The sequence below is a fragment of the Bacillus sp. 491mf genome, from assembly GCF_900112415.1.
In the GTDB taxonomy this organism is placed as follows: Bacteria; Bacillota; Bacilli; order Bacillales; family Bacillaceae_G; genus Bacillus_A.
The window spans coordinates 1-51,574 of record NZ_FOLV01000026.1 but is presented as its reverse complement, the minus strand read 5'-3'; the positions used below and the strand labels follow the sequence as shown (position 1 = coordinate 51,574).

At 37.5% G+C, this 51,574-nt stretch carries 54 protein-coding genes, 2 pseudogenes, 1 riboswitch and 2 other annotated features; of the genes and pseudogenes, 42 read left to right on the top strand and 14 right to left on the bottom strand.

Annotated elements, in window-relative coordinates; genetic code table 11:
- The 4 genes and pseudogenes from BM211_RS18805 to BM211_RS18790 form a co-directional block, all read left to right on the top strand.
- Positions 1–104: pseudogene (locus BM211_RS18805) on the top strand (transcriptional regulator); the annotation flags it as partial.
- A 606-nt stretch (positions 105–710) separates the two neighbouring features.
- Positions 711–1,121, top strand: a pseudogene (locus BM211_RS18800) (alanine:cation symporter family protein); the annotation flags it as partial.
- A gap of 157 nt (positions 1,122–1,278) precedes the next feature.
- Positions 1,279–2,703, top strand: coding sequence for an alanine/glycine:cation symporter family protein (locus tag BM211_RS18795; RefSeq protein ID WP_090998972.1), 1,425 nt, complete (start codon positions 1,279–1,281; stop codon positions 2,701–2,703).
- Between the two features lie 305 nt (positions 2,704–3,008).
- A complete protein-coding gene (locus tag BM211_RS18790; RefSeq protein WP_035433190.1) occupies positions 3,009–4,190 on the top strand; it encodes a NupC/NupG family nucleoside CNT transporter in 1,182 nt (393 codons plus the stop codon).
- 537 nt (positions 4,191–4,727) lie between these two features.
- On the opposite strand, the gene BM211_RS18785 is transcribed toward BM211_RS18790, so the two are convergent.
- The 4 genes from BM211_RS18785 to BM211_RS18770 form a co-directional block, all read right to left on the bottom strand.
- Positions 4,728–5,906, bottom strand: coding sequence for an NAD(P)/FAD-dependent oxidoreductase (locus BM211_RS18785; protein ID WP_090998970.1), 1,179 nt, complete (start codon positions 5,904–5,906; stop codon positions 4,728–4,730).
- 44 nt (positions 5,907–5,950) lie between these two features.
- Positions 5,951–6,391 (bottom strand): DUF1641 domain-containing protein, encoded by a 441-nt coding sequence (locus BM211_RS18780; RefSeq protein WP_035433187.1) that lies wholly within the window; start codon positions 6,389–6,391, stop codon positions 5,951–5,953.
- 602 nt (positions 6,392–6,993) lie between these two features.
- Positions 6,994–7,500, bottom strand: a complete 507-nt coding sequence (locus BM211_RS18775; RefSeq protein ID WP_020062878.1) for a ferritin — start codon at positions 7,498–7,500, stop codon at positions 6,994–6,996.
- A gap of 63 nt (positions 7,501–7,563) precedes the next feature.
- Positions 7,564–7,878: a MazG nucleotide pyrophosphohydrolase domain-containing protein gene (locus BM211_RS18770; RefSeq protein ID WP_035433185.1), complete on the bottom strand. Its 315-nt coding sequence runs from the start codon at positions 7,876–7,878 to the stop codon at positions 7,564–7,566.
- A 72-nt stretch (positions 7,879–7,950) separates the two neighbouring features.
- Here BM211_RS18770 and BM211_RS18765 point away from each other — a divergent pair, with 72 nt between their 5' ends.
- Positions 7,951–8,529 carry an LOG family protein gene (locus BM211_RS18765; RefSeq protein WP_035433183.1) on the top strand — a complete coding sequence of 193 codons (579 nt, stop codon included), beginning with the start codon at positions 7,951–7,953 and terminating at the stop codon, positions 8,527–8,529.
- 118 nt (positions 8,530–8,647) lie between these two features.
- Here the strand turns inward: BM211_RS18765 and BM211_RS26800 are convergent, their stop codons facing one another.
- Together BM211_RS26800 and BM211_RS18755 are read right to left on the bottom strand one after the other, a co-directional pair.
- Positions 8,648–8,800 carry a hypothetical protein gene (locus BM211_RS26800; protein WP_035433182.1) on the bottom strand — a complete coding sequence of 51 codons (153 nt, stop codon included), beginning with the start codon at positions 8,798–8,800 and terminating at the stop codon, positions 8,648–8,650.
- The gene (locus BM211_RS18755; protein ID WP_035433180.1) at positions 8,770–9,210 is read right to left on the bottom strand and encodes a Dps family protein; all 441 of its coding nucleotides are present in this window, start codon (positions 9,208–9,210) and stop codon (positions 8,770–8,772) included. The genes BM211_RS26800 and BM211_RS18755 overlap by 31 nt, the downstream gene beginning before the upstream one ends.
- Positions 9,211–9,401: 191 nt before the next feature.
- Here BM211_RS18755 and BM211_RS18750 point away from each other — a divergent pair, with 191 nt between their 5' ends.
- The 3 genes from BM211_RS18750 (at position 9,402) to BM211_RS18740 (ending at position 12,520) form a co-directional block, all read left to right on the top strand.
- Entirely contained in the window at positions 9,402–9,836 is a 435-nt protein-coding gene (locus BM211_RS18750; protein ID WP_035433178.1) for a DUF3920 family protein, read from the top strand.
- Positions 9,837–10,021: 185 nt separating this feature from the next.
- Positions 10,022–10,720 carry a pirin family protein gene (locus tag BM211_RS18745; RefSeq protein ID WP_090998966.1) on the top strand — a complete coding sequence of 233 codons (699 nt, stop codon included), beginning with the start codon at positions 10,022–10,024 and terminating at the stop codon, positions 10,718–10,720.
- Between the two features lie 150 nt (positions 10,721–10,870).
- On the top strand, positions 10,871–12,520 hold the full coding sequence (locus BM211_RS18740) for a M4 family metallopeptidase (protein WP_090998964.1): 1,650 nt from the start codon (positions 10,871–10,873) through the stop codon (positions 12,518–12,520).
- A 45-nt stretch (positions 12,521–12,565) separates the two neighbouring features.
- On the opposite strand, the gene BM211_RS18735 is transcribed toward BM211_RS18740, so the two are convergent.
- Positions 12,566–12,880: a metal-sulfur cluster assembly factor gene (locus tag BM211_RS18735; RefSeq protein WP_035433172.1), complete on the bottom strand. Its 315-nt coding sequence runs from the start codon at positions 12,878–12,880 to the stop codon at positions 12,566–12,568.
- A gap of 152 nt (positions 12,881–13,032) precedes the next feature.
- Positions 13,033–13,833 (bottom strand): class I SAM-dependent methyltransferase, encoded by an 801-nt coding sequence (locus BM211_RS18730; RefSeq protein ID WP_035433170.1) that lies wholly within the window; start codon positions 13,831–13,833, stop codon positions 13,033–13,035.
- 118 nt (positions 13,834–13,951) lie between these two features.
- Positions 13,952–14,224 (top strand) — a binding site (T-box leader).
- Positions 14,225–14,275: 51 nt separating this feature from the next.
- Between BM211_RS18730 and metG the strand changes: the two genes are divergently transcribed.
- Both metG and BM211_RS18720 read left to right on the top strand, forming a co-directional pair.
- The gene (gene metG, locus BM211_RS18725; RefSeq protein ID WP_090998962.1) at positions 14,276–15,916 is read left to right on the top strand and encodes a methionine--tRNA ligase; all 1,641 of its coding nucleotides are present in this window, start codon (positions 14,276–14,278) and stop codon (positions 15,914–15,916) included.
- 149 nt (positions 15,917–16,065) lie between these two features.
- Positions 16,066–16,680 (top strand): DedA family protein, encoded by a 615-nt coding sequence (locus tag BM211_RS18720; RefSeq protein ID WP_035433166.1) that lies wholly within the window; start codon positions 16,066–16,068, stop codon positions 16,678–16,680.
- Positions 16,681–16,736: 56 nt separating this feature from the next.
- Here BM211_RS18720 and BM211_RS18715 read toward each other — a convergent pair whose 3' ends face one another.
- Together BM211_RS18715 and BM211_RS18710 are read right to left on the bottom strand one after the other, a co-directional pair.
- Positions 16,737–17,114: a DUF3938 domain-containing protein gene (locus BM211_RS18715; RefSeq protein WP_035433249.1), complete on the bottom strand. Its 378-nt coding sequence runs from the start codon at positions 17,112–17,114 to the stop codon at positions 16,737–16,739.
- A gap of 334 nt (positions 17,115–17,448) precedes the next feature.
- The gene (locus BM211_RS18710) at positions 17,449–18,342 is read right to left on the bottom strand and encodes a YitT family protein (RefSeq protein WP_090998960.1); all 894 of its coding nucleotides are present in this window, start codon (positions 18,340–18,342) and stop codon (positions 17,449–17,451) included.
- A gap of 204 nt (positions 18,343–18,546) precedes the next feature.
- Here BM211_RS18710 and BM211_RS18705 point away from each other — a divergent pair, with 204 nt between their 5' ends.
- From BM211_RS18705 to BM211_RS26555, 4 genes are all read left to right on the top strand, one after another.
- Positions 18,547–18,831, top strand: a complete 285-nt coding sequence (locus tag BM211_RS18705; RefSeq protein WP_035433163.1) for a hypothetical protein — start codon at positions 18,547–18,549, stop codon at positions 18,829–18,831.
- A 28-nt stretch (positions 18,832–18,859) separates the two neighbouring features.
- Positions 18,860–19,657, top strand: coding sequence for a membrane protein insertase YidC (gene yidC / locus BM211_RS18700; protein ID WP_035433161.1), 798 nt, complete (start codon positions 18,860–18,862; stop codon positions 19,655–19,657).
- Between the two features lie 280 nt (positions 19,658–19,937).
- Positions 19,938–20,175 (top strand) — a binding site (T-box leader).
- 58 nt (positions 20,176–20,233) lie between these two features.
- Complete coding sequence (locus BM211_RS18695) at positions 20,234–21,544, top strand: APC family permease (RefSeq protein ID WP_090998958.1); 1,311 nt, start codon at positions 20,234–20,236, stop codon at positions 21,542–21,544.
- A 275-nt stretch (positions 21,545–21,819) separates the two neighbouring features.
- Positions 21,820–21,993: a hypothetical protein gene (locus BM211_RS26555; RefSeq protein WP_090998956.1), complete on the top strand. Its 174-nt coding sequence runs from the start codon at positions 21,820–21,822 to the stop codon at positions 21,991–21,993.
- 21 nt (positions 21,994–22,014) lie between these two features.
- Here the strand turns inward: BM211_RS26555 and BM211_RS18685 are convergent, their stop codons facing one another.
- Positions 22,015–22,773: a TrmB family transcriptional regulator gene (locus BM211_RS18685; RefSeq protein ID WP_035433157.1), complete on the bottom strand. Its 759-nt coding sequence runs from the start codon at positions 22,771–22,773 to the stop codon at positions 22,015–22,017.
- Positions 22,774–23,001: 228 nt separating this feature from the next.
- Between BM211_RS18685 and BM211_RS18680 the strand changes: the two genes are divergently transcribed.
- The 3 genes from BM211_RS18680 to BM211_RS18670 all read left to right on the top strand — a co-directional run bounded on the left by BM211_RS18680 (position 23,002) and on the right by BM211_RS18670 (position 25,252).
- Positions 23,002–23,304 carry an MTH1187 family thiamine-binding protein gene (locus BM211_RS18680; RefSeq protein ID WP_090998954.1) on the top strand — a complete coding sequence of 101 codons (303 nt, stop codon included), beginning with the start codon at positions 23,002–23,004 and terminating at the stop codon, positions 23,302–23,304.
- A 225-nt stretch (positions 23,305–23,529) separates the two neighbouring features.
- The gene (locus BM211_RS18675) at positions 23,530–23,775 is read left to right on the top strand and encodes a YusU family protein (protein ID WP_035433153.1); all 246 of its coding nucleotides are present in this window, start codon (positions 23,530–23,532) and stop codon (positions 23,773–23,775) included.
- 559 nt (positions 23,776–24,334) lie between these two features.
- Entirely contained in the window at positions 24,335–25,252 is a 918-nt protein-coding gene (locus BM211_RS18670) for a proline dehydrogenase family protein (protein ID WP_035433151.1), read from the top strand.
- A gap of 24 nt (positions 25,253–25,276) precedes the next feature.
- Here BM211_RS18670 and BM211_RS18665 read toward each other — a convergent pair whose 3' ends face one another.
- On the bottom strand, positions 25,277–26,113 hold the full coding sequence (locus BM211_RS18665) for a D-alanyl-D-alanine carboxypeptidase family protein (RefSeq protein ID WP_035433149.1): 837 nt from the start codon (positions 26,111–26,113) through the stop codon (positions 25,277–25,279).
- A gap of 83 nt (positions 26,114–26,196) precedes the next feature.
- The gene (locus tag BM211_RS18660) at positions 26,197–26,343 is read right to left on the bottom strand and encodes a YuzL family protein (RefSeq protein WP_020062328.1); all 147 of its coding nucleotides are present in this window, start codon (positions 26,341–26,343) and stop codon (positions 26,197–26,199) included.
- Between the two features lie 220 nt (positions 26,344–26,563).
- Here BM211_RS18660 and BM211_RS18655 point away from each other — a divergent pair, with 220 nt between their 5' ends.
- From BM211_RS18655 to BM211_RS18605, 11 genes are all read left to right on the top strand, one after another.
- Complete coding sequence (locus BM211_RS18655; RefSeq protein WP_035433147.1) at positions 26,564–28,945, top strand: 3-hydroxyacyl-CoA dehydrogenase/enoyl-CoA hydratase family protein; 2,382 nt, start codon at positions 26,564–26,566, stop codon at positions 28,943–28,945.
- Positions 28,946–28,960: 15 nt separating this feature from the next.
- A complete protein-coding gene (locus tag BM211_RS18650) occupies positions 28,961–30,136 on the top strand; it encodes an acetyl-CoA C-acetyltransferase (RefSeq protein WP_035433144.1) in 1,176 nt (391 codons plus the stop codon).
- Positions 30,137–30,376: 240 nt separating this feature from the next.
- Complete coding sequence (locus BM211_RS18645) at positions 30,377–32,161, top strand: acyl-CoA dehydrogenase family protein (protein ID WP_035433141.1); 1,785 nt, start codon at positions 30,377–30,379, stop codon at positions 32,159–32,161.
- A gap of 289 nt (positions 32,162–32,450) precedes the next feature.
- Positions 32,451–33,671, top strand: coding sequence for an MFS transporter (locus tag BM211_RS18640; RefSeq protein WP_177206963.1), 1,221 nt, complete (start codon positions 32,451–32,453; stop codon positions 33,669–33,671).
- Positions 33,672–33,675: 4 nt separating this feature from the next.
- Positions 33,676–34,086, top strand: coding sequence for a cytidine deaminase (locus BM211_RS18635; protein ID WP_090998950.1), 411 nt, complete (start codon positions 33,676–33,678; stop codon positions 34,084–34,086).
- Between the two features lie 142 nt (positions 34,087–34,228).
- Entirely contained in the window at positions 34,229–34,951 is a 723-nt protein-coding gene (locus tag BM211_RS18630; protein ID WP_090998948.1) for an MBL fold metallo-hydrolase, read from the top strand.
- Between the two features lie 3 nt (positions 34,952–34,954).
- Positions 34,955–35,512, top strand: a complete 558-nt coding sequence (locus tag BM211_RS18625; protein ID WP_090998946.1) for a TetR/AcrR family transcriptional regulator — start codon at positions 34,955–34,957, stop codon at positions 35,510–35,512.
- Between the two features lie 96 nt (positions 35,513–35,608).
- The gene (locus BM211_RS18620; protein WP_035433134.1) at positions 35,609–35,794 is read left to right on the top strand and encodes a hypothetical protein; all 186 of its coding nucleotides are present in this window, start codon (positions 35,609–35,611) and stop codon (positions 35,792–35,794) included.
- Between the two features lie 13 nt (positions 35,795–35,807).
- Entirely contained in the window at positions 35,808–36,056 is a 249-nt protein-coding gene (locus BM211_RS18615) for a spore coat protein (RefSeq protein ID WP_035433132.1), read from the top strand.
- Positions 36,057–36,376: 320 nt separating this feature from the next.
- Positions 36,377–37,327: an L-lactate dehydrogenase gene (locus tag BM211_RS18610; RefSeq protein ID WP_035433130.1), complete on the top strand. Its 951-nt coding sequence runs from the start codon at positions 36,377–36,379 to the stop codon at positions 37,325–37,327.
- 20 nt (positions 37,328–37,347) lie between these two features.
- Positions 37,348–38,361 (top strand): PTS sugar transporter subunit IIC, encoded by a 1,014-nt coding sequence (locus BM211_RS18605; protein ID WP_035433128.1) that lies wholly within the window; start codon positions 37,348–37,350, stop codon positions 38,359–38,361.
- A 98-nt stretch (positions 38,362–38,459) separates the two neighbouring features.
- Here the strand turns inward: BM211_RS18605 and BM211_RS18600 are convergent, their stop codons facing one another.
- Positions 38,460–39,101, bottom strand: a complete 642-nt coding sequence (locus tag BM211_RS18600) for a phosphatase PAP2 family protein (RefSeq protein WP_035433126.1) — start codon at positions 39,099–39,101, stop codon at positions 38,460–38,462.
- Between the two features lie 657 nt (positions 39,102–39,758).
- Between BM211_RS18600 and BM211_RS18595 the strand changes: the two genes are divergently transcribed.
- From BM211_RS18595 to BM211_RS18525, 14 genes are all read left to right on the top strand, one after another.
- Positions 39,759–40,124, top strand: a complete 366-nt coding sequence (locus tag BM211_RS18595; RefSeq protein ID WP_035433125.1) for an arsenate reductase family protein — start codon at positions 39,759–39,761, stop codon at positions 40,122–40,124.
- Positions 40,125–40,165: 41 nt separating this feature from the next.
- Entirely contained in the window at positions 40,166–40,549 is a 384-nt protein-coding gene (gene gcvH, locus BM211_RS18590; protein ID WP_035433123.1) for a glycine cleavage system protein GcvH, read from the top strand.
- Between the two features lie 442 nt (positions 40,550–40,991).
- Complete coding sequence (locus BM211_RS18580) at positions 40,992–41,336, top strand: toprim domain-containing protein (RefSeq protein WP_035433119.1); 345 nt, start codon at positions 40,992–40,994, stop codon at positions 41,334–41,336.
- Between the two features lie 11 nt (positions 41,337–41,347).
- Positions 41,348–41,647 (top strand): thioredoxin family protein, encoded by a 300-nt coding sequence (locus BM211_RS18575; RefSeq protein WP_035433117.1) that lies wholly within the window; start codon positions 41,348–41,350, stop codon positions 41,645–41,647.
- 154 nt (positions 41,648–41,801) lie between these two features.
- Positions 41,802–42,146 (top strand): hypothetical protein, encoded by a 345-nt coding sequence (locus BM211_RS18570; RefSeq protein ID WP_035433115.1) that lies wholly within the window; start codon positions 41,802–41,804, stop codon positions 42,144–42,146.
- A gap of 126 nt (positions 42,147–42,272) precedes the next feature.
- Positions 42,273–42,380, top strand: a riboswitch (SAM riboswitch).
- Between the two features lie 287 nt (positions 42,381–42,667).
- A complete protein-coding gene (locus tag BM211_RS18565; RefSeq protein WP_090998942.1) occupies positions 42,668–43,693 on the top strand; it encodes a methionine ABC transporter ATP-binding protein in 1,026 nt (341 codons plus the stop codon).
- Positions 43,686–44,351 (top strand): methionine ABC transporter permease, encoded by a 666-nt coding sequence (locus BM211_RS18560; protein WP_035433110.1) that lies wholly within the window; start codon positions 43,686–43,688, stop codon positions 44,349–44,351. Before BM211_RS18565 ends, BM211_RS18560 begins: the two co-directional genes overlap by 8 nt.
- Before the next feature lie 78 nt (positions 44,352–44,429).
- Positions 44,430–45,242 (top strand): methionine ABC transporter substrate-binding lipoprotein MetQ, encoded by an 813-nt coding sequence (metQ, locus tag BM211_RS18555; RefSeq protein WP_035433108.1) that lies wholly within the window; start codon positions 44,430–44,432, stop codon positions 45,240–45,242.
- Between the two features lie 236 nt (positions 45,243–45,478).
- Positions 45,479–46,264 carry a Fe-S cluster assembly ATPase SufC gene (gene sufC / locus BM211_RS18550; protein WP_035433106.1) on the top strand — a complete coding sequence of 262 codons (786 nt, stop codon included), beginning with the start codon at positions 45,479–45,481 and terminating at the stop codon, positions 46,262–46,264.
- A gap of 15 nt (positions 46,265–46,279) precedes the next feature.
- Positions 46,280–47,572: a Fe-S cluster assembly protein SufD gene (sufD, locus tag BM211_RS18545; protein ID WP_035433104.1), complete on the top strand. Its 1,293-nt coding sequence runs from the start codon at positions 46,280–46,282 to the stop codon at positions 47,570–47,572.
- Complete coding sequence (sufS, locus tag BM211_RS18540) at positions 47,572–48,792, top strand: cysteine desulfurase SufS (RefSeq protein WP_035433102.1); 1,221 nt, start codon at positions 47,572–47,574, stop codon at positions 48,790–48,792. The genes sufD and sufS overlap by 1 nt, the downstream gene beginning before the upstream one ends.
- Positions 48,782–49,213 carry a Fe-S cluster assembly sulfur transfer protein SufU gene (sufU, locus tag BM211_RS18535; RefSeq protein ID WP_035433100.1) on the top strand — a complete coding sequence of 144 codons (432 nt, stop codon included), beginning with the start codon at positions 48,782–48,784 and terminating at the stop codon, positions 49,211–49,213. The genes sufS and sufU overlap by 11 nt, the downstream gene beginning before the upstream one ends.
- A gap of 49 nt (positions 49,214–49,262) precedes the next feature.
- Complete coding sequence (gene sufB, locus BM211_RS18530; RefSeq protein WP_020063240.1) at positions 49,263–50,660, top strand: Fe-S cluster assembly protein SufB; 1,398 nt, start codon at positions 49,263–49,265, stop codon at positions 50,658–50,660.
- Between the two features lie 300 nt (positions 50,661–50,960).
- Positions 50,961–51,574, top strand: a 614-nt coding sequence (locus tag BM211_RS18525; RefSeq protein ID WP_177206964.1) for a thiol-activated cytolysin family protein, incomplete at its 3' end; no start/stop codon positions are given.

Genomic DNA, 51,574 nt, shown 5'->3' with positions numbered 1-51,574 from the left:
AGTTGAAAGCTGCTAAGATCGTCGCAGGTACTCGAAAAGGGCTAGAAATTTATTATGAAGTAGTAGATAGTCGTACGAAGATGATTGTAGCTAATATCATTTAAATGGAAATGATGGAGTTCTTATATTTTTTAACAGTCTAATATTGTATTGTAGGCTCTAAAATACAATATTAGACTGTTAACCGATTTATCCCGCATTAACGGGCAGTAAGACCCCCACCTCAAGATTCAGAAAGAAGCAAAGAAGATAGGTGGGGGATAACTGCCCGTAAAAGCCCGATTGGTTCAACTAACCGTCAGTGGGGGATGAAGAAAACCCCCACTGACGGAAGTTTCACTTTATCGAGAGAAGAAATTTGATAACTACTTAGTCACTTTATGAAAAAAGGGCAGAAAAGCATTTTACTGGCTATGTATAGGAGCGGTCAGAGTCTTTTCCTACCGCGCAGCGACTTATATAAAATCATATCAAAAAGCACAATTCGGATAGAGAGAATTGTGCTTTTTTAATGGATTATATTTCCGTGTTAGAAAATGTGACATAACGTTTTTTCTTGTAAGCGTTTGCAATTTAGAGTATTTTGAAGGAAAACGGAGAATTCGAGAGGTAATGTCATGTGAAATTGTTGTTTTGTCGAAAATTGTTGATTTTTGAAGGGATTTAAATTACAATTGAATTTGTGTAAGGAAAAAGGGGGGGACAACATGATTAGCATTTTAGAAAAATTTGTTGGGGCAACGAATAATATTTTATGGACTTATGTAATTATTGCGATGTTAATTGGCTTAGGCCTTTATTTTTCTTTTAAACTTAAGTTTGTTCCAATTCGTCATCTAGGGGAAATGGCGGATAAAAAAGGCAGCGTTTCTTTTTTTCAATCTTTTTGTATAAGTTCTGCAGCCCGCATCGGGATTGGTAACTTAGTAGGGGAGCGCTAGCGATTTCGTTAGGTGGCCCAGCTTACTATATGGAAAAAGGTTTAAATAAGCGCTGGATGGGAATTTTATTCTCTATCTTAATTACAATTAGTTATGAACTAATTTTTAACTCTGTACAAGCAAATACAGTTACACTTGCTTGTAAGAATTAAGAATGCATTTGGTCTTGAACGTTATATATAAGTCCAATTTAAAAATCTGGCATACGGAACAAGCATGATGGTGCAGCTGTTAGCTGTACGGTTACATGTGTATATGAGACGAGTTTATTTATGTCGGAAAAATAAGATTATTTTATATGAATTAGGGCTACTAAATTTTGATATGAGGTGATGATATGGGACAATTTTTGTCGGATCTATTGGGATTAACAAATGATTTTCTGTGGTCTAAATTGTTAATTATTATGCTTGTTACTTTCGGAATTTATTTTACGTTTAAATCGAAATTTGTACAGTTTCGAATGTTAAAGGAAATGGTCCGTGTGTTAATGGAAGGAAAAGCTGGTTCTAAAGATGAAGTTTCCCCATTTCAAGCGTTCTGTATTGGTATGGCCGCTCGCGTTGGAACGGGAAATATCACAGGAATTGCGATTGCGATTGCATTAGGCGGTCCTGGAGCGGTATTTTGGATGTGGATTATTTCTATTATTAGCTCAGCATCCAGCTTTGTTGAAAGTACGTTAGCGCAAATATATAAAGTAAAAGATAAAAGTGGTTTCCGTGGTGGTCCGTCCTATTATATGGAAAAAGGATTAAACAAACGTTGGATGGGAGTATTATTCTCCATTTTAATTACGATCACTTTCGGTCTTGTATTCAATTCTGTCCAATCAAATACTGTTACAATTGCTTTTGAGAACGCATTTGGTACAGATCGTTTAACTTTAGGAATTATTATGGCTGTTGCTTTCGCTGGGATTATCTTTGGCGGTGTGCAGCGTATTGCAAAAATAGCTGAATACAAGGTGATGTTTCTAGCTGTTTTATACATTGGTATTGCATTATTTGTTATAGTTACAAACATAACAAAAATGCCGGAAGTTCTTTCTCTTATTGTTCAAAATGCATTTGGCTTTAAACAAATAGCAGGCGGTTCAATCGGCGCAGCGCTCATGCATGGGGTTAAACGTGGTTTATTCTCAAATGAAGCTGGTATGGGAAGTGCGCCAAACGTTGCCGCAACGGCAACAACAAGCCATCCGGTGAAACAAGGACTTATTCAAGCATTTGGTGTATTAACGGATACACTGATTGTCTGTACAAGCACAGCATTTATTATTTTACTTTCTGATGCATACAAACAACCAGAGCTAAATGGTATTGCACTTACACAAGCAGCATTAAGTGAACATGTCGGCTCTTGGGCATCAGGGTGTCTTGCTATCTTTATTTTCCTATTTGGATTCGGTGCGTTAATTGGTAACTATTATTACGGAGAAACAAATATTCGATTCTTAAACAATAGTAAAGTATGGTTGATGGTATACCGAATAAGTGTGTTATCCATGATTGTATTCGGTTCGGTTGCAAAGATCCAATTTGTATGGGATTTAGCGGATTTATTTATGGGCTTTATGGTTATCATAAATTTAATTGCGATTGCGTTTCTTGGTAAATTTGCATTTGCTGCACTTACAGACTATATGAAGCAGAAGAAAGAAGGAAAAGATCCTGTATTCCATGCAAGTTCTATTCCGGGATTGAAAAATGCAGAATGTTGGGAAGATCCAGTGATTGAAAAAGAAAAGCAAGTAGGATAGTAACGAGAAGGGACATAGAGGTGGGAGTCTATGTTCCTTTTTTCTGTATATTTTTCCCTTTAAAAAATATATTGCTTTTTAGAAAGATAACGCTTACAATTAATTTATGGATGAAACCAATTGATATCATTCTCATATTTCGCAATAATTATTCAGTATAGAATTCCGCTTAATGCAAACGCTTACTAATGTAGGTGGTAATTTAATTTTGAGGGAATTATTTTTTTAATCTAAATTGTCAGACGTCTATCGTTAGACGACTGGTACATCATGGTAGACTAGACTACAAAATGGAGGATTCAAGTATGAAATTTGTCATGTTTCTTGTCGGATTAATTGCTGTATTTATAATGGCATTTCTTGTAAGTAGTGATCGGAAAAAGATTAAATATAAGCCAATTGTTATTCTACTAGTTATTCAATTAGGATTATCATATTTCTTACTAAATACACAGATTGGGTACTATTTAATTAAAGGAATTTCTGACGGATTTACTGCAATTTTAAAATTTGCGGACGCTGGAATTAGCTTTGTATTTGGTGGGATGGTAAATAAAGGAGAATTCACATTTTTCCTTTCTGTATTACTTCCAATTATTTTCTTAGCGGTGTTAATTGGAATTCTGCAACATCTTAGAATTTTACCGATTATTATTAAAGCAATTGGATTTTTATTAAGTAAAGTAAATGGTTTAGGAAGATTAGAATCTTATAATGCAGTAGCAGCGGCAATTGTTGGCCAAGGTGAAGTTTTTATTACAGTAAAAGATCAACTAAGTAAGCTACCAAAAAATCGTTTATATACACTCTGTGCATCTTCTATGTCAACGGTTTCCATGTCAATCGTTGGTTCTTACATGAAAATGCTTGACCCTAAATATGTTGTAACAGCACTTGTTTTAAACTTATTTAGTGGATTTGTTATTATTCACATTTTAAATCCTTACGATGTAAGTGAAGAGGATGATATTTTAGAGTTACAAGAGGACAAGCATCAAACGTTCTTCGAAATGCTAGGCGAGTACATTATGTTAGGATTTTCAATTGCAGTTACAGTAGCAGCAATGTTAATCGGATTCATTGCATTGATGGCAGCAATTAACGGTCTATTTGATTCTGTGTTCGGTATTACATTCCAAACAATCTTAGGATATGTATTCTCACCATTAGCGTTCATCATGGGTATTCCAGCATCTGAGATGGTAACAGCTGGACAAATTATGGCAACAAAATTAGTAACAAACGAATTCGTTGCGATGCTTGATTTAGGAAAAGCAGCGAGTGGCTTATCAGCTCGTACAGTTGGTATCTTATCTGTATTCCTTGTATCATTTGCGAACTTCTCATCTATCGGAATTATCGCAGGTGCAACGAAGAGTATCGATGGAAAACAAGCAAATGTTGTATCTTCTTTCGGATTAAAACTTGTATACGGTGCAACATTAGTAAGTATTCTATCAGCGATTATCGTTGGGGTTATGCTATAAAAATAAGAAAAGCAATGAGCAGCGGGCTCATTGCTTTTTTTGTTGTGTACTCAGCTTAGCTGGGCACTGCTCATAAGAACCAAGTCGCCTGGTAGCTGACAGGCACTTGGGGGAGAAATTCTAAGATTGAAGCCCTGTGACAAAGTAACTTCTTACTAGAAGTGCGAGTGGATTTGCAGAGCGTAACATAAAGTGAAACTTGCCGCCTCGTCAAGAGCACTCTAGCTCGAGCCTGGAGTTAACAGGTGAAGAACACAGAAGATGTGAAGAACTCGGAAATGAAAGATTGAAGAATCCCTCGAGGTAAGGAGGGAGATGCCTCACATACAGTTTTCTACTGTCCGCCTAGGCACAGCGAACTGTTTTTTACCGTTTAAAAAGAAAGGATTACACTACACAAAATTGTAACAAAATAGACAGTATATTTAGAAATTTTAAAAGGTGCATGTTACTTTCTTGTCGAATAAGTTATGTAGAGAATTTTGATTAAATAAAAACCCGAATCATAGGTAAACATGATTCGGGTTATCATTCAGATTAATAAGCTAAGCTGAATAGACCTTTAATGTGTGATAAGTAACGAACGTTACTTGCTTCTTTCATTAGAGATGCTGGTAAGCCTTTAAGTGGAGTTGAGCTTGCTCCGATGATAGCAACTGCATCTTTACGGCCTAAACTTGCAAGTGTTCCAGAGTTTACTGGTGCAAACTCTTCGAATGCTTTTTCTTCTAGATGTGCATATAGATTGTAGCCAATTAGTTCGCCCATTTGCCAAGCGATTTGTGCTGTTGGCGGATATGGACGGCCTTCTGAACCGAAGACAACTGCGCTGTCACCTGCAACGAATACGTCTTTATGAGAAGTAGATTGAAGGTATTCGTTAACCGTTGCACGGCCGCGGTTTACTTCAAGACCTGATTCACCTACTAGAGGGTTACCTTGAACGCCACCTGTCCAAACGAACGTATTTGCAACGATTTTTTGACCATCTTTTAAATCAATTGTATTGCCTTCAACGTTTGTTACAGGAAGGCCTGTTAAGAATTGAACGCCGCGTGCTTCTAAGCTAGTAGTTGCACGTTCAATTAAATCATCCGGTAATACTGGAAGGATTTTTGGACCTGCTTCAACAAGCAATAGTTTAACTTCTTTCGGATTTACGCCGTGGCTTTTTGCAAACTTTGGCATAATATCAGCAAGTTCACCAACTAGCTCAACGCCAGTTAATCCGCCACCGCCGATTACGATTGTTGCGTCAGCTTCATTTTTTGTTTTTGCGTATTCTTGAATGCGTTCTTCAACATGTTTGAAGATTTTGTTTGCATCGTTTGCAGATTTTAATACCATGCTGTTTTCTTCTAATCCTGGGATGCCAAAGTAAGCTGTTTTACTTCCTAAAGCAACTACAAGAGCATCGTAAGATAAAGTATTGCCGTCAGCTAATTTTACTTCTTTTTTGTCTACTGAGAATGACTCAACTGTTGCGATTTTAAGATCGATATCTTTGCCTTTGAAAAGTTTTTCTAATGGCATAGCAATTGCCTGTTCAGAAACATTTCCTGCTGCAAGGCGGTGTAGTTCTGTAATAATTTGATGTGTTGGATATTGGTTGATAACGGTAACTTGTGCTTCTGATTTGCTGTAATGTTTACGTACATTTAAAGCTGCAAGAAGTCCGCCATAACCAGCACCTAAGATGACAATTTGTTTTGACATAGTATGATATCCCCCGTCTTTACTAATTGTTGTATAAGAAAGAATTATTTATGATTGCGTTCTGCAGTAATTTGAAGATAAGCGTTTACAAAGCGAAACATTTTTTGTGCTTGCGGATCTTTTAGCATTTTTAAAAGGCCGAAAAGACCGATAACTTCGTTGCTTTCTTCAGCGCGATCTTTCGCTTCAATAGCAGTTGCAGCAATGCTTTTCACTGTATCTTTTACAGGTTCTGCAAGTTCTTGGATCGCTCCAACAGTATCATTTTTTAATACTTCATCAGTAGCGACTGCTTGAGCGAAATCATATGATTTTGTTAAAATGTTAACTAGCTCAGTTAATTTTGGAAGTTGTTCTACTAATGTAGTTAAAGACTCTTGAACTTCAGGCTTTAATAGCTGATCAAGTACGTCAAGCTGTCCTTTGTTAGCAGAAATTTGTAATGATTCTTGTTCAGGCTTTGTTTGAGTGATTGTTTCTGGCATCTCCAATTCTCCTTTACGATAGCAATACTTCTTAAATTTTTGGGAATGAAAGAAGATTCCCCATTACAGGCAAGGTTCCTTCGTCCGTACAACTCGAGGAAATTTATAAAACTTTATACAAAGATTTAGGGCAAGATGCTCTTAAAGTTACTATTACCGGTGAATATGTCTTTTCAACCCGTTGCAACATTCGAATAAACTATAAGTAATCGCCGAATCTGAAATAGTAAATTTTAAAAGGCTAATTGCGTCCTCTAGCTTATGGACTTGTCCAGTAGAAAACTTTGTTTACCAACTGAATATATTATATACTACAATACCCCTATGTTAACATAAAAATGATTATTAAGCATTCGATTTTAATGACTATAATCTACGAACTTACTGGGGGTTATACATGTTGTTTTATTCCAACTTTACAATGTAAGAAGCATAAATTGACGAAAGCTGTCGATTTATGTTTTTTTGTTTTATTAATTGTAGTTATAGTAAGTCTAAAAGAAGCCAATTCGAACAGAGTTAATGAAAACAAAAGAGGGTAAAATCATTGAGGTTATGTTAAAAAAGAAAAGCAATGAGCAGCGGGCTCATTGCTTTTTTATTTACTCTGCAGGCGGAGTAAATGTACGTTTTTCTAATTCGGCATCTAACATAAATAATGCGTTTGAATCACTTGTAATACGTTTTAATTTTTGAATGATGCTATCGAAAGATGCTTCTTCTTCTACTTGCTCATCAACGAACCATTTTAAGAAAGTGATAGTAGCATGTTCGCGCTCATCCCATGCAATATCAGATAAGTTATAAATACGTTTTGTAACTTCGCGTTCATGCTCAAGAGCGATTTCAAAAGCAGATAAAATCGATTCGTATTCGTTATTTGGATGATCAAATCCAGTGATGATTGCACGCTCACCGCGATCGTTAATGTAATTGTACAGCTTCATAGCGTGGAAACGCTCTTCCTCTGCTTGGACAAGAAAGAAGTTCGCAAAACCATCATAGCTCTCTGATGTACAGTATGCTGCCATTGCCATATACACATGGGCTGAGTAAAATTCAAAATTCATTTGATCATTTAGTGCTTCACGTAATTTTGGAGATAACATAAAAAGACCCCTTTCATATGATTACAATATAATCATATCATAGTTGAAAATAATTCTCATTTATTATTCGAATCGTTTAGAAAGTTTTTTCACATGTGTTTCCATAATATCTTGCAAATCTAGGTCATATTTTTGCGCTAAAATAATGAGGTTTCCTAATACATCTCCAAGTTCTTCTTTTAATTCTATTGTTAGTTCCTCTGCGCTCTTCGTCGTTTCATCTGGACGATCGCGTCCGATTTCGATCGCGCGTACAACGCGAGAAACTTCGCCAACTTCTTCTGCTAAAAAATTAACGCGAATAAAAGAATTATATTGGGCCCAGCCGCGTTCACGATAAAATTGTTCCACCCAACTTTGAAATTCATTCGTGTTCATCCTTCCCTCTCCCTTTCAATATGTAGTATGATTACATTGTAGCATAACAATATATAGTTTTGGGGTGGCGGAATGAAACGAATTTGTGTGTTTGCAGGATCAAATATTGGGGAACGTCCAGAGTTTCAAAATGAGGCTCGTCAACTTGGGAAAATACTAGTTCAAAATAATATAGAGCTTGTATACGGCGGTTCTTGCGTTGGATTAATGGGAGAAGTAGCAAATCAAATATTAGAGTTAGGCGGCCGTGTAACAGGTGTCATGCCGCGTGGATTATTTCGAGGAGAAATTGTTCATCACGGTTTAACTGAACTAATTGAAGTGGAAACAATGCATGAAAGAAAAGCGAAAATGAGTGAACTTGCTGATGCATTTATTGCATTGCCAGGCGGATATGGAACATTTGAAGAACTGTTCGAAGTTGTATGCTGGTCACAAATTGGGATTCATGAAAAGCCTGTTGGATTGCTCAACATTGCAGAATTCTACACACCGCTATTACAAATGGTAGACCGTGCGGCAGAAGAAGGATTTATGAATCCATCAAATAAAGAATTGCTTGTCTCTGCACAAACGGCTAATGAATTGTTCGTGCAAATGAAGAATTACAAACGACCAGTTATGGGGAACAAGTGGAAGCAATTAACATGATAAAAACCGGATGGGGGGTCCCACTCGGTTTTTTTGGTACGCGTTTCGCGTCAGATATCGTCGAAGGATCTTTATATCGTGTCGAAGCGCCGATATATCGGCGCCGTCTCCGCTTTTCTTATGATCCAGCTCCAGCGGCTAGAACAGTCGGTCGTTTCGCGCCTTCCGCTGAGGCAAAAAGCGCCTCTACGTCAGGAGCTCCAACGCCCTCTTGTTTTGAGCGAGCCGCTTCCGCTTTTCTTATTGATTCAAGAATGCACGTAGCATCCATGCGTGTTTTTCAAGTTCTGTGTAGATGCCAAGTAGTAGGTCGGATGTCATTTCGTCGTCTGCGCCTTGGGCGATTTCCATGCCTTTTTTTAGTTCGCCTAGCATCATTTCGTAGTCTTTCATAATTGCTTCGACCATTCCTTCTGCATTTTCTCCGTAAGCTGCTTCTTGGATAGAGGATAATGTTAAATATTCTTTCATTGTTGCTACTGGTTTGCCGCCAATTGCTAAAATACGCTCTGCAATTTCATCGATGTGCGTAGCTGCTTCTGTATAAAATTGTTCGAATTTCTCGTGAAGTGTAAAGAATTGAGGTCCTGTAACGTACCAGTGGTAATTGTGTAATTTTGTAAATAAAACGCTCCAGTTTGCTACTTGTTTGTTTAATGATTCAACTACTTGTGTATTCATGTGATCAAGCCCCTTTAAATTGTTATTTTATACTGTTTGTTAATTTATAATAATTATAATCTAGTAATAGGTATAAAATCAACCCCCTCTGCATATATAATTTTTAAACATTTTGTGACGTACCGATATGTTTAACAAAAAGGCTCATGTGGCATACAAGTAATAGAGAGTAAAAAGAAAGGAGAATGAAAATGCAACTCCCATTGGAAAGGATATATCAACAGGCTGGGAACTGGTATGTACTTGATGACGATTTTCCGTGGGATATACATCGAGTAAAGAATGATGTTTTCTCATTAATTGAACGACGTGAAGTACCTGTTATTTTCTGTGATACGTGCGAAATGAATGATGTGTTAATACGATTAGGAGAAGAAGAAGAAGAATGTTTATTTCCTTTAAGCGGATTTTATCATAAGGAAAAGCAGCTCATTTTTGTTTGTATGTGGGAGAGATATGAGGGTGTATTGGAAACATTGTTACATGAGTTTCGGCATGATATGCAGCATGAACAGAAGTTATTGTACATTGGGGATGAAATGTATGAAAAGCGGTGGATTGAAAAAGATGCACGGGTGTTTGCAAAGAGAAAGCTGAGAGAATATAGGAGAAGGTATGCGAACTAAAACATAGTATGTGCTATGTTTTAGTTTTTAACTTACAAAAAGAAAGTGGTTGACATTTTATAAGTTTAGTTCTAAACTGTAGTTACAAAGCTAAGCAAGACGAAGCAACTGTTGGAATGATTAAGTATCGTTTGAAAAAATTTTAAATAAATATCTTGAATTCGAGATAATATGGGGTGAAAAATATGTTTAAAAAAGTTGATCATAAACAAATGGGAAGAGCAAATCACGGTTGGTTAAATACACATTTTCATTTTTCATTTGCAGATTATTATAATCCTAATAATATGAGATTCGGTGCACTTCGCGTTATTAACGATGATTTAGTAGCAGCACAAACTGGATTTGAGATGCACCCGCACCGTGATATGGAGATTATTTCTTATGTAGTGGACGGAGCATTGACACACCAAGATAGTATGGGAAATCGCGGGACAATTGAGCGTGGGCATGTACAATATATGAGTGCCGGAACAGGTGTCTTCCATAGTGAGCACAACTTAGGTAATGAAACATTACGTTTGCTGCAAATTTGGATTTTGCCAGACCGTGCTGGTCATACACCAAATTACGGTGAATTTAAATTTGATTGGAATAAACGTGAGAATACATGGTTCCACATGGTTTCACCAATTGATGGCGGTGCAAAGGTTGAAATTCATCAAGATGCAAACTTGTACTCTCTTGTTTTAGAAAAAGGAAAAGAGATTACATTCTCAGTTATTGAAGGGCGTCAAGCTTATTTGGTTCAAATTGAGGGAAGCGGCGTTGTGAACGGTGAAACGTTAGTAATGAGAGATGCAGCAGAAGTAATTGAAGAAGATATTCACATTCAAGCAGCGGAAACAGCTCATTATTTAGTAATTGAGATGAAGAAACAATAATTGTAGTAAGCGAGTAGCGTCTAAATGAGGCGCTACCATTTTTTTTAGAATATTCTGTCTGAATTTTCTAAAAAATAAAAAGGAGGGTATCACTACATTACCTAGAATTGTATAAAAGTGTCAAAAAAATAGGGATGGGGAGTGTTGTTTTTGAAGAAGAAGGTTTTATCTTCAACGTTAGCTTTGTCTATGGCTTTAGGAGCATTTGCGACATTAGGTACGTCACGTACATATGCAGATGAGCAAAAAGTTCAATACAACCAAGAATTCCAAACGCCATCTTATATTGGGGAAGAGTGGAAAGCACCGGAAGGATTAGATAAAAGAGAAACGGTGTTTGAGTATTTAAAGAGTAAAAAAGACATGTTTAAATTAGTAGGAAATATTGAGAAACATTTTGAAGTCGTTGGTGAAGAAAAAGATGCACAGGCAGAAACGACACATGTGAAGCTTATTGAAAAACATAATGGTGTTCCTGTTTATGGATCTGATCAAACAGTATCACTGGATAAAGATAATAATGTAAAATCATTTTTCGGACAAGTTATTCCGAATTTAGAAGATAAAAATATTCCATCGAATGCGAGCATTTCAGGAGATGAGGCTGTAAATATCGCAAAGGCTGGCATTGAGAAAGAAATTGGAAAAGTAGATAACTATGATGGTATTAAAAAAGATTTGTATGTATATGAAAAAGATGGACAATATTATCTGTCTTATCTTGTAAAAGCATCCACTTCAAAGCCGGCACCAGGCTATTGGCATTATTTCGTTGATGCAACAAACGGAAATGTCATTGAGAAGTACAATGCGATTGATCATATTACTGGGTTTGGTTACGGTGTAGCGGGAAATCGAACAAGTTTTGAAATGGCACAGGACTCAAAAACTGGAGCTTTTTATTTATTCGATGGAACACGCGGAAAAGGTGTTCATACATTTGATGCACAAAATATGGATGAAAATTGGTTCAACCTATTCTCACAATGGCTTGGATATACCGGTGAGGAAATAGAAAGTAAAAATAAATTCTTCGATGATAAAGCAGCTGTTGATGCGCATGCTAATGCTGAGAAAGTATACGATTTTTATAAGAAAACATTCAATCGTAATTCCTTTGATAATAAAGGAGCGAAGTTAATTTCTACTGTTCACGTAGGGGAGAAATGGGATAATGCAGCGTGGAACGGTGTCCAAATGATGTACGGAGACGGTGATGGAGAAGAATTCGTTGCATTCTCAGCAGGACTTGATGTTATTGCGCATGAGCTTACTCACGCAGTAACAGAGTACACTGCAGATCTAGTGTACAAAAATGAGTCTGGCGCATTAAATGAATCGCTATCTGATATTATGGGTGCAATGGTTGACCGCGATGATTGGGAGCTAGGGGAAGATATTTATACACCAGAGATGCGCGGAACTGTACTGCGTTCTTTAAAAGACCCAGCTTCTATTCCAAATCCATTAAAACCAAGTGAAGGCTACCCAGATCATTATAGTAAGCGTTACACAGGAAATATAGATAATGGTGGTGTTCATATTAACAGCAGCATTAACAATAAAGCGGCATACTTAGTTTCTGAAGGTGGCAAGCATTACGGTGTTACTGTAAATGGTGTAGGCCGTGAAGCAACAGAAAAAATTTATTACCGCGCTCTTTCAAAATATTTAACTGCAAACTCAAACTTTAGCATGATGCGCCAAGCTGCAATTCAAGCGGCTACAGATTTATATGGCCAAAATTCTAAAGAAGTACAAGCTGTGAAGAAAGCATATGATGCAGTAGGAGTAAAATAAGATAAGAAACGAAAAGACCTGATTCATTTCAGGTCTTTTTCTCGTCTAATCTCGAACGCCTAATGCGATTTTAGCAAACCTGGACATGCGCTCTTTTGTCCATGGTGGATTCCAAACAACATTTACTTCAATTTCGTTTAATTCAGGAACATTTGTTGCTAATACCATTTTGACATCAGATACAATTTGCCCAGCCATTGGACAACCGATAGAAGTCATTGTCATTGTAATGACGGCATTATGTTGTTCGTCAGTTGTAACGTCATATACTAAACCAAGATTTATAATATCGACGCCAAGCTCAGGATCAATTACAGCTTCTAAATTGGCATACACTTTATCTTCCAAAGTTTGAGACATGTTAACACCTCTATTATTAATTGATATTTATTCTCATTATAACGGATTTATAGGAAAGATGCAGTGATCTAGCTCACAGTATTTTTCATATAGAAAAAAGCATTCCGTGTAACAGGGAATGCCTTTGCTGCGTCATCAAAAAACAGATTGTTCTACATATTTTTGGCGATAAGTGTATAAAGTCCAGGGATGTGATCTTCAATTCCATTCGGAGCATGAGGGGGGAAGACCCATTTTTGCTTTGCACCACATTCTTCTGTGAGCTCTTCAATATGAAGACCTGCCTGTGCAATGTTTGTTACAATTTCGCCTAATGTCCATCTGCGGATCAGATTTTTTGGTAAAGCGTCACGTTCTTCTTCTGACAAGAGTATACTGTAGGCTACATCTACCTCGACTACATCTTTTTGGAAATAATCCCCGCTTGCAATTACTTTGTTATCTTCTACTTGTAGCAGTTTTGTATACATGGGGTGATAGTCGCGTAAAATAAATATTCCACCTTGTTTTAATAATTGAGAAATGATTGTACATAAAGGCTGTAAATCTATGAAATAGTGGAGCACACCAAGCTCGAGTAATACTACGTCAAATGAGCCGATTGTATCTTGTATATGGAGCACGTCAGACACAATGTATTCAATATGTGTTTCAGCGGCTGCGGCAAGTTCTCTTGCATATTTTGCGTTGCTCTCTGAAATATCAACGACCGTTACCTCTGCGCCTAGTAATGACAGAGCAACCGCCTTACTTCCTTTTGATCCCATTAGATTTATAATTCGTTTTCCACGGACTGCACCGATGTAAGGTAAATAATGAGTGACCTCGCCAGCGGGATTTTCTCGTATTTTCTTACTGTAAGACTGCGGCGTTCCGTGGCGATTTGTCCAAGCCTCATAAGCAGCTTTACTCCATCCAGTTTTATTTGCTATGCTTAATTGCTCCTGATTCAAAATAATCTCCCCTTTCCGTGAAGGTATATAGTTTCCTTATGAAAATTAAAAAATCCTTCTAACTACACAATAAAAGTTTGATTTTTCTGTATAATGAATATACAATGTGAATTACATATGAAAAGCGTTGAAGAGGAAAAGTAGAATGAATTCATTCTTTCCAGAGAGCTTCGGGAGCTGAAAAGAAGCAAGAATGATCATTTGAACAATGGCCTCTGAGCTTCGTCCTGAACTTATCACTTGATAATAGTAGGCGGCGACGAGCGTTGGCTCTCGTTATCAAAGTCACAGTATACGAGCAATGATTGCTCCGTACTCGCAGAGGTCAATTGTGTGAGCAATTGACGAAATAAGGTGGTACCACGACTGTATATACAGCCTCGTCCTTATCTTTTTAGAAGATAAGGGCGGGGCTTTTTTATTTTTAAAGGAGGAATGTAGGATGAATATTTTTATTGGAGGCGCTTGGCCATACGCAAACGGATCGTTGCATCTTGGTCATATTGCTAGTTTACTGCCAGGGGATATTTTAGCGCGTTATTATCGGTTAAAAGGGGACAATGTGCTATATGTATCAGGAAGTGATTGTAACGGTACACCGATTACGATTCGAGCTAAACAGGAAAAGGTAAGCGTTAAAACAATTGCGGATCGCTATCATGAAGAATTTGAACGATGTTTTCAGGAGCTAGGTTTTTCGTATGATTATTATGCTCGTACGGATTCTGCTTCTCATCATCAAGTCGTTCAGAATATTTTCTTAGAGCTTTTAGAAAAGGGGCTTATTTATAAAAAGACAGTAGAGCAAACATACTGCGAGACTTGTGTACAGTTTTTGCCAGATCGTTATGTGGAAGGAACTTGTCCACATTGCGGTGCAGGTGCGCGTGGTGATCAGTGCGATGCGTGTTCTGCTATTTTAGATCCGATAGATTTGCTCGAGAAAACATGTAAACTGTGCGGCAAGGCGCCGACAATTAAGGAAACAGAGCATTTTTATTTTGCATTAACTTCATTACAAAAGCAGTTAGAAGAGTATGTAGAAGCGGTGAAACAAAATGGAACGTGGCGTGAGAATGCAGTGCAATTAACGCTTCGCTACTTACAAGAAGGTTTACAAGACCGCGCTGTTTCAAGAGATTTACCAATTGGCGTGAGCGTTCCCGTTTCTGGATATGAGGATAAGAAGGTGTATGTGTGGATTGAGGCTGTGTCTGGTTATTATTCAGCAAGTAAGCAATGGGCGCAAGAAACAAACGGTGATGATTCACCATTTTGGCGAGAGGATACACGGACGTATTATGTGCATGGTAAAGATAATATTCCGTTCCATACAATTATTTGGTCAGCTATTTTGCAGGGGGTACAAGCAGAAGCATTGCCTCAATATATTGTTTCGAATGAATATTTAACAATTGAAAAAAGAAAGTTATCAACAAGTAAAAACTGGGCTGTTTGGGTTCCAGACATATTGAAGGAATATCATCCGGATTCAATTCGTTATTTTTTAACTGTAAACGCACCTGAAAATCGAGATACGGATTTTTCGTGGCGGGAGTTCATTTATAGCCATAATAGTGAATTGTTAGGAGCGTACGGAAATTTTGTAAACAGGACGCTGAAGTTTCTTGAAAAATATTATGAGAATGCTGTGCCGACTGGTCAAATAAATAAGGAATTGGATGAAAAGCTAAAGGGAATATACGTTGAAGTAGGAGAGTCTATTGAAAAAGCGCATTTTAAACAAGCGCTGGAGACAATTTTTGAACATATTCGCTATGCGAATAAATATTTCGATGAAAGGAAGCCGTGGACACAAATAAAAGAAGATAAGACAGCGTGTGATGACACGATGAGAAACTGTATTCACCTCATCGTGAATTTTGCACAAGTGTTGGCACCGTTTCTTCCATTTTCGTCTGTACAAGTAGAGCAAATGTTAGGAGTTTCAAAGAGAGGTTGGTCTTATACGACTGAATGCCCAGTTCGTATTTCAAATGTGTCACCGTTATTTGAACGTGTTGATGTGAAGAAGATTAAGGAAGAAGTGGAAAAACTGAATGAGTCTATGAGCGGTATATGAGAAGTGGGGGAAACAGCCAGTCTCCTTACAAAAATGTAAGCTTATTGTAAGTAATTAAGATAGTACTTCTCGTGTAATTTTTATACAATTAAAATACGAGATAAGAACGTTTAGAAGATTGCATATCAGCAAGAAAAGGAGAGATCAACATGGAATGGGTTCACGAATTATTTCAACAGTACGGCTACTACGTTGTACTTGTTGGACTGCTGTTAGAATATATTGCACTTCCGTTTCCGGGAGAGCCAACATTAGCTTATGCAGGATATTTAGCACACACAGGTGAGTTACACTTACCATTATTAATCCTTTTCTCTTTCTTAGGGACAAGCGTTGGAATGACAATTCAATATTTGGTAGGAAACAAGCTTGGGATGCCATTTATTCAAAGGTACGGAAAATATGTCTTTTTAACGCAACGTAAAATTGATTTAACGCGAAAATGGTTTGATAAGTATGGGCATTCTTTAATCTTTATCGCCTTTTTTATTCCTGGTGTACGTCATTTTACAGGATATTTTGCGGGTATCATTAATTTGCCATTTCGCCGCTTTGCGATAACAGTTTATTGTGGGGCGTTATTTTGGGTATCGTTCTTCTTAGTAGGCGGTTATTGGTTAGGTGGCAACATAGATGCTATTTTTGGATTGCTTGAAGATCATATCGGGAAGATTATTATCGGTGTTGTTGTGATTGTGGCGGTAAGTGTAGCTGTACGATTCCGTAAAGAAATTAAACGTGTGTTTGTACAATCAGTAAATTAAAATGATCCATTTCATGTTGAAAAAGGCAGTGCTTAAAGAGAAGCACTGCCTTTTTATTATGAATTACTTTCCACCTGAACATGACTGTCATCTTGTAGTAACTGAAAGATATCTGCCATGCAAAATGCGATAAACCAAGTCCAAAGACCGTGAAAGAAAGCTGTGCTAAGTTGCAGTGGTAAGTCATAATTTGTTGTTGAAAATGAGATACAAGCACCGACGATGCCGATCATTGTTAAAAGCGTCGTTTTTCGAGTGTTTTCTGTCCGGTTGAAAAAGAAGAAAATAAACGAACCTAAAACGGAAGCGCTTACAATGGAATCAATTCCATTAATATATAAATTTTCACCAATAAGAGTATTTGTCCAAAAGCATAAGAGACCGCCTGCTATGGAAAATAACGTTGCGATAATAAGTCTAATATTCTTGTTCATATGTTTTGCTCCTTTATCACTATAATTTGAATAGGAGAACCAATATATAAATCCATTTTGATTTTCCGACATCTTTGTCGAGCTCCACCGACTGTTCTGAGCGAGCCGCCTCCGCTTTTCTTTATAAGTCGCTGCTATGCAGAATACAACGTGACTTGCACGTGCTTTCTCCTTTTGTTTTAAACCTTTTCTGTCGTATATATATTTATTTCTTATTTTTATAATACATAGTATAACATGTTTTAGATTCGAATAAAAATAATTATCAGATATTTTGAATTTTGGAGGATGTTATCTAAAAATAAAAACGCAAGGACATCATCCTTGCGTTTTGTTATATACGTTTAAATCGTCCGACTACTTCTACTGTTTCTGTGATGTTAATAAAAGCGTGCCTATCAACATGCCTTACCAGACGTTTAATTTCTCCTAGTTCATAGCGCGTAACAACTGTGTAAATCATTTTTTTCTTATGGTTTGTATATCCACCGACAGCATCAACCATTGTTACACCGCGAATTCCGTGTTGAAGCAAAGCTCTTTTCACGATATCTCCTTTTTCTGTAACTGTCATCACTGTTAATTTAATGTGCTTTGTATGAATGGAATCGATTACTTTACTTGCTACAAATCGGCTAATCAGTGTGTAAAGTGTAATATCCCATCCAAAAATAAAACCAGCGATTGCAAGGAGAATAAGGTTAAAGACAAAAATGATAGATCCAATTGAAATATCCCGATGTTTTGCAACAAGTAACCCAATAATATCGAATCCGCCTGTCGAAGAAGCGAACCGGAAAATGATTCCTGTTGCAGCCCCGCACAGCACACCGCCAAAGACAGAAGATAATAAAATATCATCTGAAATTTGATGAACGGGAACAACGTTCATAGCAAACGTCGATATAGTAACGAAATATGCTGTTAAAAAAGTTGTTTTCTTTCCTAAGTAAAAATAACTAAGAAAGAGAAGTGGAATGTTTAATAAAAAGATGAGTGCACCAATGTTGTAGTGCATTAAATAACCGATAATCATCCCAACACCAGTAAAGCCGCCACTAATCATGTGATGTGGAATAAAAAACATATTCATTGAAACTGCATAGAAAATTGAAGCAACTAAAATAACAATCAGTTGAATTACAAATTCTAAATGCCATGTTTTTGCAGCTGGGAATGATAAAAAGGCGGTATCGGGAACGAAATCGGCGTCTCCTAGTTGGCCCATGTCTGTTTTCATCTCCATATTCATTTTTGATTACAAGAAGAGGATAATGCTTTTTTCAACAACTGACAATAGTTTTATTATTATGCAAAAATTTTATAAAATTTCTACAACTTAAACGCATGTATAATAACATGAATATGTCAAATATAAGGAATTTACATGTTGAAGCATTATGATATAATCCTGTCATAAGGATGTGAAGAGATGGAATTTCTGTTGCAAGATGCAATGTTGTATATATCTGTTGTAACAACGGCACTTTGTTTATTAGAAGTTTTGTTTCTCACTAATGTTTCGCGTTTTGTACGCCAACAAACATATAGAGGGAGACAGAAAGCTTTCGCATTTGTGGAAACGTGCGAGAAGCATGTAGGGAATATTTCGTTTTTCTCTATTTTTTATAAACATGGAATGGCCCACTCAGTCCGCAGGCAAGAAGCAAGTGGAGAGAGTGATGATGTAGGTCCGTATATACCAATGTTTCGCTAACGAATTATGAAACATTGGAGGAAGATATATGTTGAAATCATACCGAGCTTGGCTCATAAGTTTATCATTATTATTTGTTGTTGTTTTATCAGGGTGTGCTAATGCAAATGCGAGTGCAAATGCAGCACCAATTGATGCGACTAGTCCTGGATTTTGGAATCACTATATTGTATATCCAATTTCTGTTATGCTGCAGTTTGTGGCACACCATTTGCCGAATCATAGCTTTGGGATTGCCATTATTATTATTACGATTGTAGTTCGTACGATATTATTGCCACTGACGATTACGCAATATCGCAGTCAATTAAAAACAAAGAAAATGCAGCCAGAGCTTCAGAAGTTGAAGGAAAAGTATGGCGATACGACGAAAAATCCGGAGAAACAAAAGCAATATCAGCAAGAAATGATGATTTTAATGAGAACGAACGGTGTGAACCCGGTGATGGGTTGTTTACCATTGTTACTTCAAATGCCAGTCTTTTCGGCATTGTACTATGCTATTAGTCATACGGAAGAGATTCGTTCAGCTTCTTTCTTATGGGTAAATTTGGGACATGCAGATCCATATCACATTTTACCTGCCCTTGCTGCTATGGCAACATTTCTACAGATGAAAATATTGCAGTCCAATATGACAGGAGAACAAAGTCAAGCATTGAAAATCCAGCAATTTATGATGCCGGCAATGATTTTATTTATGGGATTTGCCGCACCGTCAGGACTTGTCTTGTACTGGATTACAAGTAACTTATTTACTGTCGTTCAAACTGTGCTATTAAAGAAAGTAATGGATCGTGAAGGTGGACAGTTGCAAGAGGCGTAGGAGAGAAGATTGTTGTTATAATATAATTAAGGAGTTAACCTGAAATACTGCTTTAGCGGGGTTTTGGTTAACTCTTTTTCTTTGTGAATAACCCCTTTTTTTTTTTAGATGGGCGAGAGCGTCTGGATATGTGTGGGAGTAAGAGAAGTATTTGCTATATTTGTTTTATTTTTATATAACTGTTATATTATAGTATGATAGTTTTATTATGTACTATAAAACAAGCTTGATTTTTTTGAAAAATTCAATATAATGAACATTAATAGTAAATTTCGACATTATAAAAGTATTGATAAGGACATGATCTATTTTTTACGATTTTCAGAGAGGGAAACCTTTGGCTGTGAGTTTCCTAATACGAAAGAATAGTTTACCACCTTTGAACTGCAGCAGTGAACGAATATCTAGTAATTGTTTGCCGGCAATCGCCGTTATCTGAAACTTGAGCAATTGGTGCTTTATGTCTTCATGCCAATTGGAACAAGGGTGGAACCACGAATATAACACTCGTCCCTTTTATAGGGATGAGTGTTTTTTATTTAAATCAAACTAGGGTTAGAGGGAGGACACATAGTTATGCATCACGATGACAAAAACAAAATTGGCTTAACGGTCGCATTATCAATCGTTGTTGGAACAATTATTGGATCTGGCGTGTTTATGAAGCCAGGTAAGGTATTGGATTATGCCGGAAGTTCTAACATGGCAATCTTAGCTTGGGTAATAGGGGGGATTTTAACCTTAGCAAGTGGCTTAACGGTTGCAGAAATTGGAGCGCAAATTCCGAAAAATGGTGGTTTGTATACATATCTAGAGGAGATTTATGGTAAGTTTTGGGGCTATTTATCTGGATGGATGCAAACACTTGTATATGGACCAGCAATTATTGGGACGTTGGGATTGTATTTTAGTTCATTAATGTTAAACTTTTTCCACATTGATAAAGTATGGAATTTACCAATTGCGATTGGAACAGTTGTGTTCCTTGGTGCTATAAATAGTGTGGGAACAAAGTATGGGGGCATTGTTCAAACGATAACAACAATTGGAAAAATGATTCCAATTATACTTATTGTTGTAATGGGATTTTGGAAAGGAAATAGCGATGTATTTAACGTTATTGTACCAGAGTCTGCAAATCAAAGCATGGGGATGGCAATTTTAGCAACATTATTTGCATATGATGGCTGGATTCTACTCGCGTCTATCGGCGGTGAAATGAAAAATCCGACAAAGCTATTACCAAAAGCAATGACAGTTGGGATCCTTATTGTAACAGCAGCATATGTATTAATTAACATGGCTCTATTAAAAGTTTTACCGGCACCACAAATTGTTACCTTAAGTGAGAATGCAACAGCAACAGCAGCTGATATGTTATTAGGCCAATATGGCGGAAAATTGATTAGTATAGGTGTTATTGTTTCGATATTCGGATGTTTAAATGGAAAGATTTTAACATTCCCACGTATCCCAGTATCAATGGCAGAGCGTGGTCAGCTTCCGTTCTCAAAATTTATTTCAAAAATTAACGATAAGTTTCAAACGCCAGCAAACGCAATCTTTGTTGAGATTTTACTCGGTATTATTTTAATGTTGATTAGTGATCCGAATGAACTGTCTGAGATTTCCGTATTTATTATTTATATTTTCTATGTTATGACATTTATCGGCGTGTTCATTTTAAGAAAGCGTAATGCAGGACAAAAACGTGAATATAGCGTACCTTTATATCCAATCGTACCGGCATTAGCAATTTTAGGATCATTATTTGTAATTGGAAGTGCGATTATTAATGAGCCAACTAGATGTTTCCTATCAATTGGTATCGTGTTAACAGGATTACCAGTGTATTGGTATTTAAATAAGAAGCAAGTGAATAAATAGAGGTTTGGAAAATAGGCATCTTTTGAAGGTGTCTATTTTTTGTGCAAGGATATGGGAAGAGATTGTGGAATGTGTATATATAAGTAAAAAAACGATATAACCCCCCTTTTTTTAGGTGGGAGACGAGAGCATCCGGCCGTGTATGGAAGCGGTCAGTGCCTATTTCTGCCACGGTCGGTGTTTGAAACAAAGGGAGTAAGCAAGTAGCGGGCATGTGGTATTCTTCATAGCAGTGACAAAATAGATCTATATAAAAAGAGGAGGTGGTAGTTAGGATGGTAGGATCTATGATTGGTGCTCTATTTACTATGCTTCCTATATTTGTGCTTGTCTTTGTACTTCGCTGGATTCGATTTATTTATTTAAACTCAGAGGAACAAATCAAACAAAATGAGCAAATCATCTCATTATTATCGGATATTAAGAAGCAAAATGAAGAACGGACATGAGTAGGAGTACATGTCCGTTTTTTAATAGCGTAGTTTCATTAAGAGGTTTCGGATTTCCTCATCATTCATAAATAAATCATGATGTTTCTCAGTAATTTTCGCAAGGGCAACGTCATGATAGAAAAATTCAGTGAAAAATTTAACGAATGGCTGGGACATTGTTTTCATTGCTTGCCATGCGTTTTGCTCAGCACCCGCAAATAAAATTTCACGATCATCAATAATGATGAGTAAAAAGCGCTCAAGTGCATGGTGCTCTTCTGTTGGGATGAGAAGGTGGATGTTTTCTAATGTTGTATCAAGTCCTCCGACAATAAGTGCTTCTATCTCTACGCCTTGTTTTTTCTTTTCTTCTAGAAACGGCACATAGTCTAAAAATGTATCATTCCACGCTGACATCCGAATCGATTTTTTTGCGCTTTGCACAAGTTGTTTACATTGTGCGTGAATAGAAGATTGTACTTTTAAGCTCCATACACGGTCATCTGTAAATCTTTTTTTCGATACGTTGTTTTGTAACTCTTCAATATTCGCTTGAAATTCTGTCGTTAATTTTTCGATAGCAAGTTGCAGTGGCAGAGCTGTATATAGCTTTTTCTTTTCTGAAACAGAATCCATTACCATGCCTTTGTCAACAAGGCGTACTAATACCTCGTATATTTTTGCCTTTGGAACACCGGAATACTTTACGATGCTCGTTGCATCAAGCGGTTCCTCGCTTGAAACGAGAACTTCATATGCTTGACTTTCATATTGTGAAAAACCGAATCTCTGTAACATAAGTCCTCCCGAACGAAAAAATTCTTATGTCTTAAGGATAAATAACTCTTCATCGGAATACAAGTATAGCTGTTTCATGGCGTATGTTGTCGAGAAGTCTTTATATTGTGTCGAAGCGCCGATAAATTCCGCATTTCCGCCGATATATTGTAAAAAGCGCTGATATATTTTTAAAGAGGAAAAAAATCTTGTACAATGGTAAGGAATCTATAAAAGAGGTGAACAAACATGGCAATTGTTGATGTTACCATTATTCCAGTTGGAACAGGTACTACAAGTGTAAGTGAATATGTAGCAGAAATACAAAAAGTACTTGAGAAAAATGCAGATCGCGTGAAATATCAATTAACACCGATGAATACAATTATTGAAGGCGAACTTCCAGTATTATTTGAAGTCATTCAACAAATGCATGAAGTCCCGTTTTCTAAAGGTGCAGGCCGCGTAGCAACTAATATTCGCGTTGATGATCGCCGTGATAAAGTTAGTTCAATGGAGAAGAAATTACAATCTGTACAATCGAAGTTATAGAGTGTAAGAGAAGCAGCTACATTAGGCTGCTTCTTATTTCATATATAAATACAATTGAAAATCACTTTTATTAGATGGGCGAGTTCTTGGAGCGGTCAGGTCCCTTTCCTGCCCCGTGCAAGGGATTTATATAGCATGACTTAAAAAAGTAGGATAGGAAATTTGTTTCTATCTTTCAATTTCTTTAATATTAAATATAAAAAAGTCTAAAGGGAGATCAAAAGAATGAGCGATAAATTTCAAGAACAATTCGATGGCTTGTTAGAGAAGTATACAGAACTGTTACTAGGAGAGAGCAATGAAGAATATAAGCAAAAGATAGAGAAATGGGCGTTATATTCGTATATCGCGAAAACGATGCCAGCTCTTGTAAAGCATTGGAATGAAACGTATCCAGATGCGAAAGAAGAAATGGTCCAGTTAATTACAGAAATCAAAAAGTTGAACGACGAGCATAGACAGAAGAAGTAAGAAAGCAAACATAAAACCGCCCTTCTTTTTAAGGGAGAGCGAGAGCGGTCAGTGCCTTTTCCTGCCCCGTGCGAGGTGTAAACCAAGCGATCATGTTGTATCCTCCATGGCAGAGGTTTGAATGTTAGTAAATCAAAATGAATATATAAGTTGAGACATAGGAAAAAAATAGGGTACCTGGCTGTGCAAAGAAGCGGCCAGGCCTTTTTTTGGTCACATATAGAGAGAAAAAGCGATTATGCTAATGAATTATTTTTATATAATGTTCATTTGTCATATGAAAGCGACGTCGTATCTTCGTCTTGGCTATAGGATGGAAGACGCAAACCATTTGTCGAATTTATTACTGAGAGATGTAACTGACTATTCACCCCTTAACATTTCGGGATGTCGAAAAATTTTTTGTATGGTTTTTCCTTTTGGAATTCGGATATGTAAACATTCTCGTATTATTATGTTAATTATCAAAATAATTATTTGTATCAAATAATTTTAAAGAGTGATATAATTTAGAAGAGGGGTAAAAAACAGACAAAGTACAGTCATAGGGGTGAAAGACATGGAACAATTAATGCGTAATTCTTTCCTGTTTTTATCAAAAAATAAAGCGTTAACAAAACTGGCGAAAAAGTACGGCTTACGCTTTGGAGCGGGGCGCTTTGTTGCGGGAGAAACGATTGACTTAGCAGTAGCTGCCATTAAAGATTTAAACAAACAAAACCTTTGTGTTACGATCGACTATTTGGGGGAATTTGTCGATAACGAAGCAGAGGCAAATGAGATGGCGGATGAATCGATTGAAGCAATTCGTGCAATTGGTCGCGAAAAGCTAGATTCTCAGCTTTCATTAAAAATGACATCTATGGGTCTAGATATTTCAGAAAATCTAGTTATGAACAACATGCGCCGTATTTTAGATGCAGCGAAAGAAAACGGTGTGTTTGTAACAATTGATATGGAAGACTATTCACGTTGTGGGAAAACAATCGACATCTTCAAGAAGTTAAAAGAAGAATATGACAATGTTGGTACAGTAATTCAAGCATATTTATATCGTACTGAAAAAGATATAGATGATTTGAATGCGTATACACCAAATTTACGTCTTGTAAAAGGCGCATATAAAGAGCCAGAGGAAGTTGCATTCCCAGAAAAAAGAGATGTAGATGAAAATTATAAAAAAATTATTAAAACGCACTTATTAAATGGCAATTATACAGCGGTTGCTTCACATGATGATGCAATTATTGAATATACAAAAAAGCTAGCTGAAGAATACAACATTTCGCGTGATCAGTTTGAATTCCAAATGTTATACGGCATTCGCACAGAGCGTCAACTTGAGCTTGTGAAAGAAGGATATAAAATGCGTGTGTATGTACCATATGGAAATGATTGGTACGGCTATTTCATGCGCCGCTTAGCAGAACGTCCAGCTAACGTAGCATTTGTATTAAAAGGAATGGTTAAAAAATAACCAAGGAAGTTTAAACTTCCTTGGTTATTTTAATTGTTCAAAAGCGTATTCTGCCATTTTCTTGGCATCGGGATACACTGTTTTACGTCCAGTAGAGAGCACAACACTAATTACTCTTTTCCCATCTTTTTCATCTATTGTAACGACTGTATATTCTGCTAGTGCAGAAAGACCGCTCTTGCTTCCAATCGCATGTGAATCAGCGTACAGTTCTTCACGTCCATAGTTTGCGATTTTTTTCGTTTGCATAGATGTGTGCACTGTTGTGTGAATAGTATTCATATCTTGTAACACGATTGGGTATTTTAATGCTTCTTTTGTAATAAGTGCTAAATCGTATGGTGAAATTTTATTACCAAGTGCATCAGCTCCGCTTGCGTTTTTAAATGCTGTATGTATTGCTCCCAGTTGTTTTGCGCGTTCATTCATCATTTTTGTAAACTTTTCTTTGGAACCGGCGATATGCTCTGCGATTGATTCGGCAATTGGATCGGCGCTAATGACAAGCATGAGCTTTAATGCTTCATCGCGCTTTAATTTTTCTCCGGCGTGTAGTGTAATTTTTTTGCTTTGGCTTTCTGTTTTTACCGCATGTTCTGTCACGGTAATTTCTTCATCTTCTTTTACATTCTCCAGCAATAGAAGGGTGGTCATCATTTTCGCTATACTCGCTGGATAGGAACGTTCATGTTCACGTTTTCCGTATAAAATGTCTCCTGTTTTTGCATCAATGGTCACGCCATATTTCCCGGATATATCAGGCTGATTGGCTTTAACGATTTGCCTCTGCTCATATAAAGAAAAAATCATTGCAATAAATAATGTAGCTGAAATAACAAGTAGTGTAATGGTTCGTTTCATTATGTACCCTCTTTTATGTATGAAATAGACAGCGATATGGCCCATTTTTCATTATGCCATGTTCGCTGTCTATATTTGTACTATTATTTTTCACCCATGTTTTGTTTCTTATATTGCTGATTATTTCCTTGGCGGCCTTTTTCGATGCCGCGATCAACTGGGCCGGCATTTCCTGTTACGCTTGTTGAGCTAATACCTGCTTTTGATGGATTTCTCTTCATTTTAGCCATAAGTTATGCCTCCGTTTGAACAAGTGTTTGAAGAAAGGAAGTTCACTACATATCATGCCCAAAATGTGAAAAAAGAAATAAGTTCAGAAAATTTTATTTTTAAATATATTGCGAAAATTTCGATGTTAGCATATATTTATTAGTAGAGGCTCACTCATTGATTGCGACGTTTGTCGAAAAATTGAATGAGCATTCATTCAAGAATAAGGGGGAGAATTGGATGTTCCAAATTAAAAAGGCTGCAGTTCTTGGTTCTGGGGTAATGGGTTCTGGAATTGCTGCACATTTAGCTAACATCGGTATACCGACATTATTGCTTGATATTGTACCACCAACGCTGACGAAGGAAGAAGAGGCGAAGGGACTTACATTAGAACATAAAAGTGTACGAAATCGTTTCAGTAGCGGAGCGCTGCAAAAGTTATTAAAGCAAAAACCAGCTCCTCTTACAGTAAAAGGAAACTTAGCGTTAATTGAAGCGGGCAATATGGAAGATGATATGGAACGCCTTGCTGATGTTGATTGGATTATTGAAGTTGTTGTTGAAAATTTAGATATTAAAAAGAAAGTATTTGAAAAGGTAGAAGCTGTTCGTAAACCAGGCTCTATTGTTAGCTCAAATACATCGGGTATTTCCGTTGAAAAGATGATCGAAGGGCGTTCAGATGACTTCAAAAAACATTTCCTAGGAACGCACTTTTTTAATCCACCACGATATTTAAAACTTCTTGAGATTATACCAACAAAAGATACAGATCCACATGTGTTAGACTTCATGAAATTATTTGGCGAAGATGTACTTGGCAAAGGTGTTGTTGTTGCAAAAGACACACCAAACTTTATTGGAAACCGCATCGGTACGTACGGACTACTTGTAACGCTGCAAGAAATGGTAAAACGCGGCTATAGCGTTGGAGAAGTAGATTCTGTAACAGGCCCGTTAATTGGTCGTCCGAAAAGCGCAACGTTCCGCACATTAGATGTTGTCGGATTAGATACATTCGTTCACGTTGCAAATAACGTATATGAAAATGTACAAGAAGAAGAGCGCGAAGTCTTTAAAGTACCAGCTTTCATGCATGACATGTTAGAAAGAAAATGGCTTGGAAGTAAAACAGGTCAAGGCTTCTTCTTAAAACAAGGAAAAGAGATTTTAGAGTTAAATCCTGAAACGATGGAATACGAAGCGCGTAAAAAATTAAAAGCAGCTTCTGTTGAGTTAAGTAAACAAGAAAAAGGATTAGCGAATAAATTGAAAGCGCTTGTATATGCAAAAGACCGCGCTGGTGAATTATTATGGAACATTATTACACCAACTCTTCTATATGCAGCAAAGCTTACGAAAGAAATTGCTGATGATATTGTCGCAATTGATAATGCGATGAAGTGGGGCTTCGGCTGGGAGCAAGGTCCGTTTGAAATTTGGGATGCAATTGGTGTTGAGAAGTCCGTTCAGAAGATGGAAGAGAACGGCCTGGCTGTTCCAAATTGGGTAAAAGAAATGATTGAGAACGGTGTTACATCATTCTATAAACATGATAATGGCGAGAGCTATTACTATGATAACGGTGAGTACAAACAAATCGTTCGTAATAAAAAAGCAATTTCTCTAAAACAATTGAAAGAGAAAAATGGCGTATTAAAGAAAAATAGCGGTGCAAGCTTAATTGACTTAGGGGACGGCGTTCTTTGCTTAGAGTTCCATTCTAAGAGCAATGCAATTGGCATGGATATTACGCAAATGATTAACTATGCTGTTGATGAAGTAGAGAAGAATTATAAAGGGCTTGTTATTGGGAACCAATCGAAAAACTTCTGCGTAGGTGCAAACCTTGCGATGATCTTAATGGAAGCACAAGATGACAACTACTTTGAAATTGAGTGGGTCGTGAAAAACTTCCAAGATGCAATGATGAAAATGAAGTACTCCTCAAAACCAGTTGTGGCAGCGCCTTACGGTATGACACTTGGCGGCGGTACAGAAGTTTGCTTACCGGCAGCTAGTATTCAAGCTTCTAGTGAAACATATATGGGATTAGTAGAAGTTGGTGTTGGTTTAATCCCTGGCGGAGGCGGTAACAAAGAGTTATACATTAAACACCTGAACAAAATGGCAAATGGTGTTGAGTTTGATCTGCAAAAAGTCGCAAACAAAGTGTTTGAAACAGTAGCGATGGCGAAAGTTTCAACATCTGCGCAAGAAGCAGTTTCTCATAACTTCTTAGGCGATAAAGATGGCATTAGTGTCAATGGTGATCACTTACTATACGATGCAAAACAAAAAGCACTTGCTTTATATGAAGCTGGCTATAAAGCACCGATTCGTAAAAAGATTCCAGTTGTTGGGGAAACAGGATATGCAACGCTTGCGCTTGGAGTAGAAGCAATGCATTTATCCGGCTACATTTCCGAGTATGATCTGCACATTGCGAAAAAACTCGCATATGTCATTGCTGGTGGAAAAGTCCCATACGGAACAGAAGTGGATGAGCAATATTTATTAGATATTGAACGCGAGGCGTTTATTAGTTTAGTGAGCGAAATGAAATCACAAGCAAGAATGCAACACATGCTTGTAAAAGGAAAACCATTACGTAACTAAGGGGGAAGATTGTTCATGAGAGAAGCTGTTATTGTTGCAGGAGCAAGAACGCCTGTTGGGAAAGCGAAGAGAGGATCATTAAATACAGTGCGTCCTGATGACTTAGGAGCATTAGTTGTAAAAGAAACGTTAAAACGTGCAAATAACTATGACGGTCCAATTGATGATTTAATTTTTGGCTGTGCGATGCCAGAAGCAGAGCAAGGCTTAAATATGGCGCGTAATATCGGCGGACTAGCAGGACTTTCTTATGACGTTCCAGCTATTACGATTAACCGCTATTGTTCTTCAGGTCTGCAAAGTATCGCTTACGGTGCAGAGCGTATTATGCTTGGTCATTCAGAGTCGGTATTATCAGGCGGCGCTGAATCAATGAGTTTAGTACCAATGATGGGGCACGTTGTTCGTCCGAATAGTCGCCTTGTTGAAGCGGCTCCAGAATATTATATGGGCATGGGACATACTGCTGAACAAGTCGCTGTAAAATATGGCATTTCCCGCGAGGAGCAAGATGCATTTGCGGTAAGAAGTCATCAACGTGCAGCAAAAGCATTAGCAGAAGGAAAGTTTGCTGATGAAACAGTGTCTGTTGATGTAACGCTTCGCACTATTTCGGCAAATAACAAGCTGCAAGAAGAAACAATTGTGTTCGCGCAAGATGAAGGCGTAAGAGCAGATACGACGTTAGAAGTACTTGGAAAACTGCGCCCAGCATTTAATGTGCGCGGCAGTGTAACTGCTGGTAACTCATCACAAATGAGTGACGGCGCAGCAGCGGTACTATTAATGGATCGTGAAAAAGCAGTAAGCGACGGCTTACAGCCACTGGCGAAATTCCGTTCCTTTGCAGTCGCTGGTGTACCGCCAGAAGTAATGGGAATTGGTCCAATTGCAGCGATTCCGAAAGCATTAAAATTAGCAGGCTTAGAATTATCTGATATCGGCCTATTTGAACTAAATGAAGCATTCGCATCGCAATCAATCCAAGTTATTCGCGAACTTGGACTAGATGAAGAAAAAGTAAACGTAAACGGCGGAGCGATTGCCCTTGGACATCCACTTGGCTGTACAGGATCAAAATTAACATTATCTCTTATTCATGAGATGAAACGCCGCAATGAGCAATTCGGTATTGTAACAATGTGTATCGGCGGCGGAATGGGTGCTGCTGGAGTGTTTGAATTACTATAAAAGTGGAAGCGACTCGCTCAGAACGGGAACGGTTAGGGCCCATTTCTGTCACGTGCAAGAGTTTTAAAACAAAGGGAGAAAGCAAGGTGCGGTCATCTTTTGTTTCACATTATACGGTGAATAAACAAAACAGATTTATATAGATAAAAAGCAGATGAAACAAGAGGGTAGGAAAAAAGAAGGCTAGCTTCTCTTAGAACAAGAGAAGCTGCCTATGAAAATATGAAGGAGGAATTTTTCATGGAAAAAACAGTAGGAAGTGCAGTAAAAGGCGGTAGCTTTTTAATTGATGATATTACATTTGAGCAAGTGTTTACGCCGGAAGATTATAGCGATGAGCATAAATTAATTGCGAAAACGACAGAAGATTTTATCGTAAATGAAGTATTGCCAGAGCTTGAATATTTAGAGCAACACGAATTTGATCGCTCTGTTCGCTTATTAAAAGAAGCTGGCGAGCTTGGTTTATTAGGTGCTGATGTGCCAGAAGAGTACGGCGGTATTGGTCTTGATAAAATTAGTTCGGCATTAATCTCAGAGAAATTTTCTCTTGCAGGCGGCTTTGCAATTACGCACGGTGCGCACGTCGGGATTGGATCGTTACCAATCGTATTATTCGGTAATGAAGAGCAAAAGAAAAAATATTTACCAGCGTTAGCAACAGGCGAAAAGTTAGCTGCATACGCATTAACAGAGCCAGGTTCTGGATCTGATGCATTAGGCGCAAAAACAACGGCTCGCTTAAATGCAGAAGGTACACACTACGTATTAAACGGTGAAAAACAATGGATCACAAACTCAGCCTTCGCTGATGTATTTGTTGTATATGCAAAAGTAGACGGCGAACATTTCTCAGCGTTTATCGTAGAGAGAGAATACCCAGGCGTATCTACAGGCCCAGAAGAAAAGAAAATGGGTATTAAATGTTCTTCTACTCGTACATTAATTTTAGAAGATGCATTAGTACCAAAAGAAAATGTACTTGGTGAAATTGGGAAAGGTCATGTTATTGCCTTTAACATTTTAAATATCGGCCGTTATAAATTAGGTGTTGGTACAGTTGGTTCTTCAAAACGTGCGTTAGAAATTTCAGCGCAATATGCAAATCAGCGTCAACAATTTAAACAACCAATTGCTCGTTTCCCATTAATTCAAGAGAAACTTGCGAATATGGCAGCGAAAATCTATGCAGCAGAAAGCTCTGTATATCGTACAGTTGGTTTATTTGAAAGCCGTATGAGCACATTATCCGAAGAAGAAGTAAAAGACGGAAAAGCGGTTGCAGCTTCTATTGCTGAATATGCAATTGAGTGCTCTTTAAACAAAGTATTCGGTTCTGAAGTACTAGACTACGTAGTTGATGAAGGTGTCCAAATCCATGGTGGTTACGGATTTATGGCAGAGTACGAGATTGAAAGAATGTACCGCGACTCTCGTATTAACCGTATTTTCGAAGGTACGAACGAAATTAACCGCTTAATCGTACCAGGAACATTCCTACGTAAAGCAATGAAAGGCGAATTACCACTTTTACAAGAAGCACAAAAATTACAAGAAGAGTTAATGATGATGATGCCAGAAGAAGTAGGCGATGAGCCATTGGCAGCTCAAAAACATTTAGTAAAAAATGCGAAGAAAATCGGCTTAATGATTGCTGGTTTAGCTGCTCAAAAATACGGTAAAGCCTTAGACAAAGAGCAAGAAGTTCTTGTGAATATTGCAGATATCGTAAATAACTTATACGCAATGGAATCAGCTGTTCTTCGTACAGAAAAAGCAATCAAAGCAACTGGCCTTGAGAAGAACAAACAAAAAGTTCTTTACACAGAAGTATTCTGCCAAGAAGCGTTCAACCAAATCGAAGCAGACGCAAAAGAAACAGTTATCGCAGTTGAAAATGGCGACATGCTGCGCATGATGTTATCTGCACTTCGTAAGCTAACACGTCACACACCAATTAACGTTATTCCGAAGAAGCGTGAAATCGCGGCGAAAGTATTAGAGGATGAGCGTTACACAGTTTAATAAAAATGGAGGAGCTGCCTTTTGTGGCTAGCTCCTTTTTTCGCGTTTGATAATATATCAGCGCAAATGGCGGTTTTATCGGCGACCTTTGTGATATATCGGCGATTCGGCACGGGAGTGGTTATCTGAAAATTAAGTAAACAACCACTATATTTATGTTATCCTATAAAAAATGGAAAAGAAAGGTTGAAGATATGTACCACTATATTACGGATATATAACGTCTCATTCGGCCGCCGCCTTTACATTGGTTATGTATATTAAACAATGTAAAGGAGCGAAATTGGATATGATGAACAAAAATATACTTACGTTACTTTTTGTACGAATTGTTGCTAATTTCTCGGATAGTCTTTATTACATGGCAACGATATGGTTTGTAAAAGAAACGATGAGTTCTAATACGTGGATTGGGATTGCTAGCTTTGTGACGCTGTTACCTGTTGCATTGCAAATTTTTTACGGACCAATTATTGATAAATATTCGAAAAAGACGTTGTTGTTAATAGCGATGGGAATACAAGCTGTTATTTTGACGTTAATAGTACTTTTATACTACGTCAATCAATTACATCCGCCAGTATTACTTTGGCTTATATTTATCGCAACGCTAGCAGCAGATCTTGGTTATCCAACTGAAAGCGCGTTGATTCCATCTTTAGTAGAAAAAGAGCAGTTAGGTAAAGTGAATTCTGTTTTTGCCTTTACCTACAACAGTTTAGATATTATTTGTAATGCAGTTTCCGGTCTGATTATAGCTACAATTGGAATCGGCATGGTGTATTTCTTTAACTCTATTACGTATGTGATTCTCTTTTTTGTTCTATGGATACTATTGAAATTGCCACGACTGAAACAAAACGAAACGAATCAGAAAGTTGCGTATAAAAAAGAATTTTTGGAAGGCCTTCGTTATTTTTGGAAACTCGGAGAACTGCGTACATTTATTTGTGTTTTTACGATTATTAATATGCTCATGTGCATTCCGCTCGGGCTTATGCCAATATTGGCACATACAGAGAAAGAATATGGAATGTGGATGACAGCTATATCGATTGGAACTTTATTGGGGAGTATGTTGTCTGGAAAGCTATTCCGTTATCGTTTGAAAAGTGTTTTTGTTACAGTTAATTTTATCGGTGGAAGTGCTTGGTTTTTATCGTATTTGTTTTTATCAAGCTCTTTACTTTCGGCACTTGTTCTACTTGCTATGTCGTGGATGATGATTGGTGTAATGGGTGTGCAATTTCAAACGATACTGCAAACAAGTATTGATGGGGAGTATTTAGGGAGAGCATTAACAGTTGTGTATGCGATTCAAGGTGCGCTGGCTCCTTTAGGATACTTACTTGGCGGCGTATTAGCTGATTATGTACCAACATCTCAATTGTATAGTATAGGGGCAATTACTCTATTATTAGCGGGAATGTATTTTACACAAAGCCCATTTTTGTCTTATAAGATAGAGGAAGCGGCCTTTAGAGAAAGAGATAATGTAGAAAGGTATTGATGTCATGTCAATTGAACAAGAATTATATGAAGCAGCCATTCAATTTGTGAAGAAACGCTATCCTATAGGCTGGGGAGGGGCGGCAGCAATGTGTACGGAAGATGGCGATATATTGATTAGTGTTGCTCCTGAAGTTATTAATGATTCAACTGAATTATGTATGGAAACTGGGGCGATATGTGAGGCGCATAAGTTAAATAAGAGGATCACACATAGTATTTGTGTGACAAGAGATGACGAACATGATGAATTCAAAGTATTGACCCCATGCGGCGTTTGCCAAGAGCGTTTATTTTATTGGGGCTCGGATGTGAAAGCGGCAATTTATTCTCGAGAGGGAAAACTTATTTTCAAGACGTTACAAGAAATACAGCCGTATCATTGGTATGAGGCATACAAAGATTGCCAAGAGTAATTTAATTAGGGGAAAGGAAGTAGTCATATAAAACGACTACTTCTTCTTTTTTTGCCCAAAAATGGAATTTATAGTGACGAAAACTAATGCCATTAGTATAATAAAACTAATACCATTAGTTTTTGGAAAGGGAGCTGGAAATATGAGAATGATGCACGAAAAAACAGTATATCAATTGTCATTTTTACCAAGAGTGTTTCCTGTGAATTGTTACTTTGTGGAGGAAGAAGAGGGGTTAACTTTAATTGATGCGGCACTTCCATATAGCGCAAAAGGTATTTTACAAGCGGCTCAGAAAATAGGAAAGCCGATTACGAATATTGTATTAACGCATGCACATGATGATCACATCGGTGCACTAGACGCATTAAAGGAAGTACTTCCTGATGTTCCTGTTTATATTTCTAAGCGAGATGCTAGGCTGTTAGAAGGAGATACGACATTACAAAGAGATGAACCGAATACGCCAATAAAAGGCGGTGTCCCGAAACAAGTGAAGACAGGGCCAGATGTTTTATTAGCGGATGGGGACCGAATTGGATCGCTTCTTGCGATTATGACGCCGGGACATACACCAGGCTCCATGTCGTTTCTTGATACGCGAAATAACGCTCTTATTGTGGGGGATGCCTTTCAAACAAGAGGGGGCATGGCTGTTTCGGGACAAATGAAATTTTGGTTTCCGTTTCCTGCGATGGCAACGTGGAGTAAAGAAGTAGCATTGCAGAGCGCAGAGAAGCTAAGGTCCTATGAACCTTCCTTACTTGCGGCAGGGCATGGAAAAATGATAAAGGATCCAGGCGCTGCAATAGAACTTGCTATTAAGGAAGCAAAGCGAAATGTAGAAAGTATGAAGGAGGGTTAATTTATGTCACCGAGAATCGGACTTACATTACAGAAAATTGTAGATACAGCGGCAGAAATCGCAGATACAAATGGCATACAAGAGGTAACATTAGCGTCATTATCGCAAAGGCTCGGAATACGTTCCCCCTCTCTATATAATCATGTGAAAGGGTTACAAGATGTACGGAAAAATCTTGGTATTTACGGAATAGAGCAGCTACACGGGGCGCTGAAAGAGGCGGTAGAGGATAAAAGTATGGACGAGGCAATTTACGCATTAGGAGAAACGTACGTATCGTTTGTTCGAAAACATCCTGGGTTGTATGAAGCAACTTTTTTACGAGATGAAGAAGTGCAGCAAACGGGGGACGGAATTGTAGAGCTTTGCCTTCAAATTTTACAGCAATACGGATTAGAAGGAGAGAAAGCATTGCATGCGACGCGCGGAATAAGAAGTATTTGTCATGGTTTTGCTTCGATTGAACAGCAAGGTGGATTCGGGTTGCCGCTGGATTTAGATGTGAGCTTACATTTATTATTGGAAACATTTATTAAAGGACTGCATGTGATGAAAGAATAAAACCTTAGAAGCGATTCTAAGGTTTTTTCGTGCATACAAATTCCCAAAAAAATAAATACTAAATCGTGAATGAACAAAGAAAGGAAGGCTGTTACAATGCAAAATTTAACTGAACTTGAAGTAGAGAATTTACGTCATCTGATTGGCGGGCATGCAACAGTTATTAACAAATTACAAGAGTATGCACAGACATGTACGGATCCGCAGCTTAGGCAGATTCTGCAAAAAGATGTGCAAGATGCCCAAAATACGAAACAACAATTAATGTCTTTTTTAGGATAGGGGTGTAGAGAACATGAATGAAAAAGATATGGTAAATGATTATTTAGCTGGGTTAAATGCAAGTTTAACGGGTTATGCAAATTATATTGCGCAAGCGAATAATGAACAATTACATCAAACGTTAATTCAAATTCGTAATCAAGATGAAGTAAGGCAGCGCAATCTATATGAGTATGCGATGCAAAAGGGCTATTATCAGCCAGCAGCGCCAGCTAATCCAATGGTTGTTCAGCAGTTAAAGAATCAATTAAGCGCGCAATAAAGTGAAACTTCCATTAGTGACGCTTTTCTCACTGCTGGAAAGCCCGCCTATCTTCTTTGTTTCTCTCTCAATCTTGAGGTGAGGGTCTAGCGGGATAAGAACAGACATATTTCAAAACGGGTAACGTAATTGAGACGTTACTCGTTTTTTTGTGAAGGTATCGGGGCTTTGTCGAAATTATGTGAAAAGGGACATAAAATGTCCATAATATTGTGAAATAGTTCACAAGTTGTACATGGTTTTTACGGTGAAAACTTTTATAATAAAAAGTGTAAGATACATAAAACAAAGAAGATTACATAGAAACAGGAGAGATGGTTATGAATAGAAGTACAAGAAAAATTGCAATTATAGGTACAGGATTAGTTGGATCTAGCTGTGCGTACTCTATTGTGAATCAAGGAATCTGTGAAGAGTTAGCGTTAATTGATATTAATCATGAACGAGCAGTTGGCGAAGCGATGGATTTGTCTCACTGCATTAATTTTACAAATACAAGAACAAAAGTATATGCAGGCGATTATGAAGACTGCAAAGATATGGACATTGTCATTATTACAGCAGGAGCTGCTCCAAAGCCAGGACAAAGTCGTCTTGATACTTTAGGAGCAAGTGCAAAAATTATGGAAAGTGTCGTATCAGGAGTTATGGAAAGCGGCTTTCAAGGTATTTTCTTAATTGCTTCTAATCCAGTTGATATTATTACTTACCAAGTTTGGAAGTTATCAGGTCTTCCGAGAAACCGTGTGATTGGTACTGGGACATCTTTAGATTCTTCTCGCTTAAAAACAATTTTGTCTGAAATATTTGATGTGGATCCTCGTAGCATTCATGGTTACTCATTAGGAGAACATGGCGATTCACAAATGGTTGCTTGGTCTCACGTAACAGTTGGTGGAAAACCGATGCTACAAATTTTAAAAGAGCAAAAAGAACGCTTTGCGGATATTGATTTAGATTCGATTGTTGAACAAACATCAAAAGCAGGTTGGGAAATTTATAAACGAAAAGGAACAACATACTACGGTATTGGGAACTCCTTAGCTTATATTGCACGTTCCATTTTTAATGATGATTATCGTGTTATTGCGGTATCAACAATCCTAGATGGTGAATATGGTGAATATGAAATTTGTACAGGTGTTCCAGCCATCATAACAAGAGATGGTGTGAAAGAGATTGTTGAGTTGAATTTAACAGAAGATGAAGAAAGAAAATTCGCAGCATCAAATGATATTTTACGTGACTATATGAAAGTAATTGGTTACTAAACTAGAAGAAGGTGAAACAGATGAAGGAATACATCATGCCTCGCATATTTAAAGGATCTGCAGGAATTGCACAAGGTATTTTCGTAACTCTTGGAATTGGTCTACTTATTGAGAATATAGGAAGAATTGTTGATATTCCGATGTTAATTACAATCGGAGTTGTTGCAAAATCACTTATGGCGCCAGCAATTGGAGCAGGAATTGCTTTTATGCTCGGAGCAAATGGACTTGTCATTTTCTCCGCGATGGTTGCAGGAGCGATTGGGGCTGGAGCGATTTCGATTACTGCAGCTGGTTTAATGATTAAAACTGGTGAACCAATCGGTGCGTTAATAACAGCGACATTAGCGGTTTATATCGGTAAACGTTTGAGTGGAAAAACAGCATTAGATATGATGCTCGTTCCATTTGCGGCAATATTAGGTTCAGGTTTAGTCGGTATTTGGTTATCTCAAAATATTACTCCGGTCTTAAATACAGTTGGCGCATTTATTAAGGATAGTTCAGCTGGTAGTCCGTTTATCGCGTCTATTGTACTTGCAGTTGTTTGGGGATTGTTATTAATTTCACCAGCTTCATCAGCAGCTTTAGCAATTGCACTTAGCTTAGACGGCGTAGCGGGCGGTGCGGCACTTGCAGGATGCGTCGCTCAATTTATCGGATTCGCTGTTATTTCTGCTAAGGAAAATAATTTAGGCGGTATTTTAGCACAAGCTCTTTGTACACCGAAAGTACAACTTCCGAACATTACTAAAAATCCAATGATTCTTGTACCAACTGTTGTTGCGAGTGCGATTGTCGGTCCTGTATCAGCACTTGTCTTCCAAATTACAGCAGGAAAAGAAATTGCAGGCCTTGGACTTAGTTCTTTAATCGCACCAATTAACTTAATTTCAAGCAAAGGATTAAGCGTTGTTCCAGCGATCGTGATTACTTATATCGTAATTCCAGTAGCTGTTTCTTATGTACTGTATATTATCTTGAAAAAAGCAGGTCGCATTAAACCTGGCGATATGACTGTACCACAATCTTAAAACTAGTAAGAGTGTTACAAATATGCCAATTTGAAAATCTCCTCTTATATAGAGAAAAGCAGACTGAAGAAGCCACAGTCTGCTTTTTTAGTTATAGATTATGCCTCGGCTTGCACCGTAATCTTTTGTTCACGTGATTCAAATACATAGTGCATAGCAGCATAGAGGAAGCTCCCTAGTACAGCACCTGCTACAGCATCTACAAAGGCGTGTTGTTTTGTAAATAAGGTAGATAAAATAATGAGCACACCAACAAATGTTAACAGGGCGTACACCCATTTATTTTGTTCCTTTCGCTTGTAGGCTGTAATCATAATGACAAATGTTGTGAGTACGTGAATGCTAGGAAAACAATTCACCGGTTGATCGATACTATAAATATAGCGCACTAAATTCGCAAATACATCATTGCCGATGACTTCAGGGCGTGTTACGGTTGTTTGCCACATATAATAGACGCTAAAGGAAGTGAGTTTTCCAAATAGTACACTACTTAATGTAACGTAATAGAGCTTTCGATCTGCAAAGCAGTAATAAATAAGAGCCCCATATAAATATGGAAACCAAAGTAAATAGGGAACGATAAATTCTTTTGTAAATGGAATCCATTCATCTATTTTTGTTGTTACATTTACAGCACCTACAGTGGATTGATTTAGCACGTCATAAAGAGCACTTACAGGTATGAGTAGGAGTAGATAAAATAATGGAATAAAGGCTGAAAACTTATTGTTTTTCATAGTAATTCTCCTATTTGTAATGTAATAACTTGGAACTTGAAAAATTATAATATAAAACATGTAAATGAACCATTGATTTTTCTAACATTTTTTGCAAATAAGCTTACAATTTTGTCACTGTACAAATTGAAAGATTGATTAAAAACCCTTTTCTGTTTAGAATGGCGAGGGCATCTGGCCATGTGTAGTAGCGGTCAGGGCCTTTTTTTGCCACGTGCAAGCTATGTTGTGTTCTGCATAACTGCGATTTATATTTATCATATTTGCAGGTATCGATATGGGTGAAGCGATTTTTAAACAAACGTTTGTTTAACATGTATGTTCTGTTTGGCTGCATTAATCAAACGTTTGTTTAATATGTATGTTCTGTTTGGCTACATTAAACAAACGTTTGTTTAAAAGATTAGAAATAGGAATTTCACCGTTTACATACCTTTTCTTTATGTGCTATAACGTATAAAGCAGAAGAATGAATATAAAGTTTCAAGTGATACATTAGGTTAATTTTTTCGCGGTAGTAACATGTTTTTAAGGATTTATAAAAAAATAAAAATTTTGAAGGATAAAATAATTTTTTAGCGAAATAAGTAAAAGTTTGAAATAAAAAAATATTTTTTATATGATAAGGGTAAAGGTTAGTGAAAAGTAGGTGAATGTATGTCAGTAACATTTTATTCATATCCAAAATGTGGAACATGCCAAAAGGCAAAAAAATGGTTAGACGCAAATGATGTAGCACATGAAATGGTTCATATTGTCGAAAATCCACCATCTAAGGAGGAACTTCGCAGTATATATGAAAATAGTGAATTGCCATTAAAAAAATTCTTTAACACAAGTGGGATGCGTTATCGCGAGCTTGGGTTAAAGGACAAGCTAAAAGATGCAAGTGAAGAGGAAATGTTAGACATGCTTGCTTCTGACGGCATGTTAATTAAACGACCAATTGTAACAGGCGGTAATGATGTAACGGTTGGCTTTAATGAAGAGCAATTTGAAAGCGTGTGGAAAAGGTACCAATAAGGTGCTTTTACATAATTAATACATTCATTGGAGGTACAGACATGAGCATTCCAAAACAATTACGTTACTCTGAAGAGCACGAGTGGGTACAAGTTGAAGGCAATCAAGTTACTATCGGTATTACAGATTTCGCACAACACGAATTAGGAGATATCGTATTCGTAGAACTTCCTGAAGTTGGTGCAACAATTGCAGCTGACGAGCCATTCGGTAGCGTAGAGTCTGTTAAAACAGTTTCTGAATTATACGCACCTGTAGCAGGTAAAGTTGTAGCAATAAACGAAGACTTAAATGACAAGCCAGAGCTTGTTAACGAATCTCCATACGAAGGTGCATGGATGGTTAAAGTTGAGCTTGAAGATGCAGGTCAAGTAGAGAAATTATTAACTGCAGAACAATACGAAGAAATGATTAATCAAGACTAATCTGAAAAGGACAGCTGTGAGCTGTCCTTTTTTATTTGTGCTGTTTTTTAAAAGTGATTGAAAAATAAGCAAAAAAACCTGTCTTTTTAGGTGGGCGAGAGCATCTGGTCATGCATAGGAGCGGTTAGGAGCTTTTCCTGCCACATGCAAGGATTAAACCTAAGGGAGAAATTGAGTGCAGGCCATCTTTGTTCTACATAATAGCGACTTAGCTGTTGGAAAATCAAAATGGATGTATATAGAACATAGTTTTTTTCTACTTAGAAATGATAGGAATGGAGCTTTTCTTAAATATGTTTCTGAACGAGCCACTTATGCTTTTCTTATTGTCCAGCTCCGCTTTTCTTTACAAAAATAAACAGGAAACAACATTGAAATATCGAATATACTATATACTAAAGCTAATGTTATATCATAGTATACGGTGATCGGGTGATGCCAAGTGGTCTATGTAGAAAAAGTAATTATTGTTGAAGGTAAGTCAGATAAGCGAAAGATTGAAACAATTATTAGAGAACCGGTGGAAATTGTTTGTACAAATGGTACAATTGGTTTGTCAAAAATGGATGAGCTCATTGACCAGTTGTATGATAAAGAAGTATATGTTCTTGTGGACGCGGATGATGCTGGAGAGAAATTGCGCAAACAGTTTCGGCGAGAATTTCCACATGCTGAACATATTTACATTGATCGCTCATATCGAGAGGTTGCGACTGCACCACCATCTCATTTAGCGAACGTTTTATGGGGAGCCGATATTGACGTCTATACAGAATTTTTACGGTAAGGAATGGTACGATGATAGATTGGACAGGACATGAAGCAGAAGTTGCAGTTAGAGACCAAGAAAAAACGGTGTTATATGTATATACACCAATGTGTGGTACGTGCCAGCTTGCGAAAAAAATGCTAACGGTTGTTGAAGTAGCGTTGCCTCATTTAGAAATTGGAATGCTGAATGTAAATTATGCACCGCATTTTGCGCGGGAGTATCAAATTGAAAGTGTTCCGTGTTTACTTATATTTGAGAAGAATAAACTTGTAAAGAAAATATATGCATTTCAATCTGTGGAATATTTATATATGGAATTACAATAGGCGGCAAAAAAATTGCCGCCTCGACATATTTCTTGGGAAATAGTGAGAGATAAATGGTTTTTTATACAGCATTTGTCGAGAGAATGATACAGGAGAGTGCGTAATAAAGATGGAATGGTAATATGTAAAACGTGATATGGGGAGTGTGATAAAGATGACATTGTATTCACTGCTTCAATCATTTGTAACATATGCCAATACGCAATATCACTTAGAACCACTATTACCACAATTTGAAAAGGTTGTTTGTTTTACTTTCCAAGATGAATGTTATTCATTGAATATTTCAAGAGAGAAAATTGAACTTATAAATGGTGCGGTGGGAACTGAAGAACTTGTTTGTTTTCAAGAAACAGATTTGCGGTTGTTGATTACAGGGCAAGTACGCTTGCAGTCACTCTTGCGCAGAAATGCAATTACATATAAAGGGACATATCGAACGATGCTATTATTAGAATCTGTATTTCATATTTGTAAACCGCTACAAATGGGTGCTTAAATTTCAGAAAGTTTATTCTTTGCGAAAATTTCTGTTGACATCTATTTCATGCGTTGATACAATTCAAAACATAAAATAACGAAAACTTAATAACGATAAAATCAGACGAAATTTATATCTGATTTTCTCTTATCAAGAGAGGTGGAGGGACTGTGCCCTGTGAAACCCGGCAACCGTCAACTTATGTTGAAATGGTGCCAATTCCTGCAAAGCGAATGCTTTGAGAGATGAGAGGAAAGGATAATGTTAATTTGTGTATATAAACCTTTCTGCTCATTTTCAAGCAGAAAGGTTTTTTTTGTTGTTTCGGTGTAGGAGGACACTTGAACGACAAAACTTTTATAGAGTGATAGCGGGAAGCCGCTTACGCTTTTTATGTAATCCAGCTTCAGCGGCTAGAATCTCCGGTCGTTTCGCTCTCTCGGTCGAAGTAGAAAAACACTTCTCGGTCGAGAGCTCCAACGTCCTGCGATTCTGAACGAGCCGCTTACGCTTTTTAATTTAAAAAAGGGGTGACATCGATGATTATATTAGAAAATGTAAGGAAGATATATCGTTCTAAACACGGTGATGTTACCGCTGTGGATGATGCGAATTTACAAATAGAAAAGGGCGAGATTTTCGGGGTGATTGGCTATAGTGGCGCTGGAAAGAGTTCGCTAATTCGTTTGTTTAATCAATTGGAGAAACCAACGTCTGGAAAGATTACGGTTGGAGCACGTGTGATTTCGGCAATTACAGGTAAGGAACTTCGAGAAGCACGTCAAGAAATCGGGATGATTTTTCAGCATTTCAACTTACTGTGGTCACGAACTGTTCGTGAAAATATTGCTCTCCCGCTTGAGATTGCTGGGGTGGCAAAAGAGAAACGAAATCAGCGCGTAGATGAATTAATTCGTCTTGTTGGTTTAGAGGGACGAGGAGATGCATATCCATCTCAGCTAAGTGGCGGACAAAAGCAGCGCGTTGGTATTGCAAGAGCATTAGCGAATAATCCGAAAGTATTATTGTGTGATGAAGCAACGTCAGCATTAGATCCGGAAACGACAGATCAAATTTTAGATTTGCTTCTCGATATTAATAAGCGTCTTGGGTTAACGATTGTACTTATTACGCATGAAATGCATGTCATTCAAAAAATTTGTAACCGCGTTGCTGTTATGGAAAAAGGGAAGATTGTTGAAAGTGGCAGCGTGTTAGAGGTATTTCGTAATCCGCAGCAAGAAATTACAAAGCGCTTCATTAAACAAATAACAGATTTTGAAGATGCAGATGAGGCAATTGAACATTTAGCAGAGAAATACCCAGAAGGAAAAGTAGTGAAATTACAGTTTGTTGGTGAAGCAGTAGAAAGACCAGTTTTACAGGAGTTAATGAAGCAAGATGGAGTGGAAGTGAGCATTCTACAAGGGAATATTGCCCAAACGACAAGCGGAGCGTATGGAAGCTTAATCGTTCATTTAAATGGCAAAGAAGATGTGATTGCAAAAGCAATTGCAACGATTCAACAGGAACAAGTCGAGCTGGAGGTGATTGCACATGGATAATCTATTTCAAAATGTTGATTGGGATAAAATGCTAGTGGCTACTCAGGATACACTATACATGGCGGCAGTTGCCACACTTGCAACGTTTGTATTGGGGCTTATTCTTGGATTAGTACTGTTTCTTACAAGTAAAGATAATTTATGGGAGAACAAACCAGTCAATGTTGTAATTGGAGCATTTGTAAATATTTTTCGTTCCATCCCGTTCATTATTTTAATTATTTTACTCCTTCCATTTACGAAGTTTTTTGTAGGTACCATTCTTGGAGCAAGTGCTGCATTGCCAGCATTAATTATTGGAGCAGCGCCGTTTTATGCGAGATTGGTTGAAATTGCGCTTCGTGAAATTGATAAAGGTGTCATTGAAGCATCGAAAGCGATGGGAGCAAAGACGAGTACAATTATTTTTAAAGTATTAATACCAGAATCTTTGCCAGCACTTGTGTCAGGTATTACTGTAACGGCAATTGCCCTTGTCGGTTATACAGCGATGGCTGGAGCAGTTGGTGCCGGCGGCCTTGGTACACTTGCTTATTTAGATGGATTCCAGCGGGGCAATAGCGATGTAACTCTCATGGCAACAATTCTTGTGCTTGTGATCGTATTTATTATTCAAGTGTTTGGGGACTTCTTTACGAAGCGACTTGATAAAAGATAAAAAGGAGTTTTCGTCTCAGCCAAAGACTTTCTATAGATTTACTATTTTGAATATTGGGAAAAGGAAGGGTGTCATTATATGAAAAAGGTATTATTTTCAGCACTTATTGCTGTATTTGTATTTGCATTAGCTGCTTGTGGTAGCGGCGGAAAAGATGAAAAGAAACTTGTGATTGGTGCTTCTAACGTACCGCATGCAGTTATTTTAGAAAAAGCGAAACCACTATTAGAGAAAAAAGGAATTAAATTGGATATTAAACCATTCCAAGATTATGTATTACCAAACAAAGCGTTAGCTGATAAAGATATTGATGCGAACTATTTCCAACACATTCCGTATTTAGAGAAAGAAATTCAAGATAAAGGCTATAATTTTGAAATAGCAGGGAAAATTCATTTAGAACCAATTGGTGTGTATTCTCAAAAATATAAAAGCTTAAAAGATCTTCCAAATGGGGCAACAATTATTATGAGTAACTCTGTTACTGATCATGGACGTGGGTTAGCAATTCTACAAAAAGAAGGCATTATAAAAATTAAAGATGGTGTAGACCCTGTTAAAGCAACGACAAAAGATATTGCAGAAAACCCGAAAAACTTGAAGTTCAAAACAGACATTGAGCCGGGCTTGTTACCACAAGTGTATAACAATAAAGAAGGCGATGCGGTTTTAATTAACTCAAACTATGCAATTGATGCGAAATTAAACCCAGAAAAAGATGCGATTGCGATTGAAGGCAATGATTCTCCATACGCCAACGTAGTTGTTGTTCGTAAAGGTGACAAAGATAAAAAAGAAATTAAAGCACTTATAGAAGTGTTACATTCAAAAGAAATTCAAGATTTCATTAAGAAAGAATACAAAGGAGCTGTGCTTCCTTTAAGTGAATAAGGTGAAAAAAGGGCTGGAATTTCTTGGCCCTTTTTTCTTTATATAATTAGGAAGAAAGGTGTATCATAAAATAATGTGCAGAATATTCCTGTTCGGATTTGTAGAAAAATTGTTACATTTTTTCAACGTTTGCAGTATCATTTTATTTGATATAAAATTAGAATGAGAATAAAATGAGAATGTGAACGTTTTAGGAATTTTTAAAATGTATATATAGAATTATTGGAGGTATTGAGATGGCTGGTTCTACATTAACGATTAAAGATTTACATGTATCAATTGATGGAAAAGAGATTTTAAAAGGTGTAAACCTTGAAGTAAAAGGTGGAGAAATCCATGCAATTATGGGACCTAACGGAACAGGTAAATCAACTTTATCTTCTGCAATCATGGGTCACCCAAAATATGAAGTAACACAAGGCAGCATCATCATCGACGGTGAAGATGTATTAGAAATGGAAGTAGATGAGCGCGCACAAGCTGGTTTATTCCTAGCAATGCAATATCCAAGTGAAATTAGCGGAGTAACAAATGCCGACTTCTTACGTTCTGCAATTAATGCACGACGCGAAGAAGGCGATGAAATTTCTCTTATGAAATTTATCCGTACATTAGATAAAAACATGGAATTCCTAGAAATGGATCCATCAATGGCACAACGTTATTTAAATGAAGGTTTCTCTGGCGGTGAGAAAAAACGTAACGAAATTCTTCAATTAATGATGATTCAGCCAAAAATCGCAATCTTAGACGAAATTGACTCTGGTCTTGATATCGATGCATTAAAAGTTGTATCTAAAGGTATTAACGAAATGCGCGGCGAAGATTTCGGTTGCTTAATGATCACGCACTACCAACGTTTATTAAATTACATCACTCCAGATCATGTACACGTTATGATGAATGGTCGTGTTGTGAAATCTGGCGGCCCTGAGCTTGCACAACGTTTAGAAGCTGAAGGTTATGACTGGATTAAGAAAGAACTAGGTATTGAAGACGAAACAGAAGAGCAAGAAGCGTAAGAGAGGAGCATAAACATGACAATTGGTACATTACCTTTCGATCAAGATTCTATCCGTCAACTTGCAAGCGAAGCGAATGAAGCTGCTTGGTTGACTGAGTTCCGCTTACAAGCTCTTGCAAAGGCAACTGAACTTCCAATGCCAACACCAGATAAAACGAAAATTGATAAATGGGATTTTATCGGCAAAGGTAAAACTGTAAAGCAAGAGCCTGTAGGTTCTTTTGAAGAACTTCCAGAAGCAGTGAAAAATATAATTGATGAAAATAATAACGTACTTGTACAGCGCAGTGGTACAACTGCATTCGTTTCTTTAGCAGAAGAAGCAAAAACAAAAGGCGTTATTTTTACAGATATCGTAACAGCTGCAACTGAGCATGCTGAACTAGTGCAAAAGTATTTAATGAAAGATGGCGTGAAAGTTGACGAGCACCGTTTAACAGCTCTTCATGCTGCACTAATCAACGGCGGTGCGTTCGTATACGTTCCGAAAAACGTTGTTCTTGAAACACCACTTCAAGCTGTATTCTTAGTAGACGGCGAAGAAGCAAACGTTTATAACCACGTATTATTTGTTGCAGATGCAAATAGTTCTGCAACATATGTAGAAAACTACGTGGCAAATGAAACTGTTACAGGTATTGCAAATATCGTGGCAGAAGTTATTGTAGAGCAAGGCGCACAAGTGAAATTTGGTGCGGTTGACTTATTAGCGAAAGACGTGACATCTTACGTAAACCGCCGCGGCGTAGTAGGACGAGACGGACGTCTTGAGTGGGCATTAGGTCTTATGAACGATGGAAATACAATTTCTGAGAACGTAACGAACTTAATGGGCGACGGTTCATTTGCTGATACAAAAACAGTAACAATTGGTCGTGGGTCTCAAACGCAAAACTTTACAACAAAAGTTGTTCACTTCGGTAAACATTCTGAAGGTTTCATCTTAAAACATGGTGTTCAAAAAGATAGTGCAACATCTATCTTTAACGGAATTGGTAAAATTGAGCACGGTGCATCTAAATCAAATGCACAGCAATCTTCTCGCGTTCTTATGTTAAATGAGAAAGCGCGCGGTGATGCAAACCCAATCCTTTTAATTGATGAAGACGATGTAATGGCAGGTCACGCAGCTTCTGTAGGACGCGTAGATCCTACACAACTATACTACTTAATGAGCCGTGGTATTCCGAAGAAAGAAGCAGAACGTTTAGTCATCCATGGATTTTTAGCACCTGTAGTAAATGAGCTTCCAATCGAAGGAGTAAAGGCACAGCTTGTTGAGGTAATCGAAAGGAAAGTTCGCTAATGGATATTCATGAAATACGCAAACAGTTTCCAATTCTTGATCAAAAGGTGAACGGCAAACAACTTGTTTATTTCGATAGTGCGGCAACTTCTCAAAAACCGATTCAAGTCATTGAAACGTTAGAACGTTATTATAAAGAGTACAATTCGAATGTGCATCGCGGTGTTCATACGCTCGGTACGAAAGCGACCGATGCGTATGAAGGTGCACGCGAGAAAGTTCGTAAGTTTATTAATGCAAAATCAATGGAAGAAATTATTTTTACGCGCGGTACAACAACGGCGTTAAATACAGTTGCGGCAAGTTATGGTATGGAAAATGTAAAGACAGGCGATGAAATTGTCATCTCTTACATGGAGCACCATAGTAATATCATTCCTTGGCAACAAGTTGCGAAGAAAACAGGTGCAACGTTAAAATATCTTCCGCTTCAAGAAGACGGAACAATTTCATTAGAAGATGTTCGTCAAACGATTACGCCAAATACAAAAATCGTTTCTATTATGTACGTATCAAATGTGCTTGGAACGATTAACCCTGTAAAAGAAATCGCAGAAATCGCACATCAAAACGGTGCCATTATGGTCGTTGATGGTGCACAAAGTACACCGCATATGAAAGTGGATGTACAAGATTTAAACTGTGATTTTTACACTTTATCCGCTCATAAAATGTGCGGACCAACAGGTATCGGCGTATTATATGGTAAGAAGGAATTGCTTAACAATATGGAGCCGGTTGAATTTGGCGGTGAGATGATCGATTTCGTAGATTTACAAGAATCTACGTGGAAAGAGCTTCCGTGGAAATTTGAAGCAGGTACACCGATTATTGCGAATGCAATCGGGCTTGGAGCTGCGATTGATTTCTTAGAAGAAATTGGTCTTGATCATATTGAAAAGCATGAGCATGAATTAGCGCAGTATGCTTTAGAAAGACTATCAGAAGTAGACGGTGTTACAATTTATGGTCCAAAGAAACGTGCAGGCCTTATTACATTCAATATTGATGAAGTACATCCGCATGATGTAGCAACAGTATTAGATGTAGAAGGAATTGCGGTTCGTGCCGGTCATCACTGTGCACAACCGCTGATGAAGTGGCTAAAAGCTTCTTCTACAGCACGTGCAAGTTTCTATTTATATAACACAAAAGAAGAAATTGATACATTTGTCGAAGCGCTGACGAAAACAAAGGAGTATTTCACAAATGTCATTTAATAATTTAGATACGTTATATCGCCAAGTTATTATGGATCATTATAAAAATCCACGTAACCATGGCGTATTAGAAGATAGTGTTACGGTTAACTTAAACAATCCAACTTGCGGCGATCGCATTCAACTTACGATGAAAGTAGAAGATGGGATTGTGCAAGAAGCGAAGTTTGAAGGAGAAGGTTGTTCCATCTCTATGTCTTCTGCTTCTATGATGACGCAAGCAGTAAAAGGAAAGAAAATTGAAGAAGCGCTTCAGCTTTCGAAAATTTTCTCTGATATGATGCTAGGAAAAGAATATGATGACAGCATTGATTTAGGAGATATTGAAGCATTACAAGGTGTATGCAAATTTCCAGCGCGTATTAAGTGTGCAACATTAGCTTGGAAAGCGTTAGAAAAAGGCTTGAACGAGGAGAAGTAATGCAGATCACTTCCTAAAGAAGAGGTTATCCAAGGAGGGACATACGAACATGGCGAAACAGCTGCCAGATATCGGCGATTATAAATATGGTTTCAAAGATAAAGACGTTTCGATTTTCCGTGCTGAGCGCGGTTTAACAAAAGAAATCGTAGAAGAGATTTCACGTATGAAAGAAGAACCACAGTGGATGTTAGACTTCCGTTTAAAATCTCTGGATCACTTCTATGAAATGCCAATGCCACAATGGGGCGGAGACTTAAATGATTTAAACTTTGATGAAATTACGTACTACGTAAAACCATCTGAGAAATCTGAGAAGTCTTGGGATGAAGTACCTGATGAAATTAAAGCAACATTTGATAAATTAGGTATTCCAGAAGCAGAGCAAAAATATTTAGCGGGTGTATCTGCACAGTACGAATCTGAAGTTGTATACCACAACATGAAAGAAGACCTAGAAGCACTAGGAATCGTATTTAAAGATACAGATAGCGCATTAAAAGAGAACGAAGATATTTTCCGTGAGCATTTCGGAAAAGTAATTCCGCCAACAGATAACAAATTCTCTGCATTAAACTCTGCAGTTTGGTCTGGTGGATCATTCATCTACGTTCCAAAAGGTGTGAAAGTTGATACACCACTTCAAGCGTATTTCCGTATTAACTCTGAAAATATGGGACAATTTGAACGTACGCTTATTATCGTAGACGAAGGCGCACATGTACATTACGTAGAAGGTTGTACAGCACCTGTTTACACAACAAACTCACTTCACAGTGCGGTAGTAGAAATCATCATTAAGAAAGATGCATATTGCCGTTATACAACAATCCAAAACTGGGCAAACAACGTATACAACCTAGTTACAAAACGTGCGGTTTGTGAAGCAAACGCAACGATGGAATGGATTGACGGTAACATCGGATCAAAATTAACGATGAAATACCCAGCTGTTATCTTAAAAGGCGAAGGCGCTCGCGGTTTAACATTATCAATTGCGATTGCTGGTAAAGGCCAACACCAAGATGCTGGTGCGAAAATGATTCACTTAGCACCAAATACATCTTCAACAATCGTTTCTAAATCGATTGCAAAACATGGTGGTAAAGTAACATACCGTGGTATTGTACACTTCGGACCAAAAGCGACAAACTCTCGTTCTAACATCGAATGTGACACATTAATCATGGATAACCAATCTACATCTGATACGATCCCTTACAACGAGATCAAAAACGATCACGTTTCACTTGAGCACGAAGCGAAAGTATCAAAAGTATCAGAAGAACAATTATTCTACCTAATGAGCCGCGGTATTTCTGAGCAAGAAGCAACAGAAATGATCGTAATGGGCTTCATCGAGCCATTCACTCGCGAACTTCCAATGGAATACGCAGTAGAAATGAACCGTCTAATCAAATTTGAGATGGAAGGTTCTATCGGTTAATATTTAAAATTAGAAGCGCCCTGTTTACAGGGCGTTTTTTTCATGGCCATAAATATATCGGCGATTTTTCCGATATATCGGCGCAACTGCAGCATTTATCAGCGACTTTTATGATATATCAGCGCTTCGACATGAAATAAAGATTTTTCGATGTGAAATAAAGATTAGTCGACGATATTCGACGCGTGAAAAACGGTCTATAAAAAAATTTTATCAATATACAAATATTAATATAGTATGATATGATTTTCAATATAAAAAGGAGGGATTATTTTGAAAATTCTAAACAAAACTGAAGGAATGAAAGTATTAGCATGTTTATCAATTGGTTTATGCACTTTTAACTATTCATCTATTTCTTTCGCTGAAACACCTAAAAGCAATTCAGCTGATGCAACGAAAAATGTTATTGGTATTGATACTGGTATAGGAAATCTAAAGTATAATAATCAAGAGGTTTTAGCAGTAAATGGTGATAAAGTAGAGAGTTTTGTTCCGAAAGAGGGTAAAAATTCAAATGGTAAATTTGTAGTGGTTGAACGTGAGCGTAAATCACTTACAACTTCACCAGTGGATATTTCAATTATTGATTCTGTGGCTAATCGTACTTATCCAGGGGCAGTACAACTTGCAAATAAAGCTTTTGCAGATAATCAACCTGATTTATTAGTGGCTAAGAGAAAACCTTTGAATATTAGTATAGACTTACCTGGTATGAAAAAAGAAAATACAATAACTGTCCAAAATCCAACATATGGTAATGTGTCTGGAGCAGTAGATGAGTTAGTATCTACTTGGAATGAAAAGTATTCAAAAACACATACGTTACCTGCAAGAATGCAGTATACAGAATCTATGGTGTATAGTAAATCTCAAATCGCAAGTGCTCTTAATGTTAATGCTAAATATCTTGA

Bases quoted from the DNA above. Each gene is read 5' to 3' on its own strand.
- BM211_RS18795 (WP_090998972.1), top strand. From the start codon at position 1,279: ATGGGACAATTTTTGTCGGATCTATTGGGATTAACAAATGATTTTCTG.
- BM211_RS18790 (WP_035433190.1), top strand. From the start codon at position 3,009: ATGAAATTTGTCATGTTTCTTGTCGGATTAATTGCTGTATTTATAATG.
- BM211_RS18785 (WP_090998970.1), bottom strand. From the start codon at position 5,906: ATGTCAAAACAAATTGTCATCTTAGGTGCTGGTTATGGCGGACTTCTT.
- BM211_RS18780 (WP_035433187.1), bottom strand. From the start codon at position 6,391: ATGCCAGAAACAATCACTCAAACAAAGCCTGAACAAGAATCATTACAA.
- BM211_RS18775 (WP_020062878.1), bottom strand. From the start codon at position 7,500: ATGTTATCTCCAAAATTACGTGAAGCACTAAATGATCAAATGAATTTT.
- BM211_RS18770 (WP_035433185.1), bottom strand. From the start codon at position 7,878: ATGAACACGAATGAATTTCAAAGTTGGGTGGAACAATTTTATCGTGAA.
- BM211_RS18765 (WP_035433183.1), top strand. From the start codon at position 7,951: ATGAAACGAATTTGTGTGTTTGCAGGATCAAATATTGGGGAACGTCCA.
- BM211_RS26800 (WP_035433182.1), bottom strand. From the start codon at position 8,800: ATGGATGCTACGTGCATTCTTGAATCAATAAGAAAAGCGGAAGCGGCT.
- BM211_RS18755 (WP_035433180.1), bottom strand. From the start codon at position 9,210: ATGAATACACAAGTAGTTGAATCATTAAACAAACAAGTAGCAAACTGG.
- BM211_RS18750 (WP_035433178.1), top strand. From the start codon at position 9,402: ATGCAACTCCCATTGGAAAGGATATATCAACAGGCTGGGAACTGGTAT.
- BM211_RS18745 (WP_090998966.1), top strand. From the start codon at position 10,022: ATGTTTAAAAAAGTTGATCATAAACAAATGGGAAGAGCAAATCACGGT.
- BM211_RS18735 (WP_035433172.1), bottom strand. From the start codon at position 12,880: ATGTCTCAAACTTTGGAAGATAAAGTGTATGCCAATTTAGAAGCTGTA.
- metG (WP_090998962.1), top strand. From the start codon at position 14,276: ATGAATATTTTTATTGGAGGCGCTTGGCCATACGCAAACGGATCGTTG.
- BM211_RS18720 (WP_035433166.1), top strand. From the start codon at position 16,066: ATGGAATGGGTTCACGAATTATTTCAACAGTACGGCTACTACGTTGTA.
- BM211_RS18715 (WP_035433249.1), bottom strand. From the start codon at position 17,114: ATGAACAAGAATATTAGACTTATTATCGCAACGTTATTTTCCATAGCA.
- BM211_RS18710 (WP_090998960.1), bottom strand. From the start codon at position 18,342: ATGGGCCAACTAGGAGACGCCGATTTCGTTCCCGATACCGCCTTTTTA.
- BM211_RS18705 (WP_035433163.1), top strand. From the start codon at position 18,547: ATGGAATTTCTGTTGCAAGATGCAATGTTGTATATATCTGTTGTAACA.
- yidC (WP_035433161.1), top strand. From the start codon at position 18,860: ATGTTGAAATCATACCGAGCTTGGCTCATAAGTTTATCATTATTATTT.
- BM211_RS18695 (WP_090998958.1), top strand. From the start codon at position 20,234: ATGCATCACGATGACAAAAACAAAATTGGCTTAACGGTCGCATTATCA.
- BM211_RS26555 (WP_090998956.1), top strand. From the start codon at position 21,820: ATGGTAGGATCTATGATTGGTGCTCTATTTACTATGCTTCCTATATTT.
- BM211_RS18685 (WP_035433157.1), bottom strand. From the start codon at position 22,773: ATGTTACAGAGATTCGGTTTTTCACAATATGAAAGTCAAGCATATGAA.
- BM211_RS18680 (WP_090998954.1), top strand. From the start codon at position 23,002: ATGGCAATTGTTGATGTTACCATTATTCCAGTTGGAACAGGTACTACA.
- BM211_RS18675 (WP_035433153.1), top strand. From the start codon at position 23,530: ATGAGCGATAAATTTCAAGAACAATTCGATGGCTTGTTAGAGAAGTAT.
- BM211_RS18670 (WP_035433151.1), top strand. From the start codon at position 24,335: ATGGAACAATTAATGCGTAATTCTTTCCTGTTTTTATCAAAAAATAAA.
- BM211_RS18665 (WP_035433149.1), bottom strand. From the start codon at position 26,113: ATGAAACGAACCATTACACTACTTGTTATTTCAGCTACATTATTTATT.
- BM211_RS18660 (WP_020062328.1), bottom strand. From the start codon at position 26,343: ATGGCTAAAATGAAGAGAAATCCATCAAAAGCAGGTATTAGCTCAACA.
- BM211_RS18655 (WP_035433147.1), top strand. From the start codon at position 26,564: ATGTTCCAAATTAAAAAGGCTGCAGTTCTTGGTTCTGGGGTAATGGGT.
- BM211_RS18650 (WP_035433144.1), top strand. From the start codon at position 28,961: ATGAGAGAAGCTGTTATTGTTGCAGGAGCAAGAACGCCTGTTGGGAAA.
- BM211_RS18645 (WP_035433141.1), top strand. From the start codon at position 30,377: ATGGAAAAAACAGTAGGAAGTGCAGTAAAAGGCGGTAGCTTTTTAATT.
- BM211_RS18640 (WP_177206963.1), top strand. From the start codon at position 32,451: ATGATGAACAAAAATATACTTACGTTACTTTTTGTACGAATTGTTGCT.
- BM211_RS18635 (WP_090998950.1), top strand. From the start codon at position 33,676: ATGTCAATTGAACAAGAATTATATGAAGCAGCCATTCAATTTGTGAAG.
- BM211_RS18630 (WP_090998948.1), top strand. From the start codon at position 34,229: ATGAGAATGATGCACGAAAAAACAGTATATCAATTGTCATTTTTACCA.
- BM211_RS18625 (WP_090998946.1), top strand. From the start codon at position 34,955: ATGTCACCGAGAATCGGACTTACATTACAGAAAATTGTAGATACAGCG.
- BM211_RS18620 (WP_035433134.1), top strand. From the start codon at position 35,609: ATGCAAAATTTAACTGAACTTGAAGTAGAGAATTTACGTCATCTGATT.
- BM211_RS18615 (WP_035433132.1), top strand. From the start codon at position 35,808: ATGAATGAAAAAGATATGGTAAATGATTATTTAGCTGGGTTAAATGCA.
- BM211_RS18610 (WP_035433130.1), top strand. From the start codon at position 36,377: ATGAATAGAAGTACAAGAAAAATTGCAATTATAGGTACAGGATTAGTT.
- BM211_RS18605 (WP_035433128.1), top strand. From the start codon at position 37,348: ATGAAGGAATACATCATGCCTCGCATATTTAAAGGATCTGCAGGAATT.
- BM211_RS18600 (WP_035433126.1), bottom strand. From the start codon at position 39,101: ATGAAAAACAATAAGTTTTCAGCCTTTATTCCATTATTTTATCTACTC.
- BM211_RS18595 (WP_035433125.1), top strand. From the start codon at position 39,759: ATGTCAGTAACATTTTATTCATATCCAAAATGTGGAACATGCCAAAAG.
- gcvH (WP_035433123.1), top strand. From the start codon at position 40,166: ATGAGCATTCCAAAACAATTACGTTACTCTGAAGAGCACGAGTGGGTA.
- BM211_RS18575 (WP_035433117.1), top strand. From the start codon at position 41,348: ATGATAGATTGGACAGGACATGAAGCAGAAGTTGCAGTTAGAGACCAA.
- BM211_RS18570 (WP_035433115.1), top strand. From the start codon at position 41,802: ATGACATTGTATTCACTGCTTCAATCATTTGTAACATATGCCAATACG.
- BM211_RS18565 (WP_090998942.1), top strand. From the start codon at position 42,668: ATGATTATATTAGAAAATGTAAGGAAGATATATCGTTCTAAACACGGT.
- BM211_RS18560 (WP_035433110.1), top strand. From the start codon at position 43,686: ATGGATAATCTATTTCAAAATGTTGATTGGGATAAAATGCTAGTGGCT.
- metQ (WP_035433108.1), top strand. From the start codon at position 44,430: ATGAAAAAGGTATTATTTTCAGCACTTATTGCTGTATTTGTATTTGCA.
- sufC (WP_035433106.1), top strand. From the start codon at position 45,479: ATGGCTGGTTCTACATTAACGATTAAAGATTTACATGTATCAATTGAT.
- sufD (WP_035433104.1), top strand. From the start codon at position 46,280: ATGACAATTGGTACATTACCTTTCGATCAAGATTCTATCCGTCAACTT.
- sufS (WP_035433102.1), top strand. From the start codon at position 47,572: ATGGATATTCATGAAATACGCAAACAGTTTCCAATTCTTGATCAAAAG.
- sufU (WP_035433100.1), top strand. From the start codon at position 48,782: ATGTCATTTAATAATTTAGATACGTTATATCGCCAAGTTATTATGGAT.
- sufB (WP_020063240.1), top strand. From the start codon at position 49,263: ATGGCGAAACAGCTGCCAGATATCGGCGATTATAAATATGGTTTCAAA.